This is a genomic window from Bacteroides mediterraneensis (assembly GCF_016900355.1).
Lineage (GTDB): Bacteria > Bacteroidota > Bacteroidia > Bacteroidales > Bacteroidaceae > Phocaeicola.
In genome coordinates this window covers 1-56,657 of record NZ_JACJKA010000024.1, presented here as the reverse complement: position 1 = coordinate 56,657, position 56,657 = coordinate 1, and the positions used below count along the sequence as shown (strand labels likewise).

Genomic DNA, 56,657 nt, shown 5'->3' with positions numbered 1-56,657 from the left:
TAAAGAACGATTCAGATGCCATAAATTCGGTTTCGAAGATATGGTGATTCTTATTGCTTGTGGATTACACAACTTCAGAATCACGCACAAAATGAGTCATATAATAAATTAATCTATATAAAGTCTAATAAGTATAACAAATATAGATCTGCTGAAAGTGATGGAAGTGATGGCATATATTCATATTATTTAGACAATACAAATGCTTGTTCATTAACTGTAACGTATGATGAGTCAAAAGGAGGTGAAATGTTTTGGTATGTAGGACTTATGTACACAAGTTTTTACTATCTTGATAATTCTTCTGAAGAGCATGATAACGAATTATAATATTGAACCATGAGAGAAAACAAAGGTTGTCTTTATGTTTATTTAAAATATTTGTTTGTTGCGATTATAATAATGATTGCATCACATTATATAAGTGGGGCGTTTAACATCAGTACAGATAAATGGTACTATTTTCCTATTCTATTATTCCTTGCTTCAGCGATTGCATTTGTATTGTTTGTTTTGAATTTTTGTACAAACTTTGTCATTGGATGTATAATACAAAATGAAAAGATTAATTATATCCTATCTTTTATTTTTACTTCTTGTGCTTTACTGTTTACTATGTCAATCGGAGGAAATGGCGGGAAAGACGAAAAAACAGATAAAGAGATAGCAGTCTATATATGTACAGGACCTAACTCGGAGGTATTCCATAAATATAGTGATTGTAAAGGTTTAAGTCGATGTTCTGGAGATGTGATACGGGTACCATTGGATGATGTTATTAGATACAGGAGACCATGTAAAATTTGCTATTAAGTATGAGTAAGTTACATTTTTGCTGATTAGATAGTAGAGAACAAGATTGGTAATAGGGGATAACTTTTTTTATGAGGGAATTTCAGGGAGATGTCGTACTTTTGCGCCACGAAACTAAAAAATTACGATTATGTACAAATCCATTCTTCGTCCTTGGTTGTTCCGTATCGATGCGGAAAAGATTCACAACCAGATTATTTCTTTGCTTCATGTGTATCGTCATCTTCCGTTGGTGAAAGGAATGATACGTGCTTACTATCGTCCGAAGGCAGCTCCGTTCCAATGGCGGAATCTGACTTTCTGCAATCGGGTGGGCTTGTCTGCTGGGTTTGACAAGGAAGCAAGTTGCTTTGACGAACTGAGTGATTTGGGTTTCGGATTTCTGGAAGTCGGAACGGTGACTCCGGAAAAAGTGGCTGGAAATCCTGCCCCGCGTATTTTCCGTTTGCCGGAAGACCATGCATTGGTGTCGCGTACGGGTTTCAACAATCCTGGAAAAGAAGTCGTTCTGAAAAACTTGCAACGTAAGCGGGAAGGAAAATACATTTTAGGAGTTAACATCAATACTAATACACCGGCTGACGGTGAACGGGCCGCAGCGGATATTACAAGTTTGTATGAGGCGTTCAGTCGGTATGCAGATTACTATACGATGAACTGGGGCAGCATGACTCCTGAAGTGCTGGCAGGAGTGCTGGAAGCGCTTGAAGCAGACAGACAGCGTTTGGAAAAACCGGTATTTCTGAAACTTCCGGCCGATGTGCCTTTGGAGAAATTGGAGGGTATCATTACCTTTGCGAAGAAGCATCATCTGGATGGGTTTATTGCCACGGGACCGACTCAAGACCGTTCGCTGTTGATTCATTCCAGTCAGGCAGAGGTGACTCAGGTAGGTGCGGGAGGTATCAGTGGACTTCCGGTCATCCATAAGTCGGTGGAGGTGATGAAATATTTGTCGGCTCATGCCCCCAAAGAGATGTTGTTGATTGGTGCCGGAGGAGTGATGACGTCACATGAGGCAGAGATGATGCGACGGGCAGGGGCTCATCTGGTGCAGGTATATTCAGCCTTTATTTACGAAGGTCCCGGCATCATCAAGCACATAGCTGAGGCATGCAATGAATAAAGAGAGGATTTAGAACTACAAGATATGGAAACAAACGAGAAAAAAACAGCCGACTGGCAGTTGCATGAATTGTCAGACCGGATGGTGACCTACAATGAGGGTGACCCGAAACGGATACAGCATCTCATTAAGGTGCATTACTTTGCCCGGATGATTGGTTTGTCAGAGGGATTGGATGCGGCTACACAACTGATTTTGGAAGCGACCGCCATTGTACACGATATTGGTATCCGGATTTCTGAAAAGAAGTACGGAGTGTGCGACGGTAAGCACCAAGAACAGGAAGGTCCGGCGGAGGCCCGGAAATTGCTGACCGAGATGGGCACCTTCTCTGAAGCACAGATTGAACGGATATGTTGGCTGGTGGGACATCACCACACGTATGATTGTATAGAGGGAATGGATTATCAGATTTTGGTGGAAGCCGATTTCCTGGTCAATATTTATGAAGACAGCCTGCCGGTAGAAGCTGTTCGGAAGGTACGGGAAAAAATCTTCAAGACAAAGGCGGGCCTGTCATTGCTCGACAGAATGTATTTGTAAGCAAGGCGGAGGCCGTTGAATGGCGTCTTTTGGGGGCAAGCAAAGTGTCTCAAAAAGACGCTTTTTTTATGGGTTTAAGTGAAAAAATTTAGTGGATACAGCTATTTTATAGACGGATGATAGGGTGGTTGTCTGATGAAATGTGTATTTTTACCCGTAAATAGACAGATATACCATGAAAAAACAAACCTTGTTTCTTGTTTTGTGTGGCCTGTTCTCGTGGACGAATACGGCTACGGCAATTGAATATAATGTGCTCCGGCACGGAGTGGTGGGCGATGGAAAAACACTGAATACGGATAGCCTGCAAGCGGCTATCGATAATTTGCATGTCTCAGGAGGCGGTCAGTTGTATTTCCCGGCCGGACGGTATCTCACCGGTAGTTTGCAGTTGAAATCGAATGTGATGCTTTACCTGGAGAAGGAGGCGGTGCTGTTGGGAAGCACGAGTCCGTATGATTATCCGGGTTTCAGCACGGAGAAGGAGCTGAAGGTGAACGATGACCATTTTGACCAGGCACTGATTTATGCGGAAGGAGCTGAAAATATTGGTATCATGGGAGAAGGATCTATCGATGGACAAGGCCGAGAACTGGCCTTGACGATTGATAGTCTGCATCATACGGGAGAGTTGGTGGATAAGCATTATAACACATACCGCAAGCGTCCGAATACGCGTCCGAAACTTCTTTTCATTCGTGGATGTCGTGGGGTGGAGATTCGCAATGCCCATCTCCGAAGCAGTGCCGCGTGGGGATTGTCGTTCTCTTTGTGCACTGACCTTACTTTGGACAGTCTGCATGTCGAAAACCGGGCTTATTGGAACAACGACGGGATTGACATCAGCGATTGTAAGAAGGTGCGTATTTCGAACTGTTACATCAATTCAGCTGATGACGGCATTTGCTTGAAGTCGCACAACCGGGGGGCTTGGAATGACGATGTCTCTATTTCCAACTGTCACATCATCAGCAGTGCCAGCGCCATCAAGTTTGGCACGGAATCACTCGGCGGATTCAAGAATGTGAAGATTGACCGTATCTGGGTAAAGGATACTTACCGTTCGGCCATTGCCATTGAGTCGGTCGATGGAGCGGAGATTGAGCATGTACAGGTATCCAATGTGCATGCGGTGAACACGGGCAATGCGATTTTTATTCGTCTGGGACATCGCTCGGGAGACCAGCCGGGGTACTTGCGTCATGTGTCTATTAAGAATGTATATGTGGAAGTGCCTTTTGGCCGTCCGGACCTTAATTATGACTTGCGGGGACCTTCGGTGACGTTCTTCCATAATCCGTTCCCCAGTTCCATTTCAGGCATACCAGGGCATGACATTGAAGATGTGACGTTGGAGAACATCGAGATTGTGTATCCGGGCCGTGCTACGCGGGGAATGGCTTACATGTCGGTGAGCCGGTTGAAGGATGTGCCTGAAAATGAAAAGGGATATCCGGAGTTTACCATGTTTGAGGAACTGCCTTCATGGGGATTTTATGTGCGCCATGTGAAAGGGATTCAGATGCGTCACATCAAGCTGCGTTTGCAGGAAGATGATTTCCGTCCGGCTTTTGTGTTCGACCGGGTAAGTGATATTCGTCTGACGGGGATTGACTTGCCGGAGAACAAGCAGGCAAGGCAGGTGGTCTTGCGGAAATGCACGTTGCAGGAAGTGGATACCACCGCAAAGAACCAGTTGCAGGAGGTAGATTGAGCAGCGGCTGTAAAGGTCGATAATATATAAGGTGAAAAAAGTATGCCTTCCTGATGCGCTTGACCGGCGGATTCAGGAAGGCATATTTTTATTCAGTTCGTTTCAAGTTATTCCAGACAAGCATCCAGGTCTTTTATCAGCTGTTCCTTGTCGAGGTGCTGGCCGATGAAGACAATCTTCTGCATGCGGTCACCGTAATGCTCGTCCCAGTCTCTCACCAGTCCGGGTTCGCGTTTCATCATTTCAATGAGTTCGTCTTCGGGCATGGTGGCATACCAGAGTCCGGCTTCCGTAATTTGTTTCTGGCGTCCGGCCTGTTCGAAGAGGTACGACATGTCACGGTTGTGGGCAAAGTAGCATACCCCTTTGGCACGAATCACGTTGCGCGGCCATTTGGTGGCCAGGAAACGGTCGAACTTATGGATGTCGAAGGCCGGACGGCGGTAATATACAAAGCTGCTGATACCGTATTCTTCCGTTTCGCCTTCGTCATGATGATGCTCGTGGTCGTGATGATGATGTCCATGTTCGTGTTCATGTTCTTGCGCCTCGTGCTCGTGGTCATGATCGTGTTCCTCATGATCATGGTCATGGTGATGTCCTTCGTGGGAATGGGCTTCGGCCTCTTCTTCCTCGGTCACCGGACGTTCTATTTCGTGAATCCAGGCTGCAGAAGTCGCTACCTTTTCGTAGTCAAAACGGTGGGTACCGACAATCTTGTTCAAATCCACTTTCGCATAGTCACATTCGATGATTTCTGCACGGGGCTGGATGTTACGGATGATGCTTCGGATACGGGCCAATTCTTCCGGGCTGACTTCAGAAGCTTTGTTCAGCAGGATGGTAGAACAGAATTCTATCTGCTGAATCAGCAGGTTGGCAATGTCCTCTTCTTCCAGGTCCTTGCGGGTCAGTTCCTTGCCACAGTCAAATTCGCTTTGCAGGCGAAGGGCATCGACCACCGTCACGATGTTGTCGAGGCGGCAGGTTCCGTATTTGGTATAGGCTCCGCCCAGCTGGGGAATGGAGCAGATGGTACGGGCAATAGGTTCCGGTTCACAGACCCCACTGGCTTCGATGACGATGTAGTCGAAACGCTGCATTTTCATCAGCTCGAAAATCTGTTCGATGAGGTCGGTGCGGAGGGTACAGCAGATACAACCGTTCTGCAGGGCCACGAGGCTGTCTTCTTTCTGGCCCACGATACCGCCTTTCTGAATCAGTTCTGCATCGATGTTGACTTCACCGATGTCGTTCACGATGACGGCAAACTTGATTCCTTCGCGGTTGCTCAGCAAATAATTCAATAAAGTGGTTTTCCCGCTTCCCAGATAACCGGTGAGCAGGAGTATAGGCATGTCTTTTGTTTTCATCTTACTGTTCTGTTTTTTTTACGTGCCTGCAAAGGTAGTGTTTTTCTGCATACGGTGTCACTTCTTTTCCGCAGAACACGGGTTTAACTTTCGTTATAGGTTGGTGTCACATAGGTGACAAAGTTTCTGGAGTGTGGGGACTATCTTTGCACCCGTAATCAATAAAAAAGAAAAGAATATGGAAACGAAAGATTGGAAATATACGAGTGTGGGACAAATTGTAGCCGATGACTTTGCCGCAGCGAAAGTGTTCAAGAAATATGGCATCGACTTCTGCTGTCATGGCGAGGTGACGTTGGAAAAGGCTTGTGCTGATTTGAACTTGTCGGTGGAAGAAGTGGAGCAGGCATTGACGCGTCAGGAAGAGGCTGGGAACGGACGGATTCCGTTTGCTTCATGGCCGCTGGACTTGCTGATGGATTACATCCTGAAGATACACCACCGTGGCATTCGTGCCAATGGACCGGAGTTGCTGGCGTTGCTGGAAAAGGTGGAGCGTGTGCATGGGGAAGCACATCCGGAGCTGCACGAACTGAAAGCACTGGTGAGCGAGTCGCTGGAAGATTTGGAGATGCACTTGCAGAAAGAGGAGAATGTGTTATTCCCGTATCTCTATGAGCTGTATGCGGCGAAGGAACAAGGACAGCGTATGGCACCGATGCATTGTGGTACGATTTCCAATCCTATCCGAGTGATGAAGATGGAGCACGAAGGAGAGGGGAACCGCTACTTGCACATCATTCAGTTGACGAATCATTTCTCCGTGCCTCAGGATGGCTGTGGCAGCTACCGTCTGCTGATGCAGGAACTGGAGGCGTTTGTGGATGCTTTGTTCGAGCATATTCATTTGGAGAACAATCTGCTCTTTCCACGCTTTGAAGAGATTGAGCGAGTAACGGTGTATTAATCTTTAGTAGTATGAATGATATGAATGAAAAGGAGTGCTGCTTACCGGAAGGTAAGTGGCACTCCTTTTTGTATAGAAGAATGTATTAGTAATCTATCTTATTCAGAATACCCGCCAAGTAGGCAATGGTCACTCCGTAGTTGGTCATGGGAACCTGCTGGGTGCGGGCTCGGTCAATGCGGTTCAGCACATATTTTCGGTTGAACATGCAGGCCCCGCAGTGGATAATCAGGTCGTACGGGGTCAGGTCTTCTGGAAAGTCCGTGCCTGATACGATGTCGATTTGCAGGCTTTCGCCGATACGCTTGCGGAGCATGTTCGGAATTTTTACCCGCCCGATGTCTTCTGCCAGCGGGGCATGTGTACATGCTTCGGCAACCAGTACCCGTGATTCCGGGGTCAGCCGGGCAATGGCATTGGCTCCTTCCAGGTAGTAGTCGATGTCGCCTTTGTATTGGGCAAAGAGGACGGAGAAGGAGGTAAGCCGGCTTTCGGCTGGTTTCTTGTCATACACCGTGCGGAACACCTGTGAGTCGGTAATAATCAGTTTCGGCGGACGAGCCAGAGCGGCCAGCATGGCATCGATTTTGTCGGTGGTACAGCTCATCACCAGGCATTTGCGGTCCAGCAGTTCCCGGATGGTTTGTACCTGCGGCAGGATGAGGCGGCCTTTGGGGGCCTGGATGTCCTGCGGCATGACCAGCATGACGGTGTCGTTTTCTTCCACCAGCCGGCCTACGATGCCTTGTGCCATGGTTTCATCCGGCAACTTGTTCCGGAGGCTGCGCAGAATGTCGTCCAGCCCTTGTCCGGTGAGGGTGCTCACCAGCAGGGGTACCTGTCCACATTGCTTTTCAATTCGGCGCATGGTCTGCTCGGCGTCGGGCAGTTGGTCACATTTGTTCAATATCCAAATGATGGGTACGTTCTTTTCCTTCAGCAGGTGCTGCCAGTGCAGCTCCTCTTCCAAATGGTCGTCGGTGCAGACCATCAGGGCAATGTCGGTCTTTTCCAGCGCACGCTGTGTCTGTCGGATGCGAAGTTCGCCCAGTTCGCCTTCGTCATCAAATCCGGCCGTATCGATGAATACGCAAGGACCGAGGCCATGGATTTCCATGGCCTTGAAAACCGGGTCGGTAGTCGTGCCGGGAATTTCCGACACAAGGGCCGTGTCCTGATGCGTCAGAGCATTGATCAGCGACGACTTTCCGGCATTACGTTTGCCAAACAGACCGATGTGCAGTCGGTTGGCACGGGGAGTATCGTTCATACGTCTAATCAGTCTTTAAGTCCTACATTTAGAAACGGAAGTCGCGCTTCCCTTCGGCAATTCGTTCCAGATTTTCCAACGCTCTTTTGCGGATGGCGGGATTGGGAATCTCTTCCATCTGCTTGCGGATCATGTCTTCTGCCAAACGGCGTGTTTCCGGTGAGGCATAGTCATAAAGATATTCCTGAAGCGTCATCAGGGCATTGGGCGCACAACAGTTGGCAATTTGTCCGGTCTTGACCAGCGACATGAAACGGTCGCCCGTACGTCCTTCGCGGTAGCAGGCCGTACAGAAGCTGGGGATATAGCCCAGTTTCAGCAGCCAGGCCACGATTTCATCCAGGCTGCGGTGGTCGCTCACGTCGAACTGGGCCGAGTTCTCTTCCGGCAGTTCTTCGGTTGCATAGCCTCCTACGCTGGTGCGGGAACCTCCGCTGATTTGTGATACACCGAGGGCCAGCACCTTCTCGCGTGAACGCTGCGATTCACGGGTAGAGATAATCATACCGGTGTAAGGCACACTGATACGGATCACAGCGACAATCTTCTGGAATATCTCGTCGGAGATGGCATTCTCGAAGGTCGAGGCGTCAATGTCGTCGGCCGAGCAGATACGGGGCACACTGATGGTGTGCGGGCCTACGCCGTAGGTTGCTTCCAGGTGTTCAGCATGCATCAACAGTCCCACAAAATCGTAGCGGTAGGTGTTCAGGCCGAACAATACGCCGATGCCCACGTCATCAATACCTCCTTGCATGGCGCGGTCCATGGCCTCCGTATGGTAGGCATAGTTGCTCTTCGGACCTCTGGGGTGAAGTTTCTCGTAGTTCTCCTTGTGGTAGGTTTCCTGGAACAGGATATAGGTGCCGATACCGGCTTCCTTCAAACGGCGGTAGTTTTCTACCGTAGTGGCAGCAATGTTCACGTTCACCCGTCGGATGGCGCCGTTTTTGTGCTTGATGCTGTAGATGGTCTGGATAGATTCCAAGATGTATTCAAGCGGGTTGTGGATAGGGTCTTCGCCAGCTTCCAGTGCCAGACGTTTGTGTCCCATGTCCTGCAAAGCGATGACCTCGCGGCGGATGTCCTCCTGCGTCAGTTTCTTGCGGGCAATAGTCTTATTCTTTGCGTGGTAGGGGCAGTAGGTACAGCTGTTCACGCAATAGTTCGACAAGTACAGTGGGGCGAACATCACGATGCGGTTACCGTAGAATTTCTGCTTGATTTCACGGGCCAGATGGTAGATTTCCTCCACCAGTTCCGGGTCGTTGCATTCCAAGAGTACGGCGGCCTCGCGGTGGGAGAGTCCCTTGCACAAGCGAGCCTTTTCAATGATGGAACGTATCAGTTCCTTGTCCTGGCTTTTGCTTTGGGCATATGCCAGGGTATCCAGAATTTCTTCGTGGCAGATAAATTCTTCTGCCTTTTGAGAATCAATCTTGTACATAGTTGTAATGTAGGTTATAATGTCTTGCCGGGATAGTCTCCGCGGCTTTTATCTATTTCATATCCGATGGCTGCCAGCCGTTGTGCCAGCAGGCGCAATCCTTCGGCGGCTTCCGAACCCATGGAGGCTTTGTGATCGTACAAGGCATATTTCTTCCGTTGTTCCACCGGCGAAAGGTTGGGCATCACCACGTTACCGCCTGCCAGTATGCCTTTTTCCCGTCCGTCGGGCGTGAGGCTGGCCAGTGCGGTGGTCGAAGGAATCAGTGCCTGCGGATGCATTAGCCGGAAAATGGAGAGCAACGTCAGAGTTTGTGTCAGGTTTCCGGGTGGACAGGAAGCAAAGGGGGTGTCGTGATGCGGCAGGAAAGGTCCGATGCCAATCATCTGAGGGCGGAACTGCTCAATGAAAAGAATGTCTTCCACCAAGTTGTCGACGGTTTGTCCCGGACTTCCCACCATGATGCCGGTTCCTGTTTGGAATCCGATGCGTTTCAGGTCGTCCAGGCATCGCAAACGGTTGGACAGTGACATGCTGTCGGGATGCAGTCGGCGGTAATGGGCTTCGTTGTGCGTTTCGTGGCGTAGCAGGTAGCGGTTGGCTCCCGCCTGAAAAAAACGTTCGTAGGAGACAGTGGGGCGTTCACCGAGTGAAAGGGTGATGGCCACATCGGGAAATTCCGTCCGGATAGCAGTCACTATTGAGGTGACCCGTTCATCGGTCATATAGTTGTCTTCGCCTCCTTGCAGTACGAAGGTGCGGAATCCCAGTTCATATCCGTGCCGGCAGCAGGCCAGAATGGTCTCCTTGTCCAGTCGGTAGCGTTCCAGGTGGCGATTGCTTCTCCGGATGCCACAATACAGGCAATCGTTATGACAGCAGTTGCCTACTTCGATGAGGCCGCGAATATAGATTTTATTGCCAAAATGGCTTTGAGCCACCTCTCGTGCCTTTTGCATGAGAAAGTCGAGGTCTTCCCCCCGGCACTCCAGCAGAAGGGTACGCAATTCACCGGGAGCCAGTGTCTGCTCCCGGTAAAGGCGTTCTATTAATTCTTTCATGGATTATTCTTCCTGATGGCTGTTTTCGTACTTGAGGGTACGTTTCAGCAAATCCTGGTTCAACTGGCGTTTGCCGGCTACCGGATCGTTGTGTGCGCTCGGACCGGTCACGCATCCACCTTCACAGGCCATCATTTCAATGAACTGTGCATCTACCTTACCCGTCTTGGCATACGCACGGAGCACACCGATATTTTTCTTCGTGAAGTCGGAGAACTGCATGATCTTGATGCCATTGGCTTTCGGACCCAGGTAAGCTTTTACTGCTCCAGCTACACCGCCAGCCTGTGCGAATCCGTGCGCCTCGCAAACTGATTCGTAGGCTACCTTGTACGGATTGGCTTTTTCCAATTCGATGCCCAATCCGCGGAACATCGGGTGGAGTTCTTCGAAGGTCAGCACATAGTCCACACATTCGTCGCGCTGTGCCTCTTTTCGTTTGGCGATACACGGGCCGATGAAGACTACCTTGGCATTCGGATATTTCTGTTTGGCGATGCGGGCTGCGTAATACATCGGAGAACCGGTGCTGGATACATAAGGCTTCATGGCCGGAATATGCTTGTTGACCAGCTCGATGTACGATGGACAGCAGGAAGTAGTCATGAATTTCTGTCCTTCTTCCAGCTTTTCGAGCAATTCGTGTGCCTCGTTGCTGGTAGTATGCATGGCTCCTTCAGCCACTTCAATTACATCGGCAAAACCCATTTCTTTCAAGGCTCCGTACACTTGGTCGATAGTGGCGTTGAACTGTCCCAATACAGACGGTGCCGGGATGGCAATCATTTCTTCACCCTTACGGAGGGCTTCCAGTACGTCGAATACCTGAGAAATTTCGAAAATGGCGCCGAACGGGCAGGCGTTCAAGCACTTACCGCAGTAGATACACTTGCTTTCGTCGATGTGCTCAATGTAGTGTTCGTCCTTGCTGATGGCTTTTACCGGACAAGCTTCTTCACACGGTACCGGAATGTAGACGATGGCGTGATACGGACAGCTCTTGTGGCAAATACCGCAGCTGATACACTTGTCATGGTCAATGCGTGCCTGACCGGTTTTCTTGTCGAAATGCACGGCACCTTTCGGACAGTTCATGTAGCAACTTCTGGCTACACAGCCTCGGCAAAGGTTACTTACCTCGTAGTTTACCTGTACGCAGGAAGAACAAGCCTCGTCGATGACGCAGAGAATATTTTCCTTGATTCTCTCTTTGCGGGCCAGTGTCTTGCGGGCATATTCAGAAAGGGGAGTCAGCTCGTCCGTTTCGTCGGTCATATCCCAACCCAGCAACGGGAGCAATTTATATTTAGTCACGGCACGTTCCTTGTGGATACAGCAGCGTCCCACCGGTTGTGAACGGCGCGGGCTGATTTCCAAAGGAATGCGGTCGATTTTCTCTACTAATTGATTTTCTTTCCATAAAGCAACCAGGTTTTCCAGCAGTTTGTGCCGGACAATCATTACGTTGTTTGTAAAAGCCATAATTGAGTAAAAGGTTTGTTAGTGTAATATAGTTATCCTAAATAGTCTGTTTCAGAAAATTAGCGGAGATTATTCTTTCGTTTGTCCTTCTGCCGCTCTCAGAATCAGAGTCGTGGCACCGAGGGTGATGACAGCTCCGTCTTCAATACGGACGCGGTCCTTCGGGCCAAGTATTTCGTTCATCAGAAAAGTCCCCGTGATACTGTCGTTATCACGAAGCGTATAAATGATTTTTCCTTGCTTGTTTTTTTTGACGTTGATGTAGCAGTGACGGCGGTCCAGGCTCGGGTCGTTGCTCTCGATGGGAATGTCAATGTCATTTCCCTTGCAACGGCGTCCGATGAGGTTATCACCTTCATGCAGCGGCAAAACCTGTTTATAGGCAAATACATTTTCTACGGCCAGAATGTTACCGTAATCCTGTACGCCTTCCTTTTCATCTACCACCTCTTCCTTGCGGTTGGCTGCGTTCAGTTTGGATTTGCCGATACGGATGCTGAACTGCTTCTTGCAGTTGTCACAAATAAAGACGAGTGACTGTCCTTCTTTATATTTGGTTTCATCGAACTGGATGAAATTGTCACATTTGGGGCATCTTACTCTTTTCATTTGTTTAAAAAAGCGTATTTATTTTGAAGTGAAAACCCAGGCGCTTTTAAATTCTTCCTGGTTGCGCAATTCTTGTACTTTCTTATAGGCTTCTCCCGAGTTGGCGTACCCGTCGAGTGCCACACGGAATCGTCCGTCGGTTTCCAGTATTTTGCAATTCGGGTATCCTTTTTTTTGCAGTCTTTTCACTTCCTGCTGTGCATCGTTGTGGGTGGTCAGACTGGCTACAATGATGTAAGCCTTTTTCTTTCCTGTAGCTATGGCAGGTGCAGGAGTGGCTGCCGGTTGGGCCGGTGCAGTCTTTTTTACCGCAGGTTGAGTCTCCTTTTGGGCTGCCGGTGCTGCGGCAATTTTTTCCGTTTTGACTACAACAGGCTTTAATGTATTGACATTGTTACGCACTCGCTGGGCCTTTTTCTGCTTCTGGGCTTTCTTTTGCGGAGCAGTCTGTGATGTCGTCTGTATGCTGGTGGCTACCGACTGGTTACGGATGGCATCAAACATGCTGAACGAACCGAGGGAAGCATAGTTGGCATCGTCCATGTAGGTATTTTCTACCGGAACAGACAATACGAAGAACAAGCATACGGCGGCTGCAATAGCTACTACGTTGCGTGTGAAATGACGCAGAGAGAAATGCCGTTTTTTCTCATTGGCAGGACGGTTGATTTCTGGAAGTTTGTATTCCTTCGGTTCGGTTGCGGGAAGTGCTTTCAACGCAGGCAGCGTGAAGGTTTCCAGTCCGTACAGTCCTGGGGTAAAGAAAGAAGAGGAAGCCGGTTCAAAAGTATAGCCTCCATTCATATTATAATAAATTGTACCTACATGAGGCAGGATGACCTGTCCCTGCTGGTACAACTGGTCTTTCATTTCTGTGACTACCTTTTCAATCCGGCGGGTTGCATCGGGAAAGTCGGTGTTATAAGCCTGCATGTACGACTGGACCAAGAGTCCGTCGTTCATTACCAGTTGCGGATTGAATCCAACGGTACGGCGCGGCGGCTGAAATTCTCCCGTTGGGGAAATGACAGCCTGCTGTCTGTGGGCAATAAATCCTCCTAAGCCGGGAACGATGACACAATCGTTTTCCAGCAGTAATACTTCTATGTGTTTTGCCAATTCAATCATAATGCAAAAATAATACATTTTTCTTTTACGTGGGGCATCTTTAAAGGAGCATTTTTCGGTTGGAATTTAAATTTGTTGTATTTTTGCCGCCGGTAAATGTAGAAATCCATTGACGCATGAAAAAAACAGGCTTGATAATGCTTTTAGGGGGGATGGGCCTGATGGTAGGATGTATATCTCCTCAGCAGAAGGAAGCGGAAAAGCAGGAAGAAGACCAGGAGGCCATGCAGTTGCTGCAGGGTATCTGGCTGGACGACAATACGGAGGCTCCCTTATTTAAAATCCAGGGCGACAGTATTTATTATGCCAGTCAGATCAATGCTCCCATGCCTTTTAGCGTGCGTCATGACACGATGACCATTCACAGTGCCCGTCCGATTTATTATTTCATAGAGGAACAGAAAGCGTACAGCTTGCGCTATCGTACCTCGAGAGGGGAAGTGGTCAGTTTACACAAAGCCGAGTCGGACACGCTGTCGTTCGGAACGGTGGTACCTGTGCGTGAAACGGAGAATGAAGTGTATCAGAAAGATTCGGTCATCCTGTATGGGGGAGAACGCTACAGAGGCTATGCTTATATCAATCCTACCAAGAAACGGGTGACACTGTTAAGCGTCAATGAGGAAGGACTTCCGGTAGAGAATATATATTACGACAATATTATTCATATTTGTGTGTACAAAGGAAAGGAACGGCTGTTTTCCAAGGATATCAAGAAAGAAATGTTTGAGCGTGTGGTTCCAGCTGATTTTCTGAACAGTGCCATTCTGAGCGACATGGATTTTGTGAAAGTGGATGGAAACGGATATCGCTATGTGGCTACGCTTTGTATTCCCGACGGTGCTTCGTGCTACAACGTGCGGCTGGATGTGAGCAAAGAGGGAAACATCGTATTTTCCCGTTGAGCGTGAATTTAGCTTTATTCATTATAGTGGATTGAAAAATCCTCCTGCATGCGATCTTCTAATAAAGACTCATGCAGGAGGATTTTTTTATGCTGTTTGATTGTCTACTTTTTGACAAGTTATGCAAACGCCTATTCAGTTTGTTCCTGAAGGGAGCGGTTGATTTGTTCGATGTAGTTCAGGATTTCTTCTCGTCCCGTTTTCTTCTCAGAAGAAGATACGAAATACGGAGGCAGTTCTTCCCATTGCTCTTTCAGTTTCTCCAGGTAACGGCTGACATTGCTTTTGGTCTTTCCCGCACTTTGCTTGTCGGCCTTGGTGAAAATCAAAGCGAAGGGAATGCCATTTTCGCCCAGCCATTCGATGAACTCCAGATCGATGCGCTGAGGGTTCAGACGACTGTCTACCAGCACGAAAAGGCAGGTCAGTTGCTCCCGTTCCAGTACATAATATTCAATGAGTTTCTGGATTTTCTCCATCATTTTCTTTCCCCGCTGGGCATAGCCATAACCGGGAAGGTCTACCAGATACCATTCCTGGTTGATGAGAAAATGGTTGATGAGCAAGGTCTTTCCCGGCGTGGATGAAGTCATGGCCAGTTTGGGATTCTTGGTCAGCATGTTGATGAGACTGGATTTCCCCACGTTGGAACGCCCGATGAAGGCATATTCCGGTAAATGGGTCTGTGGGCACATGTCGGCCCGTGAGTTGCTTACGACAAACTCTGCGCTGGTAATGTCCATAGGTTGAAATTGAGTTGTTTGATGCAAAGGTAATCGTTTTTCTCTTTCCCTGCATACAGCCAAAGGATTTTATCCGTATTTTTGCCTTCCGTAAATAAAGAAAACAAGCATGAATCAACAATATCCTTCCGTTTTATTGGAAAAGGCAGTGGGAGAGTTTGCCAAGCTTCCCGGTATTGGGCGGAAAACGGCCATGCGGCTGGTCTTGCATCTGTTGCGCCAGGATAATGCTACGGTAGAAGCGTTCAGCAATGCCATTTCCACGCTGAAAAAAGAAGTGAAGTATTGCAAGGTGTGTCATAACATTTCCGATACGGACGTGTGCCGTATCTGTTCCAACCCTTCGCGCGACGCGACCACGGTGTGTGTGGTGGAGAACATACGCGATGTGATGGCGGTGGAGAACACCCAGCAGTATCGTGGACTGTATCATGTGTTGGGAGGGGTAATTTCACCCATGGATGGCATCGGTCCTTCCGACCTGGAGATAGACAGCCTCGTGGAGCGGGTGAAGTCAGGCACCATCAAAGAGGTGATTTTGGCACTGAGCTCTACCATGGAGGGCGATACGACCAACTTCTACATTTTCCGGAAACTGGCCGGATATGATGTGAAGATTACGATGATTGCCCGTGGAATCTCCATCGGCGATGAATTGCAATATACGGACGAGGTGACACTGGGACGCTCTATTGTGAACCGTGTGGCATTTACCGGAACCCTTTAATTCATAGAAAAGAAACACATGGAAAAGAAAATCATTCGTTTGCTCCGTTTGCTGAAGGTAGAATTCGCCTTATTCTGGATACTGACAGCAGTGTGGTGTGTATTGTATGAGATGGATATCCTGCTTCAGGGAAGCCGGGTAGGGGATGCGCGTGCCGAATACATCTTGCAGACGGTGGGGATTCTGCTGGCAGTCTGCATGATACCGTTGTCGTTGCGTATGTTCAGCTTGTCACTGGTACGACGGGTCCGTGAGTTGTCATTGCCGGAAGCGTTGGTGAGTTACCGCCGCTGGTGTGAAATTCGCCTGGCTCTGTTGCTGGCTCCGGTATTGTTCAACCTGACGGTGTATTACTCTACGTTCAACCTGACCAGTCTGCTGTGTGTGGGTATGTTGCTGGTGGCTTCACTCTTCTGTGTGCCGGGCCGCAGCCGACTGATGCGGGAACTTGATTTGGAACAGGAAAAGGAGGAATAATAGGATGGAACAGACATCAAAGTTGTCACAGGAGACTATCCGCCTTCGGGCCCCTGAACCGGAGGATCTGGAGGTGATGCTTTCGTTTGAGAATGAGGCGGAGCTTTGGGAACTGGGGACAGCTACGGGGCCGTATTCTCGTTATCAGATGAAACGCTACATTGCCGAAAATCAGAATGACGTGTTTGTGGATGGTCAGTTACGGTTGATGATTGTGTGTAATACCGGTGAAGTGGGCGGGATGATTGACATCTTTTCGTTTGATGCGCGTCATAGCCGTGCAGAAGTGGGACTGGTGGTGCGGAAAGACTTACGAGGAAAAGGAATCGGAGGAATGGCACTCACATTGCTGGAATCGCATTGCTTCGGGTTACTTGGCCTCCATCAGTTGTATGCCTATATCCCAGTGGGGAATACGGCAAGCCGGAAATTGTTTGCGGCGGCAGGTTACACGGAATATGGTGTCTTGAAGGATTGGATACGAGTGGGCAATTCTTTTCAGGATGTTTGCTTGTGCCAGAAAATCAATCAGTTATGATATTTGTAGACTTTGTTGGAAAGTCGTGTGGAAAAACGTCCTTACGTTTGCTCTAAAACGTAAGTGCGTTTGGAGGAAAACGTAAGGACGTTTTATATCAAACGCACTTGCGTTTCAACTGAAACGTACTTGCGTTTTGTTTAAAACGCAAAGGCGTTTTTTGGGGGGGGAGAAAGGCCTTCGGATATCTTCGAAAAACCTCAAAAAAGAAAGGCAACTCATCACATCGGATAAGTTGCCTCTCTTCTTGTCGGGGTAGCGGGATTCGAACCCACGACCCCCTGCTCCCAAAGCAGGTGCGCTAACCGGACTGCGCTACACCCCGAACATTTGTAATAACTTTCACTTTTTTGACTTCTGTCGGGGTAGCGGGATTCGAACCCACGACCCCCTGCTCCCAAAGCAGGTGCGCTAACCGGACTGCGCTACACCCCGAAGTGTCTTTTTCAAAAGCGATGCAAAGGTAGGGCTTTTTATTTTAATATGCAAATCCGGGCACCTCTTTTTTGCGTATTTCAGGGAAAAAACGCCGTAAAAAAGGTGCCCGGAAAGGTTTTAGGGCTTATTTCTGCGGTTTCAACCAGCGGTCAAGCCAGTTGAAGAAAGTGCGTTGCCAGAGAATACCGTTCTGTGGTTTCAATACCCAGTGGTTTTCGTCCGGGAAAATCAGCAGTTCGGCAGGGATGCCTCTCAGCTTGGCGGCATTGAAGGCAGCCATTCCCTGTGAAGCCAGGATACGGTAGTCTTTCTCGCCGTGGATGCAGAGAATCGGGGTATCCCATTTATCTACGAACAGATGGGGAGAGTTGGCGTAGCTGCGCTGTACGGCCGGGTTGCTCTTGTCCCAGTACGGGCCACCCAGATCCCAGTTGGTGAACCAGAGTTCTTCAGTTTCGAGGTACTGCTGTTCCATGTTGAAGAAACCATCGTGGGCAATGAAGGCTTTGAAGCGCTTGTTGTGGTGTCCGGCCAGCCAGTATACTGAGTAACCTCCGAAGCTGGCTCCCACGCATCCCAGACGATCTTTGTCCACGTAGGGTTCCTTGGCGATGTCATCGATGGCACTCAGGTAGTCGTCCATGCAGTGGCCTCCGTAGTTGGTGCTGATTTCTTCCAGCCATTCCATGCCGAATCCCGGCAGACCGCGGCGGTTAGGGGCGATGATGATGTAGTCGTTGGCGGCCATGATCTGCAGGTTCCAACGGTAGCTCCAGAACTGGCTGACAGGGCTCTGCGGACCTCCTTCACAGAACAGGAGGGTAGGATATTTCTTGTTCGGGTCGAAGTTAATCGGATAAACTACCCATGAGAGCATGTCTTTTCCGTCGACGGTCTTGGTCCAGCGGGGTTCAACCTTACCCAGTTTCAGCTGGCTGAAGATGTGGTCGTTTTCTTTTGTGATACGGGTTACCTCGTTTTTCTTTTTCAGGTTGACCGTAAACAGTTCATCGGCTTCGCTCAGAGAGTGGCGGGTGGTGAGCAGTTGCTTGTCGTTCAGCATGGCCACAGAAGCATAGTCGTACATACCGTCGGTGAGCTGTTTTACCTCACCTTTCAGATTGGTGCTGTGAATCATGCTGGTGGCATGCCATACGCCGGTGAAGTAGAGGGTCTTGTTGTCAGGTGCCCAGCAGTAGCTGTCCACGCCCGACTGGAAGGCTTCGGTCACGTAAGTTTTCTTTCCGCTGGTCAGGTCCATTACACAAAGACGGTTGCGGTCGCTTTCGTATCCGTCGCGTTCCATGCTTTGCCAGGCGATGTTCTTTCCATCGGGAGAGAACTGCGGGTTGGTGTCGTAACCCATGTTCTTGTCGGTGGCATCTTCTTTGCAGAGGTTGCGGGTCTGTTTGGTTTCTACATTATATAAATAGATGTCCGAATCAGTGGATACGGCATAAGCCTGTCCGGTTTTCTTGCGGCAAGTGTAGGCCACAGACTTGGAGTCGGGGCTCCATGCAAGCTGTTCGATGCCGCCGAAAGGTTTCATCGGTGATTCGTAGGGTTCGCCGGCCAGAATGTCGGTGGCTTCGCCTACTTTATTGTCGGTGAAGGAAGCCACGAACGGATGGGGAACGGTTTCAACCCATTCATCCCAGTGCTTGTACATCAGGTCATCGATGACTTTTCCGCTGGCCTTGTCCAGGTCGGGGTATTTGTCGACAGTACGTTCACCGTATTTTACCTGTGAGATGAAAAGCACCTTGGTGCCGTCGGGAGAGAACTTGAATCCGTCGATGCCACCTGCGTAGTCAGAGAGCTGCTGGCGTCCGGTTCCGTCGGGATTCATTTCCCAGATCTGTCCTTTTGTGATGAAAGCCAGTTTACTTCCGCCTTTAATCCATGCCGGTTCGCCTTCGCTGTCGGAAGAGGTAGTCAGCAGCTTGTTGTCGGAACCGTCAGCATTCATTACGTAGATCACCTGGTGACCTTTGTTCTGCTTTACGCTGTAGTAGGAGACGGTGTAAGCAATCTTTTTTCCGTCGGGAGATACACAGGAACTTCCGATACGTCCCATGGCCCACAAGGTTTCCGGAGTCATCCGTCCGTCTTTCACGGTAATTTCCTGCTTGCCGATGAAAGGCGCGTCGGTTCCTTCTGCCTGAACGGCAGCCATCGGAGCCGAGGCCATCAGTACGGCCGCAGTCATGTTCATTAAATCTGTTTTCTTCATGTTTTTATTTTTAATTTTAGAGTATGCGAGTCTTTGTGCAGGTTTCTGTCGTGCAAAGGTAAGATAATAAATGGAAATAAGAGAAGGCAAAAAGAAAAAGAGCGGAACGAAAGGTTTTCGATTGCCTTTCTGTTCCGCTCTTTCTGCTCCCTTTCAGGATATTTTTATTTCTTCTTGTTCATATGTTCCTGACGTTCCTTCTGTAAGCGTTCCTGCTCTTTCTGCAGGGCTTCCAGTTTGGCCATCAGTCCGCTGGTCTTCTGCTGTGAAGGTTCCTTCTTGTTGGCTTCCAGCTGGGCGAGCAGCTTCTTCTCGTCAGTCATACGGCGCATGATCCACATGGTAATGATACCAATCAGACCGGAGATGAAGTAGTAGTAGCTCAATCCGGATGCGTAGTCGTTGAAGATGAAGAAGAACATCACCGGCATGATGTACATCATCCATTTCATGGCAGCCATCTGTGGGTTGTTGCCCATATCCTGCTGCTTCATCATGATAATCTGGTTCAAGACTGTGGTGATGCTGAACAACAGACAGAATAAACTCAGGTGGTTACCCAGCAACGGGATGTGGTAGCTCCAGCTAATCAAATCATCGTATGCCGAAAGGTCGGTTGCCCAAAGGAATCCTTGCTGACGAAGCTCGATGGCGTTCGGCACAAAGAAGAAGAGAGCCATGAACACCGGTGTCTGCAACAGCATCGGCAGACAGCCTCCCATCGGGCTGACATTATACTGTCGGTAGAGGGCCATGGTTTCCTGCTGTTTCTTCAAGGCATCTTCCTGTTTCGGGTATTTGGCATTGATTTTATCCACATACGGTTTCAAGGCGCGCATCTTGGCCGAAGAGATGAAGGACTTCCAAGTGGTAGGAAGTACCAGTATCTTCACAATGATGGTCATGAGCAGGATTACCATACCCATGCTCAATCCCCAGCCTGACAACCAGTCGAAGAGGTTGATGGTGAACCAACGGTTGATGAGTCGGATAATCGGCCATCCTAAGTAGACCAAATCTTCCAGTTCCTGGTCTTTGTCCTTAAAGCTCAAATCGTTGCTGGCAAGCAGCGTCTTGAAGTGGTTCGGACCGAAGTAGAACTGCATGTGTGAGGCTTTGGCACCTGTTGGGTCGAAAGCCGTTTTCATGTCTGCAGAGTAGTTCTTCATGTATCCGCTTCCTTTTTCTTCCATCTTGGACTCGAGGGTGGCGTTGTTGAAGTTCTGTTCTGCCATGAAGACACAAGAGAAATACTGGTTTTTGAAGGCTACCCAGTCGAGTGCTTCTGGAACAGTTTCCTGTGCATCCTTTGTTTCGCTCAGGTAATCGAAGCTTTCGTCTACTGGCTTGTAGGTCAGCGAAGTGTAACGCTGTTCAAAATTGTAACCTTTTTCCATCTGACGAGCTCGTTGTTTCCATTCGATGCTCATTGTCTTGGTAGAAGGAGAGAAGAAATTCTGCAAGCCGCTGGCCTGGATGGTAAAGTCTACCATGTAGGAGTTTGGCAGCAAGCGGTAGTTGAAATCCAAGTGTCCTCCGTTAGCCGCATTCAACCGCATGGTGACGGTAGAGTCGGTCACATTGGTCGCTTCGAAATACATCTGGTCGCTGAGAATGTTTTCATTCTTTCCTTCAAAACCGAAGCTTATGGAAGCATCCTTCCCGTCAAAAAGAACGAGGGGTTGCTTCTGTTGGTCTTTATACTCTTTCAGCATGGCTTTGCTTACCCGTCCACCTTTGTTGGAGAAGGTCAGTTGCACTAGATCATTTTCCAGTACAGTGAACTGTTCCGTACCTTGTGCAGACTGGAAGAAAAGGGAAGAACTGTCGGGACGTGCAGCTTCAATGGCTGCAGCGGCTTTTTGCTCCTGTACTTTTTCCTGTTGCTTGATGACCTGCTGGATAGAGTCTTGATAGTGCTGTGCGCGTGCTCTTTCTTCCTGGCTGGGGCGGTTGTAGATACCAAAACCTACAATCACTGCTCCAATCAGGACAAAGCCCACTAACGTGTTTTTGTCCATTTCTGTTTTTTTACAATGTTATTTTTGACTTACTTGTTGATAGCTGCCTTGATGAAGGACAGGAACAACGGATGGGGTTTCAGTACCGTACTGCTGTATTCCGGATGGAACTGAGTACCGATGAACCATTTCAGCGTCGGGATTTCGATGATTTCCACCAAATCAGATTCCGGATTGATACCCACGCACTTCATGCCGGCCTTTTCGAATTCTTCCTTGAAGTTGTTGTTGAATTCGTAGCGGTGACGGTGGCGTTCCTGAATATGTTCACTCTGGTAAGCCTGATAAGTTTTTGAAGTCGGGTCGATGACACATTCGTATGCTCCCAGACGCATGGTACCTCCCATGTTGGTGATGGATTTCTGTTCCTCCATGATGTCGATGACATTGTGCGGAGTCTTTTCATCCATTTCTCGGCTGTTGGCATCGGCATAACCCAATACGTCACGGGCGAATTCAATAGCCATGCACTGCATACCCAGACAGATACCGAAGGTCGGGACATTGTGTGTGCGGCAGTATTTGATGGCAATGAATTTGCCTTCGATACCACGCTGGCCGAATCCCGGACAGATGATAACCCCGTCCATGTCTTTCAGTTTCTCTTCTACATTTTCTTCTGTGAGGTTCTCACTGTTGATAAAGTGGATGTCGGCTTTGCGGTCGTTGTAAGTGGCTGCCTGTGAAAGGGCTTCGAGGATGGATTTGTAGGCATCCTGCAAATCGTATTTTCCTACCAACCCGATCTTTACGATCTCAGTAGCATTGTGACGACGGTTCAGGAAGTCTCTCCACGGACCGAGAGTCGGAGTTTCGCCTACCGGAAGTCCCATCTTTTCCAAAATAGTGGCATCGAGTTTCTGCTCCTGCATGCGCAAAGGTACTTCGTAGATGGTTGGCATATCCATTGACTGGATCACGGCGCTTTCGTCTACATTACAGAACAAAGCAACTTTCTTGCGCAGGTTCGTGCTCAGTTCGTGCTCGGTACGAAGTACCAGAATATCCGGCTGGATACCTACTGACTGAAGTTCCTTTACAGAGTGTTGGGTCGGTTTGGTTTTCAGCTCACCGGCAGCAGCCAGATAAGGTACATAAGTAAGGTGTACGCACAAGGCGTTTTTACCTAATTCTCTTTTCAACTGGCGGATGCTTTCGAGGTAAGGGAGTGATTCGATGTCGCCCACTGTTCCTCCAATCTCGGTGATGACAAAGTCGAATTTGTACTTGTTGCCCAACAGTTTGACGTTGCGTTTGATTTCGTCGGTGATGTGAGGGATAATCTGGATGGTTTTGCCCAAGTAGTCACCCCGGCGTTCCTTGTCGATTACACTCTTGTAGATACGGCCGGTGGTAATGTTATTGGCTTTAGTAGTCTGGATACCCAGGAATCGTTCATAGTGTCCCAGGTCAAGGTCGGCTTCATGTCCGTCTACGGTTACGTAGCACTCTCCGTGTTCATAAGGGTTCAGAGTTCCCGGGTCGATGTTGATATACGGGTCGAACTTCTGGATGGTTACGCTGTAGCCTCTGGCCTGCAGCAACTTACCAATAGATGATGAAATGATTCCTTTTCCCAGTGAAGAGGCTACACCACCTGTTACGAAAATATACTTTGTTTCTGCCACAATATGAATATTTAAAAATTAAATTCCACTAAAACCGTAGGGCTTTCCTTTGTGTGATAGAAAACCGTTACGGGAATCACCTGAAACTGCTTTTCTTTTCAGATGTGAAGAACTACTTCTTCAAAGTTGCAAAATTAGTAAAAAAAGCCGAACCCACAAAAGTGGAGGGGGTAAAACCTTATTTTGACCGAAATATCTGTCTGGCTGGGGAGTTTACACAGATGATTTAAACAAAGAAGGTGGTTTATTTGTTTATTACACAAATACTCCTAGTTAAAGTTCTATTCTTTTAGAAATAAATCGTACTTTTGCACGAAATTGAAGAATAAAGATAAAAATGAGAAAGACAGGTTTGTTTGTGGTATTGTGTATGGTGTGCAGTGGGTTGGCTGCACAGCAGTTGGAAACTTCTTCAAATTCAAATGTGAGACAAGAAAAAGTAGACTCGCTTCAGCGTACTATTCCGTCTGTAGTAGTTCAGGAAACAGCTCAGAAAGTGAGAGCAACGGGCGTTAAGAAACCTGAGTCCTCGATGGAAGTGCAGAAATTCTGGCAGATATTGCAGGATTTCCGTCAGGGCTATGATGCTCAGCTGGAACGTTGGGATGATATTTATTTGTTGATTACAGGCATCCGTTCAAATCCCGACTATTATAAGCTGTCCATGCCAGCTACGTATTACGATGCTCCCATTGAGCAGGCATTCAGTATTTCGGACTGGAAGCCGGTAATACCTTTTATAAAAGAGGATACTCTTAAAAAGCAGTTACCTCAGCTGAAAGACTTGCGTCATTCTCAGCAAGTGGATAAGTTTGTCAATCGTCAGTTGCTTTCTTTCTATTTGGAGTATCCGAAGCTGGTGAAACAAAATGAAGATAATCTGGAAGGATTGAAGCCTATTTATGGTGAAGTCTTGGTGGATGAACCGAAAAAGGAAAACCTGCTCGAAATGATGCAGAATAATGAATTGCCTAATCAGGTGACTGAGAAGGATTTGTTGGTTATCAAGCCTAATTTCTGGACGTTTGGCGGAAACGGTTATCTGCAATTCTCGCAGAACTACATTTCAGATAACTGGTATAAAGGTGGTGAAAGTACGAAGTCTTTGCTGTCTGGTTTTACTTGGCAGGCAAACTATGATGACAAACAACGCATTCAGTTTGAAAATAAAATAGAATGGAAACTGGGCTTTATTACGGCTCCTTCTGATACGGTACATAGTTACAAGGCTAATAACGACTTGCTTCGTTTAAGTTCTAAGCTGGGTTACAAAGCCTTCAGTACTTGGTATTATACGTTGTCTGCGGAATTTAAGACACAGTTCTTCTCGAATTATGACACCAACTCTGATAACCTCGTCTCTGCATTTTTCTCGCCGGCAGAATTGAACGTCGGTCTCGGTATGGACTACAAGTTTGTGAAAGACGGTATATGTAATTTGTCTGTGTTGATTAACCCGATCAACTACACATTGTATAGTGTGGCCAGCGATAAGGTTGACCCGACTAAATTCAATATTGAGGAAGGGCATAAACGGGAAAGCGTATGGGGTTCCCGTCTGGAATCTACCTTGAAGTGGAAGGTCTTTTCCATGTTGATGTGGGAGTCTCGTCTTTCTTATACCACAAACTATGAGAAAGTCTTGGCTGAATGGGAAAATACCTTTACTTTCTCTATCAATAAATACCTTTCTACGAAACTGTTTGTACATGGCCGTTTCGATGATGGCGTGTCACGTGAAGTAGGCGACAGCTATTTCCAGTTGCAGGAATTGCTTAGTTTTGGTTTGAGTTATACTTGGTGAAAATTTTACTATGACTACTTTTTTTCAGATACCATCGTTTGTAACGATTCTTGATTTTGTGGGGACTTTTGCGTTTGCTATCAGTGGCATACGCCTTGCTTCAGCCAAACGTTTCGATTGGTTTGGGGCTTATGTGGTAGGGTTGGCCACAGCCATTGGTGGAGGAACTATCCGTGACCTTTTACTCGATGTGACTCCCACGTGGATGACCAATCCCATGTATTTGATCTGTACCGCTTTAGCCATGTTTTTTGTTATCTTGTTCGGGAAGTATGTGATTCGTTTGAACCATACATTTTTCCTGTTTGACACCATTGGGTTGGCTTTGTTTACTATTGTTGGTTTTAGTAAAGCTTATGCCTTGGGATATCCTTTTTGGATTGCCATTATCATGGGCAGTATTACGGGAGCGGCTGGCGGAGTGTTGCGTGATATCTTTATCAATGAAATCCCTTTGATATTCCGTAAAGAGATTTATGCCATGGCTTGCGTGATTGGTGGGTTGGTTTATTGGATTTGTTTGGTGTCTGATATGGATTCGGTCCTTTCCCAGATAATTGGTGGAATTACAGTATTTATTACTCGTATTCTGGCTGTGAAGTATAAGATTACCCTTCCTATATTGAAGGGTGATTCTGAAAATCCCTGATACCTTATTTTTTCTCAGGTTCAGGGAAGGTCGGGATACATTTCATCAGGTACATGATTTTCCGTTGCCGCTTGTACATGTAAGGACTCGGGTTGCCTGAGTTGAATTTTCGAGGATTTGGAAGGCTGGCAGCGATAAGGGCACATTGTCTACGAGTCAGCTTGGCAGCAGTGGTGTGGAAGTGAGCCTTGGCTACTGCTTCTGCGCCATAGATGCCATCTCCCATTTCAATGGAATTGAGATAGACTTCCATGATCCTTTCTTTATCCCAAATGAGTTCAATCAATACCGTGAAATACACTTCAAACCCTTTTCTTACCCAGGAAGAGGAAGGCCATAAGAATACATTTTTAGCCGTCTGCTGGCTGATAGTGCTGGCTCCTCGGGCTTTTTTTCGCTTCTTGTTTTCTTCCATGGCTTTACTGATTTCCTTGAAGTCGAAACCGTTGTGACTGGCAAAACGGTTGTCCTCCGAGGCAATGACGGCCATGGGAAGGTGGCGTGAAATCTTTTCTTTGGGGACCCAGTGATGTTTCATGACCAGCTTCTCTCCTTTAGTCAGTTGTTCTACGCTGCGGATGACCATCAGTGGAGTGATATAAACGGGAATGAACCGGAGTGCGATGACCGAAAGAAGGGTAGAGGCAAAAAAGAAAATAACGAGATTGCGAAGGTATTTTAATATTCGTTTTTTGTTCATGTTTGTACTGAATCTTTTATATGAAAATTATGCCGGGTTTGCAAACCCGGCATAATTTTATTGATTGACCCGATAAGAGGGCGTGTAGATTATTGCAGTGTGCCTGCTTCAGCTTGCTGAATCATCTCCTGGCTGGCATACATATATACTTCTACGCGGCGGTTCTGTTCACGACCGGCTTCTGTAGAGTTGTCTGCCACCGGATTTTCTTCTCCCATACCGGTTACTGACTTGATCTGGCTGGAAGAAGCTCCACATCCTAACAGGTAACTGGATACGCTCTGTGCGCGTTCCTGTGACAAGTCAAGGTTTTTCTGTTTACTCTGTTCAGCTGTACTGTTTTTCCATCCGGTATTGTCTGTATATCCGTAGATGGCCACATCCATGTCCTTGTTCTGGTTAAGAACATTGTTGGCAAATTTGCTCAAAGCCGATTTGGCAGAAGAGCTCAGTGTAGCGCTGCTCGTGTTAAACAAGATACCGGAATCAAAAGTGACTTTCACAGCCTGCAGTCCGTTGTTATCGGTCACTTGTTCTACTTGTGCACCTTCAATTTGTTCGGCTTGTTCAGCAGCCTTGTCCATTTTCTTGCCAATCAGTACGCCGGCACCTGCACCTACGGCAGTTCCTACAGCGGCTCCGATGGCGGCTCCTTTACCGTGGCCAATGACGCCACCTACTATTGCGCCCAATGCGGCACCACTACCACCACCGATAAGTCCGCCTTTGGCTGTATTGGTCATACCACAACTGCTAAATACCAAGCAAGCGCTCAGTAAGATAGCCATAGAATTCATTGTTTTCATTTTTTCTCTTCGTTTAGTTAATATGCAAAAATAGGATAATTTTTCATTGTTTCATTCACACGGTGACGTACGGAAGCAATCACTTCTTCATTGTCTACGTTTGACAAGACTGTTTCAATCATTTCTGCAATTTCATACATCAGGTCTTCTTTTGCTCCACGGGTTGTGATGGCCGGAGTCCCCAGACGGATACCGGATGTCTGGAACGCAGAACGGGTGTCAAACGGCACCATGTTCTTGTTTACGGTAATGTCGGCAGCTACCAGTGCCTTTTCAGCAACCTTTCCAGTCAGGTCTGGATACTTGGTACGCAAATCTACCAGCATGGAGTGGTTGTCGGTACCACCTGATACGATGGTAAAGCCACGATCCATCAATGCTTGTGCCAATACGCGGGCGTTCTTCTGTACTTGAATCTGGTATTCCTTGTATTCCGGCTGCATGCATTCGTAGAAGGCAACTGCTTTGGCGGCAATCACGTGTTCCAGCGGTCCTCCCTGGATACCTGGGAATACAGCTGAATCCAGCAATTGCGACATCATCTTAATTTCACCCTTCGGCGTTTTCTTTCCCCATGGGTTCGGGAAGTCTTTACCCATCAGGATAATACCTCCACGTGGACCACGCAGTGTCTTGTGGGTAGTAGAAGTGACGATGTGGGCATATTTCACCGGGTTGTCCAGCAGCCCGGCTGCAATCAGTCCGGCTGGGTGAGCCATGTCAATCATCAGCAAGGCACCTACCTTGTCAGCGATTTCACGCATCCGTTTGTAGTCCCATTCGCGAGAGTAGGCAGAACCACCTCCGACAATCAATTTCGGATGTTCTCTCAGGGCGATTTCCTCCATCTGGTCGTAATCCACACGGCCTGTTTCCTTGTTCAAGTTGTATTCGCACGGAGTGTACAGGATACCAGAGGTATTAACTGAAGAGCCGTGAGACAGGTGACCTCCATGAGCCAGGTTCAGACCCATGAACTTGTCGCCCGGGTTCAGTACGGCCAGAAATACAGCAGCATTGGCCTGTGCGCCAGAGTGAGGCTGTACATTAGCCCATTCAGCACCGAATATCTTTTTCACACGGTCGATAGCCAGCTGTTCGCTTTGGTCCACTACTTCGCATCCTCCGTAATATCTTTTTCCGGGATATCCTTCGGCATATTTGTTTGTCAGGCAGGAACCCATGGCTTGCATGACCTGGTCACTTACAAAGTTTTCAGAAGCAATCAGTTCAATACCTTTCAACTGTCTCTGATGTTCTTTCTCAATGATGTTAAAAATAGAATCGTCTCGTTTCATGATATATTCTTTTAAAATGAAAATTCGCATTAAAAAATAACCCCCACAGAGAAACTCAGAATATTCTTGCGTTGCCGCAGTCGGATTTCTCCTTCGTTATGAGGGGATTCGGTCGTATCTGTATTGTAGGACATGGCCTGAATGGAGTTGTGCAAGCCTATCTCATAACGGAAATCAAAAAAGATGTTTGACACGTTGACTGCCAGTCCTATCACTCCGCTGTACTGGAAAGGATATTGCCTTTCTTTAATTTCCTGCTGGTGGAAGCCGGAAAACTCCGTAGTACTGTGCCGTTCCCATATCCACGTTACTTTCGGTCCGACAAAGAATGCCATTCCATACGGATGTACGTCTACAAACTTATACCCGTACAATAAGGGAATGTCAAAGGTAGTCATTTTTTTCTTTATCAGCGCGTTGTCCGACAAAAGTTCTGAATTGGCCAGTGTCAGGGGAATAGACACACTTCCTTGCGTGATGTTACATGAAAACTCAGGCTGGATGAAGTGATGTTTTTTTATATTGAACCTGCAGAATACCGCTGCAAAATATCCTACTTTGTAGTTGTTCTGGGCTTGTTCCAGTTCTTTCCCGTTGATGGAAATTTCATCCGTAAAGAACATGGATGAATTGAAGCCTGCTTTTACACCCACATTAAAAAGAGGTTGTCGCAGCGTGACCATAGGCGTAGTAGTAGCCTGCGCCTGCAGTTCACATACTGCCAGCACTCCGCTTCCCATGAGGATGAGTAGGACTTCTTTTATCATATCAGGTTCTCATTTCTTTTTCTCCACTGACCAACCGAACTTGCCAATTTTTTCTCCCAGCTCGTAGTATCCGCCGTGGGCATAGACCAGCAGGTTGGCACGTGCCAGTTCAAATTTCCCGGTTTCAGTGTTCAGGTATTTGTCGTCGGCTTTCACGTTGACCACATCGGCTATGAACATGTGATGCGAGCCTAAGGCCACGATTTCCTTCACCCGGCATTCAATGCAAAGTGGTGACTCTTCTATAAGAGGGGCCTGTACCATGGAAGCCTTTCCCGGTGTCAGCTTCATCTCCTTGAACTTGTTGTAGTCTTTTCCAGAGCGTACGCCACACCAGTCTGTAGCAAAAGCCATGTCTTTGGTGGTCAGGTTGATGACAAACTCCATATTCTTTTTCAGAATAGGATAGGAGTGCCGTTCTGGTCTGACCGAGATATAACACATAGGTGGGTTGGTACAGATAGTACCCACCCACGCTACGGTAATGATATTGTATTCTTCTTCACAGCTTCCGCACGTCACCAGGGCAGCCGGAAGCGGATAAATCATTGTTCCTGGTTTCCAGTCCTGCTTCATGGTTTACAGCAGTTTGATATTGTCTTTCTGCTGTTCCTTTTCGCAGTAGTGGCATTTCAGCAGGCCCTTATCCTTGTCAATTACATGGAACCATGTCTGCATCGGTTCGTTGTTGGTGATGCATTTCGGGTTGTTGCATTTTACGATACCTTTCAGTTCATCGGGCATTTCCACTTCCTTCTTTTCCACCACCTCATAGTCGCGGATAAGGTTCAGCTTGATTTTGGAAGCTACCACAGACAACCGACTGATTTCTTCTTCGGTGAAGAAGCGGTCGGCAATCTTGATGATTCCTTTCTTGCCCAGTTTTTTACTTTCAAAATTGTTGCCAATCGTAATGTTGGCATCCTCATTCTGCAGTCCGAGCAGAGATACTACTGTAAACAGCTTGTCAGATGGTATATGGTCGATAACCGTTCCGTTCTTGAGTGCGGCTACCTGTAATTCTTTCTTATCGCTCATAGTTACTTGAAATTGAATAGGTTTCCGGATTATTTTTCAGTGTCAGCTTTCACCTCGTCGAGTGTGATGCCCAGCACGTCACAAAGGATGGCCTGACGGGCATAAAGACCGTTCTTGGCTTGTTGGAAATAATAAGCTTTCGGATTGTCATCCACGTCGTAAGCGATTTCGTTCACACGAGGCAGCGGGTGGAGGATTCGCAGATTCGGGCGTGTATGTTCCAGCATCTTGTTATTCAGAATGTACACGTCTTTTACTCTTTCATATTCCATCAAGTCAGTGAAACGTTCGCGCTGTACGCGGGTCATGTACAAGATGTCCGCATCGGCGATGGTTTCTTCCGTGAAGTCCGTATGTTCTACGTATTTGATATGATGTTCCTTGCAATACAGCTTGTATTCGTCCGGCATTTTCAGTTCGTCCGGAGCAATGAAATGGAAAGTAGGATTGAAGTGACGCATCGCCATGAGCAGTGAATGTACGGTTCTTCCGTATTTCAAGTCACCTACCAGGTAAATGTTCAGGTTTTCCAGCGTGCCCTGTGTCTTATAGATAGAATATAGGTCGAGCATGGTCTGTGACGGATGCTGGTTGGCACCGTCTCCTGCATTGACAATAGGCACCGGAGCCACTTCACTGGCGTAGCGTGCAGCTCCTTCCAGGTAGTGTCGCATTACGATGATGTCGGCGTAGTTGCTCACCATCATAATCGTATCTTTCAGCGTTTCACCTTTGGAGGAACTGGTCACTTTCGGATCTGTGAATCCAATGACTCTTGCTCCCAGACGGTTGGCTGCAGTTTCGAAACTCAGACGGGTGCGAGTAGATGGTTCAAAGAACAAGGTAGCGACTACTTTCTCGGCCAGCAGGCGGCGGTTAGGTTTCTTCTCGAATTCTTTTGCCATTTCCAAAAGATACAGAATTCTTTCTTTGGAATGTTCGGCGATAGTAACTAAACTTCTATTTTCCATGTTAGCTGTTTTTGATTACTTTTATAATACCGGAGTTCAAAGGTAGGCAAAAAAAATAGAAAATCCACCGTTTTGGGGAGATTTCGGACAACCTTTTCGCTTTTGAGAGGATATTGCGGAAAATAAGCCGTTGTTACAAAGATTTTCTGTAAATTTGCGGCTTCATAGAATACAAACGAATAGAAAGAAACGTATGAGAAAGATATTTATATATGTATTGTGGGGCTTTGTGATTCTCTGCATGCTCGTGGTAGCGGTCATCTTTACAGCTATTGCAAAAGGCAAAATAGGTTATGTGCCTCCGGTGGAAGAACTGGAAAATCCGAACCTGAAGTTTGCCACTCAGATTATTTCCGAAGATGGAAAACTTTTGGGTACTTGGTCGCTCAGCAAGGAAAACCGTGTGTATGTAGGCTACGAAGACCTCTCTCCCCATCTGGTGCATGCCTTGGTAGCTACTGAAGACGTCCGCTTTGAGGACCATTCCGGTATTGATGCCCGTGCTTTCATGCGTGCGGTCATCAAGCGCGGTATTTTCATGCAGAAGCATGCAGGGGGAGGTAGTACCATCACCCAGCAGCTGGCCAAGCAGTTCTATTCTCCTACGGCCGACAACGTGATGGAGCGTCTGTTGCAGAAGCCCATTGAGTGGGTCATCGCCGTCAAGTTGGAACGCTATTACACGAAGGAGGAAATCCTGACCATGTACCTCAATAAGTTTGATTTCCTGAACAATGCGGTGGGTATCAAGACAGCTGCTAAGACTTATTTCGGAAAAGATCCCAAGAACTTGAAGATAGAAGAGGCTGCCACCTTGATAGGTATGTGCAAGAATCCTTCCCTCTATAATCCTCGTCGTTTCAACGAACGCTCGCGCGGGCGCCGCAATACGGTGCTCGACCAGATGCGTAAGGCCGGTTATATTACGCGTGAGGAATGTGATTCGCTTCAGGCATTGCCTTTGGTTTTGAAATTCCAGCCCGTAGACCATAAAGACGGTCTGGCTACTTATTTCCGTGAATACCTGCGCGGCATCATGACCGCTCGCAAGCCTAACCGCAGCGATTACCGCGGCTGGCAGATGCAGAAATATTATGAGGATTCTCTTGCCTGGGAAACCAATCCGCTTTACGGCTGGTGTGCCAAGAACAAGAAGAAAGACGGCACTAACTATAATCTTTATGTTGACGGGTTGAAGATTTATACTACCATCAATTCCCATATGCAACAATATGCCGAAGAAGCCGTTTACGAGCATTTGGCAAAATATCTGCAGCCCCGTTTCTTCAAGGAAAAGAGAGGACGCAAGACCGCTCCTTATACCAACCAGCTTACTCCGGAAGAAGTTCAGCAGATTCTGGACCGCTCCGTTCATCAGAGTGACCGTTACCGTACCATGAAGGCCGATGGCTGTTCGGAAGCCGAAATCATGAAAGCCTTCAACACCAAGTATGAGATGTCAGTCTTCTCTTGGGAGGGCGAGAAAGATACTATCATGACGCCGCTCGACTCCATCCGCTACTACAAGCATTTCCTACGGGCCGGTTTCATGTCGATGGATCCCATTACAGGCTATGTGAAGGCTTATGTAGGTGGACCGAACTACAACTACTTCCAGTACGATATGGCCATGGTGGGCCGTCGTCAGGTCGGTTCTACCATCAAACCTTACTTGTATGCGCTGGCCATGGAAAATGGATTCTCCCCGTGCGATGAAGTCCGCAATGTAGAGCAGACCCTCTTCGACGAGAATGGAAAAGCCTGGTCACCTCGAAACAGTTCCAAATCGCACTATGGCGAGATGGTGACCCTGAAGTGGGGTCTTGCCAACTCCAATAACTGGATTTCGGCTTATCTGATGAGTAAGTTGAGCCCGTACGACTTGGTTCGCCTGATACACTCTTTCGGTGTGCTGAACAAAGACATTCAGCCTACCGTATCTCTCTGTCTGGGTCCGTGCGAAATCTCGGTAGGAGAGATGGTGAGTGCCTACACCGCCTTTGTCAATAAAGGTATCCGTACCGCTCCGTTGTTTGTCACCCGTATTGAAGATAGTGACGGCAACGTAGTGGCCACCTTCACACCGCAGGTGAACGAAGTCATCAGCGAATCCACTTCCTATAAGATGCTGGTCATGCTGCGTGCTGTAATCAACGAAGGTACAGGTGGACGTGTACGTCGTCTGTATGGCATCAAAGCTGATATGGGTGGTAAGACCGGAACCACCAACCGTAACTCCGACGGATGGTTTATGGGCTTCACCCCGTCGCTGGTGTCAGGCTGCTGGGTAGGTGGTGAAGAACGTGACATCCACTTCGATACGATGCGCGACGGACAAGGAGCTTCTATGGCGCTGCCTATCTGGGGAATCTATATGCAGAAAGTTTATGCTGACAAGTCATTGGGCTATTCTCCCGATGAGACGTTTGATATACCGGGCGATTTCGACCCTTGCAAGGATCGTCTGACCGAAATCGAGGAAGAAAACAACACTCGTCTGGACGATGTGTTCTTTCAGTAAAGGGTAAAAACAGTTTAAAAAAATGCGGAAACCTCATCTTGCTTGACGGGGCTTCCGCATTTCTTTTTTAGTATGGGAATGGTTACAGCTTTTTGACATATCCCACAGGAATCTCTACGATGGCATATCCCAAATGTTCGATGCGAATCATGACTTGTGAATGTCCGGCCAACTCTACCAACTCTCCCTGCAAGCCTTTCAGCGGCCCTTTGAAAACTTCAACTTCTTCTCCAGGGGCCAGCGGTTCGTTTTGGAACCGGACAGCCTCTTCTGAATAATCCAACATGAACTTGAACTGTTCCATCTCTTCATCTGGAATAATGGCCGGTCGTTTGGTGGCCGGGTCTATCAGACAGCCTGTCAGTGACGGGAAATTTTGCAGTAATCCGATACGACTTTTCTCGTCCGTACAGATGAAAATCAGCATTGGAATCACCACCTGCTTGATTTTCTTTTTTCGGTCGCTCCATTGTCGTACAACTTCCTGTATGGGAAGGAAATGAGTTACTCCGAGCATTTCAAGTTTCTCGGCCGTCTTTTTCTCGTGATGCATTCTTACGTAAAATGCGTACCAATGCTTTTCTTTCTTGGTTTCCATTCTGTTGTTTAAAGCTTAATAGTAAGCACTCATCTCAGTCTTTAAGGACCCTTATTTGAATTTTATTCATTTCTTTCTAAGGTCCGGTTTCAGCACATATTTAAGTACAAAGATACGGAAAAAGCCTCTATCTTCCATGCGCGATAAGTTTTTTCTGTGGGTGAAAAAACGCACTTGCGTTTAGACTAAAACGCCTTTGCGTTTGAAGTAAAACGCACTTGCGTTTAAGGTGAAACGTACTTGTGTTTGGGTTGAAACGCACTTGCGTTTTTGGAGCATCTGAAAAGGCTTGATTTTCAGACAGAAAAGATTTAAGATTTTTCTGAGAGAAATCTTATGAGGAAATATTGGGAAAGAGAACGGTATACTTTTCCTGAGGAGGGAAGGGGAAAAACACAGAATTTTATGTAAGTTTGCAGGGTAAACACATAGAATACATGGAAGATTTTATATCGACGACGGTCAATGTGACGGCCAACAGAGGGAACAGCCTGATAAACAGAAAGATGATTTTCCGTATCTTAGGGGTCTTGCTTTTTATGGAGGCCATCATGTTTCTGGTCTGCGCAGGGGTGTCTCTGTGCTATGGAGAGTCGGACTACCTTTATTTTATTTATACGACACTCATCAATGTGGCTGTAGGAAGTATTCTGCTGCTGCTTGGAAAAGGAGCGGAAAACCGGGTGACCCGGCGCGACGGGTATTGCATCGTGGCGTTCACGTGGCTGCTTTTCACGGGATTCGGCATGTTGCCTTTTTATATCAGCGGGAGTATTCCTTCGGTGGCAGACGCTTTTTTTGAAACGATGTCGGGTTTTACCACCACAGGGGCGACGATTTTGGACGACATCGAGTCGCTTTCACACGGTATGTTGTTCTGGCGGAGTTTTTCGCAGTGGATTGGGGGATTAGGTATCGTGTTCTTCACAATAGCGGTACTGCCCATTTTCGGAGTGGGTAACCAGGTGCTTTTCTCGGCAGAGGCCACGGGAGTGACGCACGACAAGATTCATCCGAAAATCAGTATCATGGCCAAATGGCTGTGGACGGTGTACCTTATCCTGACGGTAGTAGAAACGGTGCTGCTGCTGGTGGGGGGCATGGACTTGTTTGATGCGGTATGTCATGCATTCTCTACGACGGCTACCGGAGGATATTCTACCAAACAGGCCAGTGTGGCGTATTGGAACTCACCTTTTATAGAATATGTGATTGCCATTTTTATGGTACTCTCGGGCGTGAACTTCTCGCTGTATTTCATGTGTATGACGGGGCGCGTCAAACATCTGTTCAAGGACGAAGAGTTCCGTTTGTATCTTATTTCCATTGGAGTGGTGACCCTGTTGATTATGGGATCACTCTACTGGTACAATCATTACGGACTGGAGGAATCTTTCCGAAAGTCCTTGTTTCAAGTGGCCTCCATCCATACCTCGTGCGGGTTTGCCACGGATGATTATAATTTGTGGGCGCCTTTCACGTGGATGTTGCTGATTTATGCCATGGTAGCCGGAGGCTGTGCAGGGTCTACGGCCGGAGGTATCAAGATTGTGCGCTTGTTAGTGGTGTTGCGGAACGTGAAGAACGAGTTTCACCGCCTGACGCATCCGCGGGCAGTGTTGCCGGTGAAGCTAAACCGGATGGCGGCTTCGCAGCGGACCATTGCTACGGTAATGACCTTCGTGTTGTTTTATTTCATCTGCATTTTTGTGTGCTGGTTGTTGTTGATGTGCATGGGCATCGGACTGGAGGAAGCGTTTGGTCTTTCGGTATCCAGTATCGGTAACGTGGGACCGGGACTGGGAGCTTTCGGACCTGCCTTTTCTTGGAGTGCGTTGCCGGACTTGGCAAAGTGGTTGTTGTCGTTTATGATGCTGATAGGGCGACTGGAATTGTTCGGGGTACTGTTGCTGCTGACACCGAGTTTCTGGGACAGACGATAAAAAGATAAGCGCCACGGCTGAAAGGCTATGGCGCTTGTTTTATTATAAAGTTAAGGTTATAGATAAACTTAATCGATGAAGCGACGGGTGAGTTGCTCGAATTCATCGATGCGGCGGTCGCGCAGGAAGGGCCACCAGCGGCGTACGTTCTCACTGCGGTCCATATCGATTTCCACTACCATGTTTTCTTCTTTCAGGTTGCTGGCCTGGGCAATGATTTCGCCTTGCGGGCCGGCCACAAAGCTGTTACCCCAGAACTGGATGCCGTTGGTCTGTCCGGAAGGGTCGGGCTCCAGACCTACACGGTTCACGGCGATGACGGGCAGGCCGTTGGCTACGGCGTGGCCGCGCTGTACGGTGACCCAAGCGCCAAGCTGGCGCATTTTCTCTTCTTGGGTGTCACTGCTTTCCCAGCCGATAGCGGTGGGGTAAATCAGCAGTTCGGCTCCTTTCAGGGCCATGATACGGGCACCTTCGGGGTACCACTGGTCCCAGCATACCTGTACGCCCAATTTGCCGATGGAAGTTTCGATGGGCTCGAAACCCAAGTCACCGGGAGTGAAGTAGAACTTTTCGTAGTAGGCAGGATCGTCGGGGATGTGCATCTTGCGGTATTTGCCGGCAATGCTTCCGTCGGCATCGAACACTACGGCGGTGTTGTGATAGAGTCCGGCCGCACGGCGTTCGAAAAGAGAAGTAACCAGTACGATGTGGTAGGCCGCAGCTATTTCACTGTAGAAGCCGGTGGAAGGGCCGGGAATGGGCTCTGCCAAATCGAACAGGCTGGTGTCTTCTGTCTGACAGAAGTAAGGAGTATTGTGAAGTTCCTGAAGTACGACCAGTTGGGCACCGGCCTGTGCCACAGAAGCAATGTTACGGTGCAGTTTCTCAAGATTCAGTTTGAGGTCGGGGGTGCAGGATTGCTGCACGAGGCCGACACGGATGGTTCTTTTCATGATTCTATGTTGTTTTTTACAGATTCAGGATATTGCATGGTCACACAGTGAAGGGAACCGTGCTGCTGGATGAGGGCACGACAATCCACGCCTACAATTTCACGGCCAGGGAAAGCCTCGGCCAACACTTGGGCAGCACGGGTATCGTGTGCCGGTTGAGCGTAGGTAGGGTAAAGTACCGCTTCGTTCATAATAAGGAAGTTGGCGTAGGTAGCCGGGAGGCGCTGCCCGTCTTCGTCATAAATGGCATCGGGCATCGGCAGTGGGAGCAGACGGTAAGGGTCTCCGTTGAGGGTCCGGAAGGTCTTGAGCTGGTCTTCCATGGAGCGGAGGGCGCCGTAGTGCTCGTCGTTCTTGTCCAGGCACTGCACGTAGGTGATGGTATGGTCGGGGCAGAGACGGGCCAACGTATCCACGTGGCTGTCGGTGTCGTCACCAGCCAGATAGCCATAGTCCAGCCAGAGCACCTGCCGCAGGTTGAAGCGTTCCATCAGGTAAACTTCGATGTCTTTTCGTGAAAGCGTATCGTTGCGGTTGGGAGCCAGCAGGCAGGGAGAGGTGGTAAGCAGGGTACCCTCACCGTCACTTTCGATGGAACCGCCTTCCAGCACGAAATTGCGGCAGTTGATGTAGTCGCCGTTAAGCATGCCGGTCTTGAACAGGTGGCTGTTGATGAGGTTGTCCTTGCAGGCGGCAAACTTCATGCCCCAGCCGTTGAAGCAGAAATCGAGCAGCAACGGGTCGGTGTGTCGTTCCAATAGGGTGATGAATCCGTGGTCGCGGGCCCAGGTGTCGTTGGTGGGACATTTCACGAAGGTAATCCGGTCGCGGTAGGGAAAATCGGCCAGGGCTGCCGGAAACTCCGGTGCCACAAGCAGCAGGGGTTGACGCTTGGCTATTTCGGTAGCCAGGCGGACGAAGCAGGCTTCCACCTCATCGAGCATGTAGGCCCAGTCGGTATCGGCATGGGGCCAGGTGAGCTGTATGTAGCTCTGCGGGTGCCATTCGGCAGGGAGATAATATGTCTTTTCCATATTTGGGTGTTTATTGTTTATCGTTGGATATTCTTTTCTTTTGGGCGGCTGGGAGATCGGCGTCTTTCTGAATGTATTTTTCGTCGTCTTCCTTTTTCTGCTTGCTGCTGCGCGATTTCCGGCGACGCAAGAACCAGTCGACCAGTTCCTTCCAGTTCATGAAGTCTTTCTTGTACATGATACCGATGCCTTGGGTAGTTAGGGTAGACTTGGTGAAATAGCGGTCGTTGGTTTCGTTATAGCCACGCAGACGGAACTCGCCGTTCTTGGTGAGCAGCCAAATGGCTTCGAAGTCGCCCACGAAGTTGGTGTTGCGCAGCGTGTTTTCGCGATAACCGAAGTTTCCGTTGATGATGAGCCGGTTGTTCAGCAGACGGCCGGACAGGATGGCTTCGGCTTCCACGTCGCTCCACCCTTTTTCGCCGGTGGTGAGGTTAGTTCCTACGTTCCAGTTCTGGTTGTCGATGACCTGTGAGAGCATGTTGTTCAGCTGTCCGGACAAGGTGCTGAAAGCCAGCGAACTGGTGGCATCGGTTTGGCCGGTATTATTGGCATAGTCGTAGGTGTAGAATTTGCCTACACCCAGCAGATAGATGATCTGCGTGTTCATCTGTTCTTCGGTACTAGTGAGGCTGCGTACCAGTTCACGGTCTTCTTCGCTTACGGTAGGCAGTTCTAGTCCGAAGCTGAGGTTCGGAGAGGTCAGGTTGCCGGTCAGATTCAGCAGACAGTTCACCTTTACATTTCCCCGTGAAGAAGAAGCGTCGGCTATCAGGTCGTTGAGTGAGGCGGAGTTGACCGTATAGACGGCCTGCACGTTCAGGTTGGCGGCTCTTGGGTCACCATTGAAGGAAACGATGCCTCCAGGTTGCAGGGTAAAGTCTTTACGGATGACATTCTGCATGCTCATCTTGTAGATTCCTTCAGTGATGTTGTAGTTTCCAAATATCTGGAAATTGCCCTGGTTGAAGAAATTGATACGCAGGTTACCGGTTCCGTAAGCCGATATATAGTCGCCGGCCACCGGATCCATAATGATTTTCATGTTGGCCCGTTCGGCAGGCTCAATCTGCAGGTTGAGATGAATGGCTGTCGGGGTATCCTCTTCGTCTTTCTGGTCAGGTTTGTTCAGCGGATGGTAGACTTCGGCTTTCACGGCAGCTTGCTGGCGGCGGGGAGTCCGGTCTACAAAGGTGACAAAGCCGGAATTGGTGGCTTCGGCTGCTGTGCCCAGCACATAGACAAATTCGGTCTGGTTGTCGGCATGAACCTGTCCGTCTACGTTCAACTGTCCATCGCCTCCCTGCAAGCGGACATCGCCAGTGGCATAGATGTGTCCGTAGAAGGGGAAGTCGGGAGTGGCCCTGTCGGTGTCGTACACGAGCATCCGGTCGGTCTGGAAGCGGAAATTGTAGCTCAGGTTCTTCAACTTGGTATGCCGGAGTTCTCCGTTGACCACGCCGGTATGGCCTTCTAAGTCTTGCAGGCGGACGTCCTGGAAACGGAACAGTCCGGAAGAAATCTGAACGGAATCGGCCGAAGCTATGAAAGAGGTGTTCAGAATATTGATCTTGGTCTTCATCCGTGCCCTGACATTTCCCTCCAAGTCAAGTTCCGCGAAAGGTCCGAACAGGTGAACGTCGCCGTACGCTTCTCCTTGCACATTGGTGAAGATATTCTCCACAAACGGCTGCAGGAAGGACAGCGGCGTTCCTCCTGCCTGAATGTGGAGGTCGAGTCCTTTCAGTTTGGGGGATACGTAGCCTGTCACTCCGGTCGTACAGGTGCTGTCGCGCCGAATGTCGGCGTTCAGGCGCACGCCGCCCAACTCCTGGTCCCATGAGGCAAGAATGTCGCCACGTCCCAACAGGGCTTGGTTCAGAGAAAAGTCTTTTACATCGAGACGGGCTTCCATGACGGGGTCTTTGAGTACATGGAGCAGGCGGGCTTTTCCGGTGATTCCTCCATCGAAACGTACGGCATGGAACTGAATCATGTCCATAATGTAGAGCAGGTTGATGTTCTTCAAGTCCACCAGACAGGAGTCGGCTTCTGTCTTTCCTAACCGTCCATTGATTTTCAGGTACTGGTCACGATGCTCGAAGAGGAAATTGTGTATCTCGATGCTGTCTTTGGCAATGTCGACAATGGCCGGATGGATACGCCAGACCGTATCGTTCAGAATAATCTGGCTGGGCTGGATATCCACATGGGTGTGCAGTGTCTTGCGCAGGTTGTCCTGATGGAAAGAGGCGATGGCATCCACTTTTCCACTGTAAGTCTGGGAGGTGTTGTTGCCCCAGTAGAGGGTGGTATGCAACTTGTCATTTTTGGCACGTGTGAGGAAAGACAAGTTGAACATGGCTCCTTTTTTCATCAGGGTGCCGGCACGGAGCTGGCATTGGAGCTCGTCGGCATGAGTTTCGCAGAGGAGGGTACCCGATTCGTAGTACTTCCCATTGTAAGTGAACTGAGGCAAGGATCCGTTGATTCGCATTTGTGAGAGGCTGTCATTGAGATAGCCGGACAAGGTGGCTGGCATCTGCAGTTCAAAAGGAATGTGCATCACTTTGGCCAGGAATTCGCTATTCTCCATGCGGAACTGGAAGCGGAAACGGTTGTTCAGCTCCTGAGTTTTTTTCTTCGGGGTTTTCTTCTCGGCCGGGAAAAGAGAGGGAATATGCTTTTGGATAACTCTTTCGATACTTTTTAATAATGTATGATAGGCATATTCTCCTTGCACGACTCCCGTGAGGAAGGGAGAGTCGATGCGTATTTCTTTTCCTCCACTGTTCGAGGACAGCTGAGTGGCATGAATCTGGAAACGGGGGAGAAAATAGTCTTGTGACGGGTCAGCTGAGCGGACGGAGAGACTGTCGAGGTTGATTTTTCCCTGGATATCGTCGATGGAATGCCCGGAAAAGTCGGCGGTCAGGTTCAGCGCCACATCTGTATCTTTATATTCTTTTGTGAGATGCAGTTTGTGAGGGCGGAAATTGCGCACTTTCATCCGCAGGTTAAAGTCGGGTACTGCCTGACGGGTGACGAAACTTCCGTCGATGGTGATTTGTCCGTTCTCGTCGTCAAGACCCAGGTGTCCGTTGAAGCCTCCCGGTTTATAATCACCGTTTAGGGTGATGTGCTGGTATTCATAATGATTGTATACCAGTGAAGAGATGACTCCCTTGACATGCGATTCCGGCTGATGATTGCGGTATTGCAGGCCGTTGAGCTCGAGGTCGAACGACGTTTTCCCGATTTCATCTTTGGCCAGCAGTTTCCCCAGTTCGAAATCGGTGGAAGACACCTTTCCGGAGTAAGTTCTCTGTTGGGTCAGTGTGTCCGTGTGCATGGTCATGTTGGCATTAAGCAACCCCGGTCGGCTTTGAAGGGTGCCATGTGCGGTTATCTGGGACGGATATCCCGATACATCTCCCTGAAAGCTGAGGAAGCCCAGCCGCTGGATAAGGTCGGGAACCGCTATGGAGTTGCCTTTCAGATTATGGAACAACCAGGGAAATGCTTTTTCACTGATATCGGCTTGGGTGATTTTGCCAAAGAAATATGGGGGCATGGAAGGAGAACTGTGGTCAATCATTCCTTCAGCATGTAATTCCAACTCTTTCTGTGGGCTGCTCAGGTAGAAACGGGTACACCGGAGTTGCTGTCCTCTTCCATGAAAATCCAGGTCCATGTGGAGAGAGTCTTGAAAATGTTCCAAGGCAGGGACGAATGCGGAGAGGTCAGCGGGAGTGATGGATGCGTGCAAGCGTCCCAGGTAGGTGGTTTCTTCCTCGGAAAGGAAATGGGGAGAGGTCACGTCGCCGCTGGCTGAAAGGGTGTCGATGCAAAGGCTGGTGGAAGGCAAGTTCAAGGTGAGCTCATGCAGGTAAATGCCTTTCGGATTGGCAGTAGCCTTCAGCATGAATCTTTTTAGTCGGAATCCACTCTGCTCGTTGAAGCTCATACGGCGAATCTGCGCGTTGAGCGAATCTTTCTGGAAGGTCTTAAGAGAAATAGTGGCTGACAATTCGCGGATACCTATGTGATGGAAATTGAATTTCCGGGGAGTAACAGGTTCCGACAATACATCGTAGTGCACTTGGCCTCGGCGTATCAGTATGGAGTTGATGCGCAGGTCGAGGTTGTTTTCTTTCTTTGTCGTATCTTTTGAGGCAAACGTGTCAATCAGGAACTGGCAGTTGAGCGGAGCGTCGGGAGTGGTTCGGCGCAGACGGGCATCCAAACCGAAAAGTTGTATACTATGGATGCGTATCTTCTTTTGAAAGAGGGCCGGAATATCCAGTTTGACAGAGAAGCGGGAAATGCCTAACATGTCTTTTCCTTGCCGGTCTTTTATCTGTACGTTCTGGATAACCACACGGTTGAGCAAGCCTAAATCTACATTACCGATACGGACTTCCGACTGGGTGAGCCGGGAGAGTTCACGGGCAGCATACGTACTGATGCGGTGCTGTACGGTCGGGAGGCTGATCAGGGCAATCAGGCCGAAATAGAGTGTCAGTACGGAAATGACCGTGATACGTATGATTTGTTTTATGCGCGTGGCTTTGCTCATTCTTAATTAATGCAATGAATACACAAAAGTACAAATAACTGGCGAAGAAAATGGTGTGCTGTAAGTGGATTAGCAGTTTTTAAGTTTTAGGAAGTGGGGTTTCTATATGGATTTCGGTATAGTTTTTCTATTTTTATGCGTTTTATATCCTGAATATGTAAATAAAAGTAGAATTTATGCGGTTATTTGAAAAAATATTCGGAAATTTGTGCCGTATTAAAGTGTAAGATATATTTGACTTAGATTGACAAAAATGACACAGAAACTGAAAATTCCTTCTCCACTGGTCTCGTTGTTGCCGGTGCTGGTCTTGGTAGTGCTACTTTTCTTTACGATTCGCCTGCTGGGAGCTGATGCACTGGGCGGAGGCAGCCAGGTTTGTTTGTTGTTGACTACAGCCTTGTGTGCGGTTATCGGGATGGGTTGGTATGGAGTGAGCTGGAAAGACATTGAACATGCTATCGTGAACAACATTACAGGAGTCAGTACGGCATTGATTATTTTGCTGATTATCGGTGCGCTTTCAGCTGCTTGGATGTTGGGAGGTGTGGTGCCTACACTGATATACTATGGGGTACAGATTATTCATCCGAAATTCTTCCTGGTGTCTTGCTGTGCGATTTGTGCAGTGGTATCGGTCATGACGGGCAGTTCGTGGACGACCATTGCCACTATCGGCATTGCTTTGATGGGTATCGGGAAGGCACAGGGGTTTGACGAAGGCTGGATTGCCGGAGCCATTGTGTCGGGAGCCTATTTCGGTGACAAGGTGTCTCCGCTGTCGGATACGACCATTTTAGCCTCTTCCGTCACGGACACACCGCTGTTTACCCATATCCGTTATATGATGTATACTACGGTACCGTCCATTTTAATTGCGCTGGTCATTTTTACGGTGGCTGGATTTTCGCATGAAGTAACGGATAGTTCGCAGATGGCTATGTTCACTCACGGTTTGGCTGAACGCTTCCATATTACGCTTTGGGTGTTGCTGGTTCCGGTGGTGACGGGAATCCTGATTGCCCGGAAAGTTTCGTCTATCATCACGCTGTTCGTGTCGACGGCCTTGGCGGTGGTGTGTATGCTGTTGTTTCAGGCAGATATTTTGCGGGAAGTGGCCGGTGAAGGGATGAGTAATGCCGAAGCATTGTATAAAGGAGTGTTAATCACCCTGTCGAGCAGTACTTCCGTACCTGCTTCCAGTCCGGAACTGACGGAACTGATTGCCACCCGGGGAATGGGAGGCATGATGGATACGGTATGGCTGATTCTTTGTGCCATGTGTCTGGGCGGTGCGATGACAGCTTGCGGTATGCTGGGCAGTATTACGCGTATGTTTGTACACCTGACCCATAAGTTGGCAGGAACGGTGACGGCTACTGTGGCATCCGGTCTGTTTTTAAATCTGGCTACAGCCGACCAGTATATTTCGATTATTCTCACTGGAAATATGTTTAAGGATATTTACAAGAAGAACGGATATGAGTCAAGACTATTGAGCCGTACTACGGAAGATGCCGTGACTGTGACCAGTCCGCTGATACCGTGGAACACCTGCGGCATGACGCAGGCCACGATATTGAGTGTGCCGACTTTGGTGTACTTGCCATATTGTTTCTTCAACTACGTGAGTCCGCTGATGAGTATTATCGTGGCCTGCATTGGCTATAAGATTGTACGCCCGTTAAAAAAGAATAAGGAGTAGTTTTCATTAAAACCATAAAAACATGAAACAGAAACACATTACATTGGCTGCTTGCCTGCTGGCTTTCGGGCTGACAATGCAGGCACAGAACGGAGGAATCTCTCCGGAAATGCTGAAAAATATTCAGCGCAGTTATCAAAACACGGCTGCCGACAAGGCTTTGCGTAATGCCATGGGCGGTACCAGCATCAAGCAGCTGGCACTGAACCAAGAGAACCAGCAGGCAGTGAATACAGATTTTTCCATTAAGGTGGAATCAAAAGGAATTGCAGACCAACAATCATCGGGACGTTGCTGGTTGTTTACCGGGTTGAACGTGATGCGCGCCAAAGCTATTGCCAAATATGATTTGCCGGGATTGGAATTTTCACAAGTATATTGTTTTTTCTGGGACCAGTTGGAAAAATCTAACCTGTTCCTGCAAGGAGTGATTGAAACGGCTGGAAAGCCGATGAGTGACCAGACGGTAGAATGGCTGTTCAAGCATCCGCTGAGCGACGGAGGTACCTTTACAGGGGTAGCCGATATCGTTACGAAATACGGGCTGGTACCCAAAGAGGCTATGCCGGAAACTTACAGCAGTGACCATACTTCGTCTATGTCATCTTTGATCGGGCTGAAACTGAAGGAGTTCGGACTGGAGTTGAGAGATATGTCAGCGAAGGGTGAAAAGATGGCTACGATTGAAAAACGGAAGGAAGAGATGCTGGGTACGGTGTATCGGATGCTGGTGCTGACTCTTGGAGTACCGCCTACTTCATTCGATTATGTGCGTAAGGACAGCAAAGGAAACGTGGTGGAGACAGAGCATCACACACCGATGTCGTTCATGGAGAAATATGGAGACAAGAACCTGCTGACCAACTATGTGATGGTGATGAACGATCCTTCGCGTGAATATTATAAATGTTACGAAATTGCTTACGACCGTCACTGCTACGACGGAAAGAACTGGACGTACGTAAACCTTCCAGTGGAGGATATCAAGGAGATGGCGATTGCTTCACTGAAAGACAGCACCCGGATGTACTTCTCCAGCGATGTGACTCAGATGGACAGCAAACGTGGACTGTTGGATGTTCGCAACTATGATTTTGGTTCTTTGCTAGGAACCACTTTCGGCATGGACAAAAAACAGCGTATTCAGACTTTCTCAAGTATGTCGGCTCATGCCATGACACTGATGGCCGTGGATCTGGACGAAAATGGAAAGCCGAAGAAATGGATGGTGGAAAACAGCTGGGGACCTTCTGCCGGCTATCAGGGCCATCTGATTATGACCGACGAATGGTTTAACGAATACATGTTCCGTCTGGTGTTGGAAACGAAGTACGTGCCGAAGAAGGTGCTCGACATTTTCAAGCAGAAGCCGATACAGCTTCCGGCATGGGATCCGATGTTCGCAGAAGAAAAATAATCAGCAAGCAGGGAATAATCGGTCCGCAGATTTGTTTTATCATCGAAAATTTCTTTTCTTTGTAAAAGACAAGATAGAGAGGGCGGGAGATGCTTAGCATCTTCACGCCCTTTTTTGACCTTTTAACCTTAAATGAATTTTCTATGAATGAGATGCAGCCGGTTTTCCGTGCTTTTTGTCGCATGCTGTTTTGGGGATGTCTGGGGGGAGTCTCTCTTCAGGCTCAGGCACAGAATGAAAGTGAGTTGCCCCCTGATTCCATTTATACCATCGGTTATGCCCGTGGAATTTTGAAGAATATATCGGGTTCAGTGGAACAGATTACGGAAAAACAGATGAATCGGGAACTCATTACCAATCCGCTGGAGGCAATTCAGGGCCGTGTGTCTGGACTTACCATTTTGAAGAGTAACAATGGGATGGCGGCGCTGGAGTCTGTGCGGTTACGGGGAACTACCTCATTGACCAGTGGGAATGATCCGTTGATTATTGTGGATGGGGTGCTGGGTGACTTGACCATGCTGGCTTCGGTGTATCCTACCGACATTGAATCTTTTACTATATTGAAGGATGCATCTGAAACGGCCCAGTACGGTTCGCGTGGGGCATCCGGCGTTATCAATATTGTCACCAAAAAAGGACGGGCAGGCAAGACACGAGTCAATTACAACGGCAGTTTTGGCGTGTCGTATGCCTATCGTAGATTAAATATGCTGTCGGGGACGGAATATCGTCGTCTGGCTGCGGAACGCGGTTGGAGTATTCTCGATAAGGGCTATGATACGGATTTCCAGAAAACCATTGAGCAGACGGGCTTGCAGCAGAATCATAATATTGCGTTTTACGGGGGCGGGGATGCTTCCAATTACCGTGTGTCACTGGGCTTTCAGAATCGCGAGGGAGTGATTCAGCATGAGGGAATGAAACTGTTTACTGCCAATATGAATATGTCGCAGAAGATGCTCGATGGGCTGATTGATTGTGAATTAGGACTGTTTGGCTCCATGAAACGTGACCGCACGTTGTTCGACTTGCAGAAAACATTCTATTCGGCAGCGGCATTTAATCCGACGTTCCCGGACTTTCCGAATCCGGCTACGGGGGGATGGAATCAGATTACTACTGCCAGTCAGATAACGAATCCGCTGGCATGGATGGATGTGGACAATCGGGAGGAGACTTCGTATTTCAGTGCCCATGCCCGCCTGACATTTCATCTGTTGAAAGACTTGAAGCTGGTGCTCTTCGGTTCGTACACGTATAGTACGATGGAGAATGCGCAGTTTCTTCCCACCACAGTATGGGGTAACGGGCAAGCTTACCGGGGAAGCCGAAAGGGAGAGGCTATGTTGGGCAATGCAATGTTGACTTACCAGAAGCGGTTGGGAACCCATTTCCTGGATGTGTTGGCACTGGGAGAGGTGGAAAAAGACCGTTTTCAAGGGTTCTATACTACGACGACTGGTTTTTCATCAAATGAATTAGGGTACCATAGTCTGCAGGCAGGAGCGCTTCGACCTTGGGAGGGGACAGGATCGTATTACGAGGAGCCGCATCTGGTATCTTTCTTGGGGCGTGTGAACTATACGTACAACGACCGTTACGTGTTGACGGCGAATTTACGTACGGATGCTTCTTCCAAGTTTGGACGGAAGCATAAATGGGGTGTATTCCCTTCGGTTTCTGCGGCCTGGAATGTGACACAGGAAAGGTTTATGAGGTGTTTTCGATGGATTGACAACTTGAAACTGAGGGCCGGCTACGGATTGGCAGGTAATCAGGGAGGAATTGATTCATATACCACCATGGCGCTGGTACGGCCGAACGGAGTGGCACCAGTGGGCAATTCTCCCGTAGTGACCTATGAAAGCTTGAAGAACCTCAATCCCAACCTAAAATGGGAGGTGAAATCTACTTTCAATGCAGGGGTGGATATGGCTTTTTATGGTAACCGTATTTTGTTGTCGGTGAACTATTATCGCTCTAAAACAAGGGATATGCTCTATCAATACGACGTGAGTGTGCCGCCGTTTGCCTATAACAAGCTGTTGGCCAACTTGGGCTCCATGCGGAACAGTGGTACGGAACTTTCCATCGGACTCACTCCTTTGCGGACGAAGGATATGGAATTGAATATCAATGCGAATGTAACTTTCCAACGAAACAAACTGTTGTCGCTGAGCGGAATGTATGAAGGAGAACATATCAGTGCGGCACAATATACGGCATTGGCTGGCTTGAATGGAGCAGGATTACATGGTGGTTATAATAATATTGTCTATCAGATTGTGGGACAGCCGCTGGGCGTATTCTATCTGCCACATTGTGAAGGGCTCGTATCGGATGGAAATGGAGGATATACTTACCAGATTGCCGACTTGAACGGGGGCGGAGTGAACCTGGAAGATGGAGAAGACCGGTATGTGGCGGGACAGGCCACGCCGAAGACCTTGTTGGGGTCGAACATCAGTTTCCGTTACAAGCGTTTTGATGTGTCGTTACAGATAAATGGGGCATTCGGACATAAAATATACAACGGAACAGCCCTGACGTATATGAATATGAACAGTCTGCCGGACTACAATGTCTTGTCGGAGGCTCCGGCACAGAATATCCGTGACCTGACGGCAACGGATTATTGGCTGGAGAATGGCGACTATGTGAACTTTGATTATCTGACCGTGGGATGGAATATTCCGCTCCGCAAACAGCGTTTCCTGCATGGAGCACGACTGGCGTTGACCGTCAACAACCTGGGTACGATTTCTGGTTATTCGGGGTTGACTCCACTCATCAATTCTACGTTGGTTGACGGTACCTTTGGGGTGGATGACAAGCGAACCTATCCGCTATCAAGAACCTATATCGTTAGTTTAAGTCTTAATTTTTAATCTGCTCATTATGAAAGTAATATATAGATTTGTTTTTATGGCTTTCTGCCTCGTTCTCGGGGCTTCTTGCAGCGCCTATTTGGAGGAGGAACCAAAGGACCGGATGGATGAAGGAACTGCTTATGCTACCTTGTCGGATTTGCAACGGAACGGGGTACTTTCTCTGTATAATTACGTGGGTGGTTATGCCGACAGTCAAGGGTTGCAAGGGACCGGTCGTGGAGTGTACGATCTGAATACGTTTACCACGGATGAAGCCATGATGCCTACTCGCGGAGGTGACTGGTATGACGGAGGTTTCTGGCAAGGGCTCTATTTGCATCGTTGGGGAGTGAACAATGAGGCAATCTATGCTACTTGGGAGTATCTCTATCGGACAGTGATTTTATGCAACAGTTCGCTGGAACGAATACAGGCTTTTTCGGTGGCACATCCCACAGAAGAGGTGGCTCCTTTACAGGCTGAGGTGAGGGCTTTGAGGGCCATGTTTTATTATTATATCATGGATCTTTTCGGCGAAGTTCCTCTTATTGAAAACAGTAATCCTAAGCCTGAAGAAATTGTTCAGGAAAAACGCTCTAAAATCTTCTCTTTCATTGTAAAAGAATTGACGGAATCTGCTCCTTTTTTGAGTGAGGAACGGAGTAATCAGCCAGGTTTGTACTACGGGCGGATGACGCGTCCGGTCGTATGGTTTCTGTTGGCCAAACTGGCTTTGAATGCAGAGGTATATGCTGATGATGACTGGACGGACGGAATACGGCCGGACGGGAAATCGCTTGTCTTCGAAGTGGACGGTCGTTCGTTGAATTCCTGGCAGGCCGTATGCCATTATTGCGATAAAATTACAGCGGCTGGTTATAAACTGGAAGAAGATTATACGGCAAACTTTGCGGTGTTCAATGAATCTTCAAAAGAAAATATTTTTGTAATTCCCATGAGCAAGACGTTATATACCAACCAGTTTATCTATCTGTTTCGTTCACGGCATTATAACCATGCCAAGGCGTATGGTTTGGGAGGTGAAAATGGGGCATCGGCAACACAGGAAGTGTTGGAAACCTTCGGTTACGGTACGCCTCAGGTCGATGCTCGGTTTGATGTCTGTTATTTTGCCGGACCAGTGAAAGACCTGGCAGGGCGTCCGATTATGTTGGACGATGAGGTGATTCCACTGGTTTATGAGCCTTGGAAAGTTGCACTTGACGTGTCAGGCCAGCCTTGGGAAAAGACTGCTGGGGCACGGATGAAGAAATATGAGGTGGACCCGACGGCTCTTAAAGATGGAAAATTGTTGGATAACGACATCGTACTTTTTCGTTATGCAGACGTGTTGTTGATGCAGAGTGAGGCTAAAGTACGCAACGGCGAAAACGGAGATGCAGAATTGAATCAGGTACGTCGGAGAGTCGGAATGGAGGAGAGAACCGCTACTCTCGACAACTTGTTGAAAGAACGTATGATGGAACTGGCCTGGGAAGGATGGAGGCGTCAGGATATGATTCGTTTCGGCGTTTTTACGCAGGCGTACAGCTGCCGTACTCCGCTTGCTGGCGAGGAAAACGGGTATACTACTGTGTTTCCTATTCCCGAAAAAGTGGTAGATATGAACCCTCAGCTGCGTCAGCACAAGGGTTATTAAGGAAATTTTGCTTTCTCCATGTGACAGAATAGCGTTTTAATTACACTTATTTTGTGCCTACTCTTCGATATAAGGAAATATTTCTTCAATTCGAGGGGCAAATATTCTTTTTTCCTTTCTTTTTTATTTATTTTTGCACGCAAAATAGAAAACCATTTTTTATAACCTAACATGGCAAATTTAATTAAATTGCGTAAAGGCTTAGACATAAACCTGAAAGGCAAGGCTGCTACAGAAGTGGTGGCTGTAAAAGAGCCGGGATTCTATGCATTGTGTCCCGATGATTTTACAGGCGTGACTCCGAAGGTAGTCGTGAAGGAACAGGAATATGTGATGGCCGGAGGACCCTTGTTTGTTGACAAGAATCATCCTGAAGTGAAATTTGTTTCGCCGGTAAGTGGCGTAGTAACAAGCGTGGAACGTGGGGCAAGACGTAAGGTGATGAGCATTACCGTACAGGCTGCTACGGAACAGGATTTCGAAGAATTCGGCAAAAAGAGCGTAGCTGCGCTCGATGGAGCTGCTGTAAAGGAATTGCTGCAGACTGCTGGCTTGTTCGCGTTTATCCGTCAGCGTCCGTACGATGTAGTGGCTGATCCGACTGTCGCACCTCGTGCCATTTTCGTATCTGCTTTCGATACAAATCCGCTGGCTCCTGATTTTGAATTCGTTCTCGCAGGGGAAGAGGCAAACTTCCAGACAGGATTGGATGCCTTGGCTAAGATTGCCAAGACTTACTTGAGCATCAGTGTAAAACAGAAATCACCAGCTTTGACGCAGGCGAAGAACGTTGAAATCAACGTGTTTGACGGGCCTCATCCAGCTGGTAATGTAGGTGTGCAGATTAACCATATCGCTCCAGTAAACAAAGGTGAAACGGTTTGGACAATCGATCCGCAAGCTGTGATTTTCATTGGCCGTCTGTTCAATACGGGTCGGGTAGACCTCACTCGTACAGTAGCTGTAACCGGTTCTGAAGTTTTGAAACCTGCTTACGTGAAGCTGAAAGTAGGTGCCCTGCTGACAGGTGTATTTGCCAACAATGTAACTACGGACAAGGCTTTGCGCTATATCAGCGGTAACGTATTGACTGGAAAGCAGATTACTGCCAACGGTTATTTAGGCGCTTTCCACAGCCAAGTGACAGTGATTCCGGAAGGAAGCGACGTACACGAAATGCTGGGTTGGATTATGCCGCGTCTGAACGACTTCAGTACCAGTCATTCTTATTTCAGCTGGATGATGGGCAAGAAGAAAGAATATGTATTGGATGCCCGTGTGAAGGGTGGTGAACGTCACATGATCATGTCAAACGAATACGACCATGTACTTCCGATGGACATCTTGCCGGAATACCTGATTAAGGCTATCATTGCGGGCGATATCGACCGTATGGAAGCACTGGGTATTTACGAGGTAGCTCCGGAAGATTTTGCCTTGTGTGAATTTGTCTGCTCTTCAAAAATGGAATTGCAGCGTATCGTACGTGACGGACTCGACATGCTCCGCCGTGAAATGTGTTAATGCTAACTAAAACTATTATTAATAAATGAACGCGTTAAGAAATTATCTCGATAAGATAAAGCCTAACTTTGAAGAGGGAGGCAAATTTCATGCTTTTCGTTCTGTGTTCGACGGATTTGAAACATTCCTGTTTGTTCCGAACACAACTTCGAAGACAGGTACGCACATCCACGATGCGATTGATAGCAAACGTATCATGTCGTTCGTGGTGATTGCCCTGATACCGGCCCTGCTGTTCGGTATGTATAATGTGGGTTACCAGCATTTCCATGCTACTAATGTAGAAGGTAGCTTCATTGAAATGTTCGGTTATGGTTTTTTGGCTGTACTGCCGAAGATTATTGTTTCATACGTAGTCGGTCTGGGAATTGAATTTATCGTGGCTCAGTGGAAGAAGGAAGAAATTCAGGAAGGTTTCCTGGTTTCCGGTATGTTGATTCCGATGATTGTGCCGGTTGAGTGTCCGTTGTGGATGCTGGCCGTGGCTACTGCTTTCTCTGTGGTGTTTGCAAAGGAAGTGTTCGGTGGTACAGGTATGAATATCTTCAATCCGGCGTTGATTACTCGTGCCTTCCTGTTCTTTGCTTATCCGACCAAGATGTCCGGTGATACGGTATGGGTGTCCGGTGACAGCATTTTCGGTTTGGGCAAGACTGTGGACGGGTTGACAGCCGCTACTCCGTTAGGTGTGGCAAAGGTTGCCGAGTGCCCTGCTTTCTCGTGGGATATGGTGACCGGTCTGATTCCGGGCTCTATCGGCGAGACGAGCGTAATTGCCATTGCTATCGGTGCCGTTATCCTGTTATGGTCGGGCGTGGCAAGCTGGAGAACGATGCTGTCAGTATTCGTTGGTGGTGCCGTGATGGGTTGGGTGTTCAACCAATGGGGACCGGATACCGCAGTGGCTCACATGCCTTGGTATGAACATCTGTGCCTGGGTGGTTTTTGTTTTGGTGCCGTGTTCATGGCGACCGACCCTGTCACTTCTTCACGTACGGAGAACGGTAAATACGTTTATGGATTCCTGATCGGTGCCATGGCCATCATCATCCGTGTGCTCAATCCGGGTTATCCCGAAGGCATGATGCTGGCTATCCTGCTGATGAATATCTTTGCACCGCTGATTGACTATGTGGTAGTGCAGAACAATATTTCGCGTCGTGCAAAACGTGCTATGTCTAACAAATAAAAACCGAAAATACAATGAATACCAATAGTAACTCTTATACTATCATTTATGCTTCGGTAATGGTTGTTATCGTAGCATTCTTGCTGGCTTTCGTCAACTCTTCTTTGCGCGACCTGCAAGGAAAAAATGTAGAGTTGGATACGAAAAAACAGATTCTTTCGGCTTTGGGTATCCGTGAAGTGGAAGATGCGGAAGCCAAATTTGCCGAAGTGGTGAAAGAAGACATGCTGGTGGCTGAAGACGGTTCGCTGAAGCCATACGAAGGCAGCTTCGTTACCGGATATGAGAAAGCATATAAGGAAAAGGGAGAAGCCCATCTTTTCGTCTGCGAGATAGACGGACAGAAGAAGTATGTTATACCCGTTTATGGTACGGGATTGTGGGGTGCCATCTGGGGCTATGTAGCCTTGAACGAGGATAAGAACACCGTGTATGGCACTTATTTCTCACATGCATCAGAAACTCCGGGCCTGGGTGCGGAAATCGCTACCGAACATTTCCAGAATGAGTTCAAGGACAAGAACGTGCTGGACGGAGATGCCATCGGACTGGATGTCGTAAAGAACGGGAAGATTGACAAGCCTGAGTTCCAGGTGGACGGTATTTCCGGAGGTACGATTACTTCAGTGGCCGTAGGACAGATGCTGAAGAACTGCATGGGAAACTATACCAAGTTTTTAACCGCTAAAGAATAATAGGAGGGGAAATATAATATGGGAAATTTATTTTCAGCCAAGAATAGAGAAGTGTTCTCCACCCCGATTAGCATGAACAATCCGGTCACCGTACAGGTGTTGGGTATTTGTTCGGCACTTGCCGTTACTTCCAAACTGGAACCGGCCATCGTGATGGGACTTTCGGTAACCATTATCACCGCATTCTCGAATGTGGTCATCTCATTAATCCGCAAGACAATTCCGAACCGTATCCGTATTATCGTACAGTTGGTGGTCGTTGCTGCGTTAGTGACTATCGTAAGCGAACTGCTGAAGGCTTTTGCCTACGACGTAAGTGTCCAGCTTTCAGTATATGTAGGTCTGATTATCACCAACTGTATCCTGATGGGACGTCTGGAAGCGTTTGCGATGGCAAACGGCCCGTGGGAATCTTGTCTTGACGGTCTGGGCAACGGACTGGGCTATGCCAAGATTCTGGTCATTGTGGCTTTCATCCGTGAGCTTCTGGGCTCAGGTACGTTGCTGGGTTTCAATGTCCTGAACCATGCAGCTATCCAGGAGTTCGGCTATGTGAACAACGGCTTGATGCTGATGCCGCCGATGGCGTTGATTATCGTGGCTTGCCTGATATGGTACCAGCGTGCGAAGCATCCTGAATTACAAGATAAGGAATAACAAGTAAAGGAAAGACATTATGGAACATTTTTTCAGTTTATTGGTCCGCTCCATCTTTGTGGACAATATGATATTCGCGTTCTTCCTGGGTATGTGTTCATACCTGGCGGTATCGAAGAATGTGAAAACAGCTGTCGGTCTGGGCATTGCTGTAACTTTCGTGCTGGTGGTGACTTTGCCGGTCAACTATTTGCTCCAGACGAAGGTACTGGCTGCCGACGGTATTTTGGGCATTGACCTCAGCTTCTTGAGCTTCATCCTCTTCATTGCCGTTATCGCGGCCATTACACAGTTGGTGGAAATGATTGTGGAGCGTTTCAGCCCTTCGCTGTATGCTTCGCTGGGTATCTTCCTGCCGTTGATTGCCGTGAACTGCGCCATCATGGGTGCCTCTCTGTTCATGCAGCAGCGCATCAACCTGACTCCTTCCGACCCGAAGTTCATCGGTGGCATCGGTGATGCTGTCTCTTACGCACTGGGTTCAGGTATCGGCTGGATGCTGGCCATCGTCGGCCTGGCTGCTATCCGTGAAAAAATGGCTTACTCTGACGTGCCTGCTCCGCTGAAAGGCTTGGGCATCACCTTCATCACTGTAGGTCTGATGGCAATGGCATTTATGTGTTTCTCTGGTTTGAACATCTAATAGGAAAGGAATAAGACAATGGATATGAATTTTATTTTAGCAAGCATTGGAGTATTCCTCGTGACTATTCTGGTGCTGGTAGTCATCCTGCTGGTTGCAAAGAATTTCCTTGTAGCTTCCGGCAACGTAAAACTGACTATCAACGGCGATAAGGAGATGGAAGTAGAGTCTGGCTCTACATTGCTGAACACACTGGCCGTCAACGGCGTATTCCTGCCTTCAGCCTGTGGAGGTAAGGGTTCTTGCGGACAGTGCAAGTGTCAGGTGATTGAAGGAGGCGGCGAAATCCTGCCTTCTGAAGTGAGCCACTTCAGCCGCAAGCAGCAGAAAGACCACTGGCGTCTGGGTTGCCAGGTGAAGGTGAAAGGTGACCTGTCTATCAAGGTGCCTGAATCTGTAATGGGTGTAAAGGAATACGAATGTACCGTTATCTCCAACAAGAACGTGGCTACTTTCATCAAGGAATTCAAGGTGCAGTTGCCTAAGGGTGCCCACATGGACTTCATCCCGGGTTCTTACGCACAGATCAAGATTCCTAAATATGAAATGGACTACAACAAGGATATCGATAAAGACCTTATCGGTAAGGAATACCTGCCTGCATGGGAAAAGTTCGGTTTGTTCAACCTGAAGTGTAAAAACGAAGAAGAAACCATCCGTGCTTACTCTATGGCCAACTATCCGGCTGAAGGCGACGTATTCATGCTGACCGTACGTATCGCTACTCCACCGTTCAAACCCGACCGCAGCGGTTTCATGGATGTGATGCCGGGTATCGCTTCTTCTTACATCTTTACCCTGAAACCGGGTGACAAGGTGCTGATGAGTGGTCCTTACGGAGACTTCCATCCGATTTTCAACTCAAAGAAGGAAATGATCTGGGTCGGTGGTGGTGCCGGTATGGCTCCGCTGCGTGCACAGATTATGCACATGACGCGTACGTTGAACACAAGAGACCGCGAACTGCACTACTTCTATGGTGCCCGTGCGCTGAACGAAGTGTTCTACCTGCAAGACTTCCTGCAGCTGGAAAAAGACTTCTCGAACTTCCACTTCCACTTGGCACTCGACCGTCCGGATCCGGCAGCCGATGCAGCGGGCGTGAAGTACACTCCGGGATTTGTTCATCAGGTAATGTACAACACTTACCTGAAAGACCACGAAGCTCCGGAAGACATCGAATACTACATGTGTGGTCCTGGTCCGATGTCAAAAGCTGTGGTTAACATGCTGGATAGCCTGGGCGTTGAAAGCTCTTCTATCATGTATGATAACTTCGGTGGATAATCGCGAAAGACATTATAAGTCTGAGATAAGTGAAAAGAGGCTGTCTCAAATTGAAATATAATTTGAGATGGCCTTTTTTGTGTCTGCAAAAAAAATCGGGCAAGCCCAAACTTCGCTCAGTCAGGACTTGCCCGTCTCCCTAATTTTTCGTATCTTAGGG

Annotated in this window: 45 protein-coding genes and 2 tRNA genes; 23 read left to right on the top strand and 24 right to left on the bottom strand. The window is 48.2% G+C overall.

The window, feature by feature from the left end:
• Window positions 1-339: 339 nt before the first annotated feature.
• From H6A28_RS12125 to H6A28_RS12110, 4 genes are all read left to right on the top strand, one after another.
• Window positions 340-813, top strand: a complete 474-nt coding sequence (locus tag H6A28_RS12125; RefSeq protein WP_204480589.1) for a hypothetical protein — start codon at window positions 340-342, stop codon at window positions 811-813.
• A 130-nt stretch (window positions 814-943) separates the two neighbouring features.
• Complete coding sequence (locus H6A28_RS12120; protein WP_204480587.1) at window positions 944-1,939, top strand: quinone-dependent dihydroorotate dehydrogenase; 996 nt, start codon at window positions 944-946, stop codon at window positions 1,937-1,939.
• 24 nt (window positions 1,940-1,963) lie between these two features.
• Window positions 1,964-2,482, top strand: coding sequence for an HD domain-containing protein (locus tag H6A28_RS12115; RefSeq protein WP_204480585.1), 519 nt, complete (start codon window positions 1,964-1,966; stop codon window positions 2,480-2,482).
• 175 nt (window positions 2,483-2,657) lie between these two features.
• The gene (locus tag H6A28_RS12110; protein WP_204480584.1) at window positions 2,658-4,196 is read left to right on the top strand and encodes a glycoside hydrolase family 28 protein; all 1,539 of its coding nucleotides are present in this window, start codon (window positions 2,658-2,660) and stop codon (window positions 4,194-4,196) included.
• 107 nt (window positions 4,197-4,303) lie between these two features.
• On the opposite strand, the gene H6A28_RS12105 is transcribed toward H6A28_RS12110, so the two are convergent.
• Window positions 4,304-5,569, bottom strand: a complete 1,266-nt coding sequence (locus H6A28_RS12105) for a CobW family GTP-binding protein (protein ID WP_204480582.1) — start codon at window positions 5,567-5,569, stop codon at window positions 4,304-4,306.
• Between the two features lie 178 nt (window positions 5,570-5,747).
• Between H6A28_RS12105 and ric the strand changes: the two genes are divergently transcribed.
• Complete coding sequence (ric, locus tag H6A28_RS12100) at window positions 5,748-6,476, top strand: iron-sulfur cluster repair di-iron protein (RefSeq protein WP_204480580.1); 729 nt, start codon at window positions 5,748-5,750, stop codon at window positions 6,474-6,476.
• Window positions 6,477-6,561: 85 nt separating this feature from the next.
• Here the strand turns inward: ric and hydF are convergent, their stop codons facing one another.
• The 6 genes from hydF to H6A28_RS12070 form a co-directional block, all read right to left on the bottom strand.
• The gene (hydF, locus tag H6A28_RS12095; protein ID WP_204480578.1) at window positions 6,562-7,746 is read right to left on the bottom strand and encodes a [FeFe] hydrogenase H-cluster maturation GTPase HydF; all 1,185 of its coding nucleotides are present in this window, start codon (window positions 7,744-7,746) and stop codon (window positions 6,562-6,564) included.
• Window positions 7,747-7,774: 28 nt separating this feature from the next.
• Complete coding sequence (gene hydG / locus H6A28_RS12090; protein WP_204480577.1) at window positions 7,775-9,193, bottom strand: [FeFe] hydrogenase H-cluster radical SAM maturase HydG; 1,419 nt, start codon at window positions 9,191-9,193, stop codon at window positions 7,775-7,777.
• A gap of 14 nt (window positions 9,194-9,207) precedes the next feature.
• Window positions 9,208-10,254, bottom strand: coding sequence for a [FeFe] hydrogenase H-cluster radical SAM maturase HydE (hydE, locus tag H6A28_RS12085; protein ID WP_204476860.1), 1,047 nt, complete (start codon window positions 10,252-10,254; stop codon window positions 9,208-9,210).
• Between the two features lie 3 nt (window positions 10,255-10,257).
• Window positions 10,258-11,736 carry a 4Fe-4S dicluster domain-containing protein gene (locus H6A28_RS12080; RefSeq protein WP_204476862.1) on the bottom strand — a complete coding sequence of 493 codons (1,479 nt, stop codon included), beginning with the start codon at window positions 11,734-11,736 and terminating at the stop codon, window positions 10,258-10,260.
• Window positions 11,737-11,805: 69 nt separating this feature from the next.
• Window positions 11,806-12,345, bottom strand: a complete 540-nt coding sequence (locus H6A28_RS12075) for an FHA domain-containing protein (protein ID WP_204476864.1) — start codon at window positions 12,343-12,345, stop codon at window positions 11,806-11,808.
• An 18-nt stretch (window positions 12,346-12,363) separates the two neighbouring features.
• Window positions 12,364-13,473: an SPOR domain-containing protein gene (locus tag H6A28_RS12070; RefSeq protein WP_204480575.1), complete on the bottom strand. Its 1,110-nt coding sequence runs from the start codon at window positions 13,471-13,473 to the stop codon at window positions 12,364-12,366.
• A 116-nt stretch (window positions 13,474-13,589) separates the two neighbouring features.
• Between H6A28_RS12070 and H6A28_RS12065 the strand changes: the two genes are divergently transcribed.
• Window positions 13,590-14,378, top strand: a complete 789-nt coding sequence (locus H6A28_RS12065; protein WP_204480573.1) for a DUF4738 domain-containing protein — start codon at window positions 13,590-13,592, stop codon at window positions 14,376-14,378.
• Window positions 14,379-14,509: 131 nt separating this feature from the next.
• On the opposite strand, the gene yihA is transcribed toward H6A28_RS12065, so the two are convergent.
• Window positions 14,510-15,121 (bottom strand): ribosome biogenesis GTP-binding protein YihA/YsxC, encoded by a 612-nt coding sequence (gene yihA, locus H6A28_RS12060; RefSeq protein ID WP_204480572.1) that lies wholly within the window; start codon window positions 15,119-15,121, stop codon window positions 14,510-14,512.
• A 109-nt stretch (window positions 15,122-15,230) separates the two neighbouring features.
• Here yihA and recR point away from each other — a divergent pair, with 109 nt between their 5' ends.
• The 3 genes from recR to H6A28_RS12045 are packed head-to-tail and all read left to right on the top strand — an operon-like array spanning window position 15,231 to window position 16,863.
• Window positions 15,231-15,848, top strand: coding sequence for a recombination mediator RecR (recR, locus tag H6A28_RS12055; protein ID WP_204476872.1), 618 nt, complete (start codon window positions 15,231-15,233; stop codon window positions 15,846-15,848).
• An 18-nt stretch (window positions 15,849-15,866) separates the two neighbouring features.
• Complete coding sequence (locus H6A28_RS12050; RefSeq protein WP_204476874.1) at window positions 15,867-16,325, top strand: hypothetical protein; 459 nt, start codon at window positions 15,867-15,869, stop codon at window positions 16,323-16,325.
• Between the two features lie 4 nt (window positions 16,326-16,329).
• Window positions 16,330-16,863: a GNAT family N-acetyltransferase gene (locus H6A28_RS12045; protein WP_204476876.1), complete on the top strand. Its 534-nt coding sequence runs from the start codon at window positions 16,330-16,332 to the stop codon at window positions 16,861-16,863.
• Between the two features lie 250 nt (window positions 16,864-17,113).
• Here H6A28_RS12045 and H6A28_RS12040 read toward each other — a convergent pair.
• From H6A28_RS12040 to H6A28_RS12020, 5 genes are all read right to left on the bottom strand, one after another.
• Window positions 17,114-17,188: transfer RNA gene (locus tag H6A28_RS12040), tRNA-Pro, on the bottom strand.
• A gap of 35 nt (window positions 17,189-17,223) precedes the next feature.
• Window positions 17,224-17,298, bottom strand: a tRNA-Pro gene (locus H6A28_RS12035).
• Window positions 17,299-17,425: 127 nt separating this feature from the next.
• Window positions 17,426-19,516 (bottom strand): alpha/beta hydrolase family protein, encoded by a 2,091-nt coding sequence (locus H6A28_RS12030; protein ID WP_204474120.1) that lies wholly within the window; start codon window positions 19,514-19,516, stop codon window positions 17,426-17,428.
• 182 nt (window positions 19,517-19,698) lie between these two features.
• Window positions 19,699-21,555 (bottom strand): membrane protein insertase YidC, encoded by a 1,857-nt coding sequence (gene yidC, locus H6A28_RS12025; protein ID WP_204474016.1) that lies wholly within the window; start codon window positions 21,553-21,555, stop codon window positions 19,699-19,701.
• A 29-nt stretch (window positions 21,556-21,584) separates the two neighbouring features.
• Window positions 21,585-23,183 carry a CTP synthase gene (locus H6A28_RS12020; RefSeq protein WP_204480570.1) on the bottom strand — a complete coding sequence of 533 codons (1,599 nt, stop codon included), beginning with the start codon at window positions 23,181-23,183 and terminating at the stop codon, window positions 21,585-21,587.
• A 337-nt stretch (window positions 23,184-23,520) separates the two neighbouring features.
• Between H6A28_RS12020 and H6A28_RS12015 the strand changes: the two genes are divergently transcribed.
• Window positions 23,521-24,987, top strand: coding sequence for a DUF3078 domain-containing protein (locus H6A28_RS12015; RefSeq protein WP_204474012.1), 1,467 nt, complete (start codon window positions 23,521-23,523; stop codon window positions 24,985-24,987).
• Between the two features lie 28 nt (window positions 24,988-25,015).
• Complete coding sequence (locus H6A28_RS12010) at window positions 25,016-25,636, top strand: TRIC cation channel family protein (protein WP_204474118.1); 621 nt, start codon at window positions 25,016-25,018, stop codon at window positions 25,634-25,636.
• A gap of 4 nt (window positions 25,637-25,640) precedes the next feature.
• On the opposite strand, the gene mtgA is transcribed toward H6A28_RS12010, so the two are convergent.
• The 7 genes from mtgA to pyrB form a co-directional block, all read right to left on the bottom strand.
• Window positions 25,641-26,336, bottom strand: coding sequence for a monofunctional biosynthetic peptidoglycan transglycosylase (mtgA, locus tag H6A28_RS12005; protein WP_204474010.1), 696 nt, complete (start codon window positions 26,334-26,336; stop codon window positions 25,641-25,643).
• An 89-nt stretch (window positions 26,337-26,425) separates the two neighbouring features.
• A complete protein-coding gene (locus H6A28_RS12000) occupies window positions 26,426-27,142 on the bottom strand; it encodes an OmpA family protein (protein ID WP_204474008.1) in 717 nt (238 codons plus the stop codon).
• A 17-nt stretch (window positions 27,143-27,159) separates the two neighbouring features.
• The gene (gene glyA, locus H6A28_RS11995; protein ID WP_204474006.1) at window positions 27,160-28,440 is read right to left on the bottom strand and encodes a serine hydroxymethyltransferase; all 1,281 of its coding nucleotides are present in this window, start codon (window positions 28,438-28,440) and stop codon (window positions 27,160-27,162) included.
• Window positions 28,441-28,469: 29 nt separating this feature from the next.
• On the bottom strand, window positions 28,470-29,207 hold the full coding sequence (locus H6A28_RS11990; protein ID WP_204480568.1) for a porin family protein: 738 nt from the start codon (window positions 29,205-29,207) through the stop codon (window positions 28,470-28,472).
• A gap of 9 nt (window positions 29,208-29,216) precedes the next feature.
• Window positions 29,217-29,783 (bottom strand): flavin reductase family protein, encoded by a 567-nt coding sequence (locus H6A28_RS11985; RefSeq protein ID WP_204474004.1) that lies wholly within the window; start codon window positions 29,781-29,783, stop codon window positions 29,217-29,219.
• Between the two features lie 3 nt (window positions 29,784-29,786).
• Window positions 29,787-30,245, bottom strand: coding sequence for an aspartate carbamoyltransferase regulatory subunit (pyrI, locus tag H6A28_RS11980; RefSeq protein ID WP_204474003.1), 459 nt, complete (start codon window positions 30,243-30,245; stop codon window positions 29,787-29,789).
• Window positions 30,246-30,274: 29 nt separating this feature from the next.
• Window positions 30,275-31,216 carry an aspartate carbamoyltransferase gene (gene pyrB / locus H6A28_RS11975; protein WP_204474001.1) on the bottom strand — a complete coding sequence of 314 codons (942 nt, stop codon included), beginning with the start codon at window positions 31,214-31,216 and terminating at the stop codon, window positions 30,275-30,277.
• A gap of 193 nt (window positions 31,217-31,409) precedes the next feature.
• On the opposite strand from pyrB, the gene H6A28_RS11970 reads away from it, so the two are divergent.
• Complete coding sequence (locus tag H6A28_RS11970; protein WP_204473999.1) at window positions 31,410-33,737, top strand: transglycosylase domain-containing protein; 2,328 nt, start codon at window positions 31,410-31,412, stop codon at window positions 33,735-33,737.
• 82 nt (window positions 33,738-33,819) lie between these two features.
• Here H6A28_RS11970 and H6A28_RS11965 read toward each other — a convergent pair whose 3' ends face one another.
• Window positions 33,820-34,335: a UpxY family transcription antiterminator gene (locus H6A28_RS11965; protein ID WP_204473992.1), complete on the bottom strand. Its 516-nt coding sequence runs from the start codon at window positions 34,333-34,335 to the stop codon at window positions 33,820-33,822.
• A 437-nt stretch (window positions 34,336-34,772) separates the two neighbouring features.
• On the opposite strand from H6A28_RS11965, the gene H6A28_RS11960 reads away from it, so the two are divergent.
• Window positions 34,773-36,278 (top strand): TrkH family potassium uptake protein, encoded by a 1,506-nt coding sequence (locus H6A28_RS11960; RefSeq protein ID WP_204480566.1) that lies wholly within the window; start codon window positions 34,773-34,775, stop codon window positions 36,276-36,278.
• A 68-nt stretch (window positions 36,279-36,346) separates the two neighbouring features.
• Here H6A28_RS11960 and H6A28_RS11955 read toward each other — a convergent pair whose 3' ends face one another.
• Genes H6A28_RS11955 through H6A28_RS11945 form a run of 3 tightly spaced genes read right to left on the bottom strand, consistent with a single transcriptional unit; the run spans window position 36,347 to window position 42,847 of the window.
• Complete coding sequence (locus tag H6A28_RS11955; protein ID WP_204473989.1) at window positions 36,347-37,234, bottom strand: carbon-nitrogen hydrolase; 888 nt, start codon at window positions 37,232-37,234, stop codon at window positions 36,347-36,349.
• The gene (locus H6A28_RS11950) at window positions 37,231-38,268 is read right to left on the bottom strand and encodes an agmatine deiminase family protein (RefSeq protein WP_204473987.1); all 1,038 of its coding nucleotides are present in this window, start codon (window positions 38,266-38,268) and stop codon (window positions 37,231-37,233) included. The genes H6A28_RS11955 and H6A28_RS11950 overlap by 4 nt, the downstream gene beginning before the upstream one ends.
• Before the next feature lie 10 nt (window positions 38,269-38,278).
• On the bottom strand, window positions 38,279-42,847 hold the full coding sequence (locus H6A28_RS11945; RefSeq protein WP_204480564.1) for a translocation/assembly module TamB domain-containing protein: 4,569 nt from the start codon (window positions 42,845-42,847) through the stop codon (window positions 38,279-38,281).
• 253 nt (window positions 42,848-43,100) lie between these two features.
• Here H6A28_RS11945 and H6A28_RS11940 point away from each other — a divergent pair, with 253 nt between their 5' ends.
• The 10 genes from H6A28_RS11940 to nqrF all read left to right on the top strand — a co-directional run bounded on the left by H6A28_RS11940 (window position 43,101) and on the right by nqrF (window position 56,497).
• The gene (locus H6A28_RS11940) at window positions 43,101-44,552 is read left to right on the top strand and encodes a Na+/H+ antiporter NhaC family protein (RefSeq protein ID WP_204473977.1); all 1,452 of its coding nucleotides are present in this window, start codon (window positions 43,101-43,103) and stop codon (window positions 44,550-44,552) included.
• Between the two features lie 22 nt (window positions 44,553-44,574).
• Window positions 44,575-45,969 (top strand): C1 family peptidase, encoded by a 1,395-nt coding sequence (locus H6A28_RS11935; protein ID WP_204480556.1) that lies wholly within the window; start codon window positions 44,575-44,577, stop codon window positions 45,967-45,969.
• Window positions 45,970-46,151: 182 nt separating this feature from the next.
• On the top strand, window positions 46,152-48,860 hold the full coding sequence (locus H6A28_RS11930) for a SusC/RagA family TonB-linked outer membrane protein (protein ID WP_239465352.1): 2,709 nt from the start codon (window positions 46,152-46,154) through the stop codon (window positions 48,858-48,860).
• A 10-nt stretch (window positions 48,861-48,870) separates the two neighbouring features.
• The gene (locus tag H6A28_RS11925; protein ID WP_204480554.1) at window positions 48,871-50,502 is read left to right on the top strand and encodes a RagB/SusD family nutrient uptake outer membrane protein; all 1,632 of its coding nucleotides are present in this window, start codon (window positions 48,871-48,873) and stop codon (window positions 50,500-50,502) included.
• Between the two features lie 171 nt (window positions 50,503-50,673).
• Window positions 50,674-52,026, top strand: coding sequence for a Na(+)-translocating NADH-quinone reductase subunit A (locus H6A28_RS11920; RefSeq protein WP_204473968.1), 1,353 nt, complete (start codon window positions 50,674-50,676; stop codon window positions 52,024-52,026).
• A 25-nt stretch (window positions 52,027-52,051) separates the two neighbouring features.
• Window positions 52,052-53,215: an NADH:ubiquinone reductase (Na(+)-transporting) subunit B gene (locus H6A28_RS11915; RefSeq protein ID WP_204480549.1), complete on the top strand. Its 1,164-nt coding sequence runs from the start codon at window positions 52,052-52,054 to the stop codon at window positions 53,213-53,215.
• A gap of 14 nt (window positions 53,216-53,229) precedes the next feature.
• Entirely contained in the window at window positions 53,230-53,910 is a 681-nt protein-coding gene (gene nqrC / locus H6A28_RS11910; protein ID WP_148328853.1) for an NADH:ubiquinone reductase (Na(+)-transporting) subunit C, read from the top strand.
• 18 nt (window positions 53,911-53,928) lie between these two features.
• Window positions 53,929-54,567, top strand: coding sequence for an NADH:ubiquinone reductase (Na(+)-transporting) subunit D (locus H6A28_RS11905; protein ID WP_018711169.1), 639 nt, complete (start codon window positions 53,929-53,931; stop codon window positions 54,565-54,567).
• Window positions 54,568-54,586: 19 nt separating this feature from the next.
• Window positions 54,587-55,210, top strand: coding sequence for an NADH:ubiquinone reductase (Na(+)-transporting) subunit E (gene nqrE / locus H6A28_RS11900; protein ID WP_018711168.1), 624 nt, complete (start codon window positions 54,587-54,589; stop codon window positions 55,208-55,210).
• 18 nt (window positions 55,211-55,228) lie between these two features.
• Window positions 55,229-56,497 carry an NADH:ubiquinone reductase (Na(+)-transporting) subunit F gene (nqrF, locus tag H6A28_RS11895; RefSeq protein ID WP_022354362.1) on the top strand — a complete coding sequence of 423 codons (1,269 nt, stop codon included), beginning with the start codon at window positions 55,229-55,231 and terminating at the stop codon, window positions 56,495-56,497.
• Window positions 56,498-56,657 lie beyond the last annotated feature (160 nt).

Excerpts from the sequence above, each read along its gene's own strand:
- H6A28_RS12125 (WP_204480589.1), top strand. The coding sequence starts at position 340 with ATGAGAGAAAACAAAGGTTGTCTTTATGTTTATTTAAAATATTTGTTT.
- H6A28_RS12120 (WP_204480587.1), top strand. The coding sequence starts at position 944 with ATGTACAAATCCATTCTTCGTCCTTGGTTGTTCCGTATCGATGCGGAA.
- H6A28_RS12115 (WP_204480585.1), top strand. The coding sequence starts at position 1,964 with ATGGAAACAAACGAGAAAAAAACAGCCGACTGGCAGTTGCATGAATTG.
- H6A28_RS12110 (WP_204480584.1), top strand. The coding sequence starts at position 2,658 with ATGAAAAAACAAACCTTGTTTCTTGTTTTGTGTGGCCTGTTCTCGTGG.
- H6A28_RS12105 (WP_204480582.1), bottom strand. The coding sequence starts at position 5,569 with ATGAAAACAAAAGACATGCCTATACTCCTGCTCACCGGTTATCTGGGA.
- ric (WP_204480580.1), top strand. The coding sequence starts at position 5,748 with ATGGAAACGAAAGATTGGAAATATACGAGTGTGGGACAAATTGTAGCC.
- hydF (WP_204480578.1), bottom strand. The coding sequence starts at position 7,746 with ATGAACGATACTCCCCGTGCCAACCGACTGCACATCGGTCTGTTTGGC.
- hydG (WP_204480577.1), bottom strand. The coding sequence starts at position 9,193 with ATGTACAAGATTGATTCTCAAAAGGCAGAAGAATTTATCTGCCACGAA.
- hydE (WP_204476860.1), bottom strand. The coding sequence starts at position 10,254 with ATGAAAGAATTAATAGAACGCCTTTACCGGGAGCAGACACTGGCTCCC.
- H6A28_RS12080 (WP_204476862.1), bottom strand. The coding sequence starts at position 11,736 with ATGGCTTTTACAAACAACGTAATGATTGTCCGGCACAAACTGCTGGAA.
- H6A28_RS12075 (WP_204476864.1), bottom strand. The coding sequence starts at position 12,345 with ATGAAAAGAGTAAGATGCCCCAAATGTGACAATTTCATCCAGTTCGAT.
- H6A28_RS12070 (WP_204480575.1), bottom strand. The coding sequence starts at position 13,473 with ATGATTGAATTGGCAAAACACATAGAAGTATTACTGCTGGAAAACGAT.
- H6A28_RS12065 (WP_204480573.1), top strand. The coding sequence starts at position 13,590 with ATGAAAAAAACAGGCTTGATAATGCTTTTAGGGGGGATGGGCCTGATG.
- yihA (WP_204480572.1), bottom strand. The coding sequence starts at position 15,121 with ATGGACATTACCAGCGCAGAGTTTGTCGTAAGCAACTCACGGGCCGAC.
- recR (WP_204476872.1), top strand. The coding sequence starts at position 15,231 with ATGAATCAACAATATCCTTCCGTTTTATTGGAAAAGGCAGTGGGAGAG.
- H6A28_RS12050 (WP_204476874.1), top strand. The coding sequence starts at position 15,867 with ATGGAAAAGAAAATCATTCGTTTGCTCCGTTTGCTGAAGGTAGAATTC.
- H6A28_RS12045 (WP_204476876.1), top strand. The coding sequence starts at position 16,330 with ATGGAACAGACATCAAAGTTGTCACAGGAGACTATCCGCCTTCGGGCC.
- H6A28_RS12030 (WP_204474120.1), bottom strand. The coding sequence starts at position 19,516 with ATGAACATGACTGCGGCCGTACTGATGGCCTCGGCTCCGATGGCTGCC.
- yidC (WP_204474016.1), bottom strand. The coding sequence starts at position 21,555 with ATGGACAAAAACACGTTAGTGGGCTTTGTCCTGATTGGAGCAGTGATT.
- H6A28_RS12015 (WP_204474012.1), top strand. The coding sequence starts at position 23,521 with ATGAGAAAGACAGGTTTGTTTGTGGTATTGTGTATGGTGTGCAGTGGG.
- mtgA (WP_204474010.1), bottom strand. The coding sequence starts at position 26,336 with ATGAACAAAAAACGAATATTAAAATACCTTCGCAATCTCGTTATTTTC.
- H6A28_RS12000 (WP_204474008.1), bottom strand. The coding sequence starts at position 27,142 with ATGAAAACAATGAATTCTATGGCTATCTTACTGAGCGCTTGCTTGGTA.
- glyA (WP_204474006.1), bottom strand. The coding sequence starts at position 28,440 with ATGAAACGAGACGATTCTATTTTTAACATCATTGAGAAAGAACATCAG.
- H6A28_RS11990 (WP_204480568.1), bottom strand. The coding sequence starts at position 29,207 with ATGATAAAAGAAGTCCTACTCATCCTCATGGGAAGCGGAGTGCTGGCA.
- H6A28_RS11985 (WP_204474004.1), bottom strand. The coding sequence starts at position 29,783 with ATGAAGCAGGACTGGAAACCAGGAACAATGATTTATCCGCTTCCGGCT.
- pyrI (WP_204474003.1), bottom strand. The coding sequence starts at position 30,245 with ATGAGCGATAAGAAAGAATTACAGGTAGCCGCACTCAAGAACGGAACG.
- pyrB (WP_204474001.1), bottom strand. The coding sequence starts at position 31,216 with ATGGAAAATAGAAGTTTAGTTACTATCGCCGAACATTCCAAAGAAAGA.
- H6A28_RS11970 (WP_204473999.1), top strand. The coding sequence starts at position 31,410 with ATGAGAAAGATATTTATATATGTATTGTGGGGCTTTGTGATTCTCTGC.
- H6A28_RS11965 (WP_204473992.1), bottom strand. The coding sequence starts at position 34,335 with ATGGAAACCAAGAAAGAAAAGCATTGGTACGCATTTTACGTAAGAATG.
- H6A28_RS11960 (WP_204480566.1), top strand. The coding sequence starts at position 34,773 with ATGGAAGATTTTATATCGACGACGGTCAATGTGACGGCCAACAGAGGG.
- H6A28_RS11955 (WP_204473989.1), bottom strand. The coding sequence starts at position 37,234 with ATGAAAAGAACCATCCGTGTCGGCCTCGTGCAGCAATCCTGCACCCCC.
- H6A28_RS11950 (WP_204473987.1), bottom strand. The coding sequence starts at position 38,268 with ATGGAAAAGACATATTATCTCCCTGCCGAATGGCACCCGCAGAGCTAC.
- H6A28_RS11945 (WP_204480564.1), bottom strand. The coding sequence starts at position 42,847 with ATGAGCAAAGCCACGCGCATAAAACAAATCATACGTATCACGGTCATT.
- H6A28_RS11940 (WP_204473977.1), top strand. The coding sequence starts at position 43,101 with ATGACACAGAAACTGAAAATTCCTTCTCCACTGGTCTCGTTGTTGCCG.
- H6A28_RS11935 (WP_204480556.1), top strand. The coding sequence starts at position 44,575 with ATGAAACAGAAACACATTACATTGGCTGCTTGCCTGCTGGCTTTCGGG.
- H6A28_RS11930 (WP_239465352.1), top strand. The coding sequence starts at position 46,152 with ATGCTGTTTTGGGGATGTCTGGGGGGAGTCTCTCTTCAGGCTCAGGCA.
- H6A28_RS11925 (WP_204480554.1), top strand. The coding sequence starts at position 48,871 with ATGAAAGTAATATATAGATTTGTTTTTATGGCTTTCTGCCTCGTTCTC.
- H6A28_RS11920 (WP_204473968.1), top strand. The coding sequence starts at position 50,674 with ATGGCAAATTTAATTAAATTGCGTAAAGGCTTAGACATAAACCTGAAA.
- H6A28_RS11915 (WP_204480549.1), top strand. The coding sequence starts at position 52,052 with ATGAACGCGTTAAGAAATTATCTCGATAAGATAAAGCCTAACTTTGAA.
- nqrC (WP_148328853.1), top strand. The coding sequence starts at position 53,230 with ATGAATACCAATAGTAACTCTTATACTATCATTTATGCTTCGGTAATG.
- H6A28_RS11905 (WP_018711169.1), top strand. The coding sequence starts at position 53,929 with ATGGGAAATTTATTTTCAGCCAAGAATAGAGAAGTGTTCTCCACCCCG.
- nqrE (WP_018711168.1), top strand. The coding sequence starts at position 54,587 with ATGGAACATTTTTTCAGTTTATTGGTCCGCTCCATCTTTGTGGACAAT.
- nqrF (WP_022354362.1), top strand. The coding sequence starts at position 55,229 with ATGGATATGAATTTTATTTTAGCAAGCATTGGAGTATTCCTCGTGACT.